This is a genomic window from Luteibacter sp. NPDC031894 (assembly GCF_050273135.1).
In the GTDB taxonomy this organism is placed as follows: domain Bacteria; phylum Pseudomonadota; class Gammaproteobacteria; order Xanthomonadales; family Rhodanobacteraceae; genus Luteibacter.
This window is the reverse complement of sequence record NZ_JBNNMV010000003.1, coordinates 106,198-162,571: the sequence shown is the minus strand read 5'-3', so window position 1 is coordinate 162,571 and position 56,374 is coordinate 106,198. Positions and strand designations below refer to the sequence as shown.

Annotated in this window: 54 protein-coding genes (2 of these 54 running past the window's edge); 21 read left to right on the top strand and 33 right to left on the bottom strand. The window is 66.8% G+C overall.

Annotated features, from left to right (window positions below; genetic code table 11):
* The 5 genes in view from ACQKIE_RS10660 to ACQKIE_RS10640 are tightly spaced (at most 48 nt apart) and all read left to right on the top strand, a layout consistent with a single transcriptional unit that may run on beyond the window.
* Positions 1-823: the 3' portion of a CPBP family intramembrane glutamic endopeptidase gene (locus ACQKIE_RS10660; RefSeq protein ID WP_427458796.1), read on the top strand. 83 nt of this gene lie to the left of the window's left edge; 823 of the gene's 906 nt are visible here — the last part of the coding sequence; the start codon falls outside the window, past its left edge; its stop codon occupies positions 821-823.
* Positions 824-871: 48 nt separating this feature from the next.
* Positions 872-4,447, top strand: a complete 3,576-nt coding sequence (locus ACQKIE_RS10655; RefSeq protein WP_427458794.1) for a response regulator — start codon at positions 872-874, stop codon at positions 4,445-4,447.
* Position 4,448: 1 nt separating this feature from the next.
* Positions 4,449-5,288, top strand: coding sequence for a CheR family methyltransferase (locus tag ACQKIE_RS10650; protein WP_427458792.1), 840 nt, complete (start codon positions 4,449-4,451; stop codon positions 5,286-5,288).
* Positions 5,285-5,854 (top strand): chemotaxis protein CheB, encoded by a 570-nt coding sequence (locus ACQKIE_RS10645; protein WP_427458790.1) that lies wholly within the window; start codon positions 5,285-5,287, stop codon positions 5,852-5,854. The genes ACQKIE_RS10650 and ACQKIE_RS10645 overlap by 4 nt, the downstream gene beginning before the upstream one ends.
* Positions 5,851-6,831: a diguanylate cyclase domain-containing protein gene (locus ACQKIE_RS10640; RefSeq protein WP_427458788.1), complete on the top strand. Its 981-nt coding sequence runs from the start codon at positions 5,851-5,853 to the stop codon at positions 6,829-6,831. The genes ACQKIE_RS10645 and ACQKIE_RS10640 overlap by 4 nt, the downstream gene beginning before the upstream one ends.
* Before the next feature lie 12 nt (positions 6,832-6,843).
* Here the strand turns inward: ACQKIE_RS10640 and ACQKIE_RS10635 are convergent, their stop codons facing one another.
* Positions 6,844-7,719 (bottom strand): LysR family transcriptional regulator, encoded by an 876-nt coding sequence (locus ACQKIE_RS10635; RefSeq protein ID WP_427459349.1) that lies wholly within the window; start codon positions 7,717-7,719, stop codon positions 6,844-6,846.
* A 90-nt stretch (positions 7,720-7,809) separates the two neighbouring features.
* On the opposite strand from ACQKIE_RS10635, the gene ACQKIE_RS10630 reads away from it, so the two are divergent.
* Positions 7,810-8,823: a YeiH family protein gene (locus ACQKIE_RS10630; protein ID WP_427458786.1), complete on the top strand. Its 1,014-nt coding sequence runs from the start codon at positions 7,810-7,812 to the stop codon at positions 8,821-8,823.
* A gap of 18 nt (positions 8,824-8,841) precedes the next feature.
* Here the strand turns inward: ACQKIE_RS10630 and ACQKIE_RS10625 are convergent, their stop codons facing one another.
* From ACQKIE_RS10625 to ACQKIE_RS10590, 8 genes are all read right to left on the bottom strand, one after another.
* A complete protein-coding gene (locus ACQKIE_RS10625; RefSeq protein WP_427458784.1) occupies positions 8,842-9,621 on the bottom strand; it encodes a CPBP family intramembrane glutamic endopeptidase in 780 nt (259 codons plus the stop codon).
* An 86-nt stretch (positions 9,622-9,707) separates the two neighbouring features.
* Positions 9,708-10,022 (bottom strand): non-heme iron oxygenase ferredoxin subunit, encoded by a 315-nt coding sequence (locus ACQKIE_RS10620; RefSeq protein WP_427458782.1) that lies wholly within the window; start codon positions 10,020-10,022, stop codon positions 9,708-9,710.
* A gap of 29 nt (positions 10,023-10,051) precedes the next feature.
* A complete protein-coding gene (locus ACQKIE_RS10615; protein WP_427458780.1) occupies positions 10,052-11,299 on the bottom strand; it encodes an aminotransferase class V-fold PLP-dependent enzyme in 1,248 nt (415 codons plus the stop codon).
* 16 nt (positions 11,300-11,315) lie between these two features.
* The gene (sufD, locus tag ACQKIE_RS10610) at positions 11,316-12,635 is read right to left on the bottom strand and encodes a Fe-S cluster assembly protein SufD (protein ID WP_427458778.1); all 1,320 of its coding nucleotides are present in this window, start codon (positions 12,633-12,635) and stop codon (positions 11,316-11,318) included.
* Entirely contained in the window at positions 12,632-13,417 is a 786-nt protein-coding gene (sufC, locus tag ACQKIE_RS10605; protein WP_427459347.1) for a Fe-S cluster assembly ATPase SufC, read from the bottom strand. Before sufC ends, sufD begins: the two co-directional genes overlap by 4 nt.
* 18 nt (positions 13,418-13,435) lie before the next feature.
* A complete protein-coding gene (locus tag ACQKIE_RS10600) occupies positions 13,436-13,846 on the bottom strand; it encodes an ACT domain-containing protein (protein WP_427458776.1) in 411 nt (136 codons plus the stop codon).
* Entirely contained in the window at positions 13,846-15,306 is a 1,461-nt protein-coding gene (gene sufB, locus ACQKIE_RS10595) for a Fe-S cluster assembly protein SufB (protein WP_427459345.1), read from the bottom strand. Before sufB ends, ACQKIE_RS10600 begins: the two co-directional genes overlap by 1 nt.
* Before the next feature lie 14 nt (positions 15,307-15,320).
* Positions 15,321-15,743, bottom strand: a complete 423-nt coding sequence (locus ACQKIE_RS10590; protein WP_427458774.1) for an SUF system Fe-S cluster assembly regulator — start codon at positions 15,741-15,743, stop codon at positions 15,321-15,323.
* 255 nt (positions 15,744-15,998) lie between these two features.
* On the opposite strand from ACQKIE_RS10590, the gene ACQKIE_RS10585 reads away from it, so the two are divergent.
* The 3 genes from ACQKIE_RS10585 (at position 15,999) to ACQKIE_RS10575 (ending at position 21,034) form a co-directional block, all read left to right on the top strand.
* The gene (locus ACQKIE_RS10585; protein ID WP_427459343.1) at positions 15,999-16,337 is read left to right on the top strand and encodes a P-II family nitrogen regulator; all 339 of its coding nucleotides are present in this window, start codon (positions 15,999-16,001) and stop codon (positions 16,335-16,337) included.
* Positions 16,321-17,583 (top strand): ammonium transporter, encoded by a 1,263-nt coding sequence (locus tag ACQKIE_RS10580; RefSeq protein ID WP_427458772.1) that lies wholly within the window; start codon positions 16,321-16,323, stop codon positions 17,581-17,583. The genes ACQKIE_RS10585 and ACQKIE_RS10580 overlap by 17 nt, the downstream gene beginning before the upstream one ends.
* 130 nt (positions 17,584-17,713) lie before the next feature.
* On the top strand, positions 17,714-21,034 hold the full coding sequence (locus ACQKIE_RS10575; RefSeq protein WP_427458770.1) for a dermonecrotic toxin domain-containing protein: 3,321 nt from the start codon (positions 17,714-17,716) through the stop codon (positions 21,032-21,034).
* A gap of 40 nt (positions 21,035-21,074) precedes the next feature.
* Here the strand turns inward: ACQKIE_RS10575 and ACQKIE_RS10570 are convergent, their stop codons facing one another.
* From ACQKIE_RS10570 to ACQKIE_RS10560, 3 genes are read right to left on the bottom strand one after another with little or no spacing between them, the layout of a single operon-like run.
* On the bottom strand, positions 21,075-21,566 hold the full coding sequence (locus tag ACQKIE_RS10570) for a RidA family protein (protein ID WP_427458768.1): 492 nt from the start codon (positions 21,564-21,566) through the stop codon (positions 21,075-21,077).
* 1 nt (position 21,567) lies between these two features.
* The gene (locus ACQKIE_RS10565; protein ID WP_427458766.1) at positions 21,568-21,978 is read right to left on the bottom strand and encodes a c-type cytochrome; all 411 of its coding nucleotides are present in this window, start codon (positions 21,976-21,978) and stop codon (positions 21,568-21,570) included.
* Positions 21,975-23,576, bottom strand: coding sequence for a flavin monoamine oxidase family protein (locus ACQKIE_RS10560; protein ID WP_427458764.1), 1,602 nt, complete (start codon positions 23,574-23,576; stop codon positions 21,975-21,977). Before ACQKIE_RS10560 ends, ACQKIE_RS10565 begins: the two co-directional genes overlap by 4 nt.
* Positions 23,577-23,719: 143 nt before the next feature.
* On the opposite strand from ACQKIE_RS10560, the gene ACQKIE_RS10555 reads away from it, so the two are divergent.
* Both ACQKIE_RS10555 and murU read left to right on the top strand, forming a co-directional pair.
* Entirely contained in the window at positions 23,720-24,730 is a 1,011-nt protein-coding gene (locus tag ACQKIE_RS10555; RefSeq protein ID WP_427458762.1) for an aminoglycoside phosphotransferase family protein, read from the top strand.
* The gene (murU, locus tag ACQKIE_RS10550; protein ID WP_427458760.1) at positions 24,727-25,410 is read left to right on the top strand and encodes an N-acetylmuramate alpha-1-phosphate uridylyltransferase MurU; all 684 of its coding nucleotides are present in this window, start codon (positions 24,727-24,729) and stop codon (positions 25,408-25,410) included. The genes ACQKIE_RS10555 and murU overlap by 4 nt, the downstream gene beginning before the upstream one ends.
* Before the next feature lie 5 nt (positions 25,411-25,415).
* Here the strand turns inward: murU and ACQKIE_RS10545 are convergent, their stop codons facing one another.
* From ACQKIE_RS10545 to ACQKIE_RS10525, 5 genes are all read right to left on the bottom strand, one after another.
* Positions 25,416-25,643 (bottom strand): hypothetical protein, encoded by a 228-nt coding sequence (locus ACQKIE_RS10545; RefSeq protein WP_427458758.1) that lies wholly within the window; start codon positions 25,641-25,643, stop codon positions 25,416-25,418.
* Between the two features lie 128 nt (positions 25,644-25,771).
* Complete coding sequence (motB, locus tag ACQKIE_RS10540; RefSeq protein ID WP_427458756.1) at positions 25,772-26,791, bottom strand: flagellar motor protein MotB; 1,020 nt, start codon at positions 26,789-26,791, stop codon at positions 25,772-25,774.
* A gap of 6 nt (positions 26,792-26,797) precedes the next feature.
* The gene (gene motA, locus ACQKIE_RS10535) at positions 26,798-27,652 is read right to left on the bottom strand and encodes a flagellar motor stator protein MotA (RefSeq protein WP_427458754.1); all 855 of its coding nucleotides are present in this window, start codon (positions 27,650-27,652) and stop codon (positions 26,798-26,800) included.
* 77 nt (positions 27,653-27,729) lie between these two features.
* The gene (locus ACQKIE_RS10530; RefSeq protein WP_427458752.1) at positions 27,730-29,043 is read right to left on the bottom strand and encodes a two-component system sensor histidine kinase NtrB; all 1,314 of its coding nucleotides are present in this window, start codon (positions 29,041-29,043) and stop codon (positions 27,730-27,732) included.
* 75 nt (positions 29,044-29,118) lie between these two features.
* Positions 29,119-29,394, bottom strand: a complete 276-nt coding sequence (locus tag ACQKIE_RS10525; protein WP_427458750.1) for a hypothetical protein — start codon at positions 29,392-29,394, stop codon at positions 29,119-29,121.
* Positions 29,395-29,598: 204 nt separating this feature from the next.
* Between ACQKIE_RS10525 and ACQKIE_RS10520 the strand changes: the two genes are divergently transcribed.
* Positions 29,599-29,838, top strand: a complete 240-nt coding sequence (locus tag ACQKIE_RS10520; RefSeq protein ID WP_427458748.1) for a hypothetical protein — start codon at positions 29,599-29,601, stop codon at positions 29,836-29,838.
* Positions 29,839-29,956: 118 nt separating this feature from the next.
* Here the strand turns inward: ACQKIE_RS10520 and secF are convergent, their stop codons facing one another.
* The 4 genes from secF to tgt all read right to left on the bottom strand — a co-directional run bounded on the left by secF (position 29,957) and on the right by tgt (position 34,454).
* Positions 29,957-30,922, bottom strand: coding sequence for a protein translocase subunit SecF (gene secF / locus ACQKIE_RS10515; RefSeq protein ID WP_427458747.1), 966 nt, complete (start codon positions 30,920-30,922; stop codon positions 29,957-29,959).
* A gap of 12 nt (positions 30,923-30,934) precedes the next feature.
* The gene (gene secD / locus ACQKIE_RS10510) at positions 30,935-32,809 is read right to left on the bottom strand and encodes a protein translocase subunit SecD (RefSeq protein ID WP_427458745.1); all 1,875 of its coding nucleotides are present in this window, start codon (positions 32,807-32,809) and stop codon (positions 30,935-30,937) included.
* A gap of 63 nt (positions 32,810-32,872) precedes the next feature.
* Positions 32,873-33,220, bottom strand: a complete 348-nt coding sequence (gene yajC / locus ACQKIE_RS10505) for a preprotein translocase subunit YajC (protein ID WP_427458743.1) — start codon at positions 33,218-33,220, stop codon at positions 32,873-32,875.
* Between the two features lie 103 nt (positions 33,221-33,323).
* Positions 33,324-34,454 (bottom strand): tRNA guanosine(34) transglycosylase Tgt, encoded by a 1,131-nt coding sequence (tgt, locus tag ACQKIE_RS10500; protein WP_427458740.1) that lies wholly within the window; start codon positions 34,452-34,454, stop codon positions 33,324-33,326.
* Between the two features lie 141 nt (positions 34,455-34,595).
* Between tgt and ACQKIE_RS10495 the strand changes: the two genes are divergently transcribed.
* Together ACQKIE_RS10495 and ACQKIE_RS10490 are read left to right on the top strand one after the other, a co-directional pair.
* Positions 34,596-35,750, top strand: coding sequence for a flagellar hook-length control protein FliK (locus tag ACQKIE_RS10495; protein WP_427458738.1), 1,155 nt, complete (start codon positions 34,596-34,598; stop codon positions 35,748-35,750).
* Positions 35,747-36,010, top strand: coding sequence for a flagellar biosynthesis protein (locus tag ACQKIE_RS10490; protein ID WP_427458736.1), 264 nt, complete (start codon positions 35,747-35,749; stop codon positions 36,008-36,010). Before ACQKIE_RS10495 ends, ACQKIE_RS10490 begins: the two co-directional genes overlap by 4 nt.
* Before the next feature lie 366 nt (positions 36,011-36,376).
* Here the strand turns inward: ACQKIE_RS10490 and ACQKIE_RS10485 are convergent, their stop codons facing one another.
* From ACQKIE_RS10485 to ACQKIE_RS10465, 5 genes are all read right to left on the bottom strand, one after another.
* On the bottom strand, positions 36,377-36,892 hold the full coding sequence (locus ACQKIE_RS10485; protein WP_427458734.1) for a hypothetical protein: 516 nt from the start codon (positions 36,890-36,892) through the stop codon (positions 36,377-36,379).
* Positions 36,889-37,716 carry a hypothetical protein gene (locus tag ACQKIE_RS10480; RefSeq protein WP_427458732.1) on the bottom strand — a complete coding sequence of 276 codons (828 nt, stop codon included), beginning with the start codon at positions 37,714-37,716 and terminating at the stop codon, positions 36,889-36,891. Before ACQKIE_RS10480 ends, ACQKIE_RS10485 begins: the two co-directional genes overlap by 4 nt.
* A 232-nt stretch (positions 37,717-37,948) precedes the next feature.
* Positions 37,949-39,301, bottom strand: coding sequence for a UDP-N-acetylmuramoyl-L-alanine--D-glutamate ligase (gene murD, locus ACQKIE_RS10475; RefSeq protein ID WP_427458730.1), 1,353 nt, complete (start codon positions 39,299-39,301; stop codon positions 37,949-37,951).
* Positions 39,288-40,637, bottom strand: coding sequence for a UDP-N-acetyl-alpha-D-muramoyl-L-alanyl-L-glutamate epimerase (gene murL, locus ACQKIE_RS10470; RefSeq protein WP_427458728.1), 1,350 nt, complete (start codon positions 40,635-40,637; stop codon positions 39,288-39,290). Before murL ends, murD begins: the two co-directional genes overlap by 14 nt.
* Positions 40,634-43,246, bottom strand: coding sequence for a bifunctional aspartate kinase/diaminopimelate decarboxylase (locus ACQKIE_RS10465; RefSeq protein WP_427458726.1), 2,613 nt, complete (start codon positions 43,244-43,246; stop codon positions 40,634-40,636). The genes murL and ACQKIE_RS10465 overlap by 4 nt, the downstream gene beginning before the upstream one ends.
* Before the next feature lie 119 nt (positions 43,247-43,365).
* Here ACQKIE_RS10465 and ACQKIE_RS10460 point away from each other — a divergent pair, with 119 nt between their 5' ends.
* From ACQKIE_RS10460 to ACQKIE_RS10440, 5 genes are all read left to right on the top strand, one after another.
* Complete coding sequence (locus tag ACQKIE_RS10460; RefSeq protein WP_427458724.1) at positions 43,366-44,679, top strand: APC family permease; 1,314 nt, start codon at positions 43,366-43,368, stop codon at positions 44,677-44,679.
* A gap of 65 nt (positions 44,680-44,744) precedes the next feature.
* Positions 44,745-45,296 (top strand): (2Fe-2S)-binding protein, encoded by a 552-nt coding sequence (locus ACQKIE_RS10455; RefSeq protein ID WP_427458722.1) that lies wholly within the window; start codon positions 44,745-44,747, stop codon positions 45,294-45,296.
* Positions 45,293-47,569 (top strand): molybdopterin cofactor-binding domain-containing protein, encoded by a 2,277-nt coding sequence (locus tag ACQKIE_RS10450; protein ID WP_427458720.1) that lies wholly within the window; start codon positions 45,293-45,295, stop codon positions 47,567-47,569. The genes ACQKIE_RS10455 and ACQKIE_RS10450 overlap by 4 nt, the downstream gene beginning before the upstream one ends.
* Before the next feature lie 25 nt (positions 47,570-47,594).
* Complete coding sequence (locus tag ACQKIE_RS10445) at positions 47,595-48,359, top strand: class I SAM-dependent methyltransferase (RefSeq protein WP_427458718.1); 765 nt, start codon at positions 47,595-47,597, stop codon at positions 48,357-48,359.
* 81 nt (positions 48,360-48,440) lie between these two features.
* Positions 48,441-49,724 carry a polyhydroxyalkanoate depolymerase gene (locus ACQKIE_RS10440; RefSeq protein ID WP_427458716.1) on the top strand — a complete coding sequence of 428 codons (1,284 nt, stop codon included), beginning with the start codon at positions 48,441-48,443 and terminating at the stop codon, positions 49,722-49,724.
* Positions 49,725-49,756: 32 nt separating this feature from the next.
* Here ACQKIE_RS10440 and ACQKIE_RS10435 read toward each other — a convergent pair whose 3' ends face one another.
* Together ACQKIE_RS10435 and ACQKIE_RS10430 are read right to left on the bottom strand one after the other, a co-directional pair.
* Positions 49,757-50,860, bottom strand: a complete 1,104-nt coding sequence (locus tag ACQKIE_RS10435) for an SLC13 family permease (protein ID WP_427458714.1) — start codon at positions 50,858-50,860, stop codon at positions 49,757-49,759.
* A gap of 51 nt (positions 50,861-50,911) precedes the next feature.
* The gene (locus ACQKIE_RS10430; protein ID WP_427458712.1) at positions 50,912-51,688 is read right to left on the bottom strand and encodes a GIN domain-containing protein; all 777 of its coding nucleotides are present in this window, start codon (positions 51,686-51,688) and stop codon (positions 50,912-50,914) included.
* Between the two features lie 169 nt (positions 51,689-51,857).
* Here ACQKIE_RS10430 and ACQKIE_RS10425 point away from each other — a divergent pair, with 169 nt between their 5' ends.
* Positions 51,858-52,376, top strand: coding sequence for a hypothetical protein (locus ACQKIE_RS10425; RefSeq protein WP_427458710.1), 519 nt, complete (start codon positions 51,858-51,860; stop codon positions 52,374-52,376).
* Positions 52,377-52,478: 102 nt separating this feature from the next.
* On the opposite strand, the gene mazG is transcribed toward ACQKIE_RS10425, so the two are convergent.
* Genes mazG through gspN form a run of 5 tightly spaced genes read right to left on the bottom strand, consistent with a single transcriptional unit; the run spans position 52,479 to position 56,194 of the window.
* On the bottom strand, positions 52,479-53,270 hold the full coding sequence (mazG, locus tag ACQKIE_RS10420; protein ID WP_427458708.1) for a nucleoside triphosphate pyrophosphohydrolase: 792 nt from the start codon (positions 53,268-53,270) through the stop codon (positions 52,479-52,481).
* A complete protein-coding gene (cysQ, locus tag ACQKIE_RS10415; protein ID WP_427458706.1) occupies positions 53,267-54,085 on the bottom strand; it encodes a 3'(2'),5'-bisphosphate nucleotidase CysQ in 819 nt (272 codons plus the stop codon). Before cysQ ends, mazG begins: the two co-directional genes overlap by 4 nt.
* Complete coding sequence (gene nudE, locus ACQKIE_RS10410) at positions 54,082-54,639, bottom strand: ADP compounds hydrolase NudE (RefSeq protein ID WP_427458704.1); 558 nt, start codon at positions 54,637-54,639, stop codon at positions 54,082-54,084. The genes cysQ and nudE overlap by 4 nt, the downstream gene beginning before the upstream one ends.
* Positions 54,636-55,424: an inositol monophosphatase family protein gene (locus ACQKIE_RS10405; protein ID WP_427458702.1), complete on the bottom strand. Its 789-nt coding sequence runs from the start codon at positions 55,422-55,424 to the stop codon at positions 54,636-54,638. Before ACQKIE_RS10405 ends, nudE begins: the two co-directional genes overlap by 4 nt.
* Positions 55,421-56,194 (bottom strand): type II secretion system protein N, encoded by a 774-nt coding sequence (gene gspN, locus ACQKIE_RS10400; protein ID WP_427458700.1) that lies wholly within the window; start codon positions 56,192-56,194, stop codon positions 55,421-55,423. Before gspN ends, ACQKIE_RS10405 begins: the two co-directional genes overlap by 4 nt.
* Positions 56,195-56,232: 38 nt before the next feature.
* Here gspN and ACQKIE_RS10395 point away from each other — a divergent pair, with 38 nt between their 5' ends.
* Positions 56,233-56,374 carry the start of an adenosylmethionine--8-amino-7-oxononanoate transaminase gene (locus ACQKIE_RS10395; RefSeq protein WP_427458698.1) on the top strand. The gene runs 1,229 nt beyond the window's last position, so only the first 142 of its 1,371 coding nucleotides appear in the window; its start codon is at positions 56,233-56,235; its stop codon lies beyond the right edge, outside the window.

Below are 56,374 nucleotides of genomic sequence, written 5' to 3'. Positions count from 1 at the left end.
CTTTGCCACGATGACGGCCCTGTTCTTCATCGCCGGTCGGATCTATGCAGGGCTGGGGCTCCCGAAGGGGAACCTCACGTTCGACCAGATCACGCCGCTGATCGAGGCCCTCCGCCTCGCGCCCGTCGTGCTCGCCTACTGGCTACTGGTCCGCACCATCGAAAGGCGACGCCTGGACGAACTCGCCGCGCGCAAGGCCGTGCCCCACGTGCTGCTGGGCATCGCCGGCGGCGCCATCGTCTTCTCGCTGGTCGTCGGCGCCCTGTGGGCCCTGGGCGCCTATGTCGTCGACGGCGTGAACCATGACGTGCACTGGCTCGGACCGATCCTGGCGATGGGTGTCGGGGCCGGCGTCGGCGAGGAGATCGTGAGCCGCGGCGTGATCTTCCGCATCGTGGAGGAAGGCCTCGGCACGTGGGCCGCATTGCTGCTTTCGGCCGCCGTGTTCGGCGGGCTGCACATCTGGAACCCGCACGCCACCACCTGGAGCGCCCTGTCCATCGCGCTGGAAGCGGGACTGCTTTTCGGCCTCCTCTTCCACGTCACCCGGTCCCTCTGGGTCTGCATGGGCGCGCACGCGGCGTGGAACGTGGCGCAGGGGCCGCTCTATGGCATTCCCGTGTCCGGCTTCGAACAGAAAGGCCTGCTGGCAGCGCACATGCAAGGCCCGGACTGGCTGACCGGCGGCGCCTTCGGTGCCGAAGCGTCGGTGGTCGCGCTGGCGCTGTGTTCGATCGCCACTGCCGGCTGCCTCGCCATCGCCGTGCGCCGCGGCAGCCTGGTCGCCCCCTCGTGGCGACGGAAGCGCGTCGCCACCGCGTGACCGGATTCCCATAACGGGCCACCTCCCATGGAAGGAAACGCCCGTTGGGTGTACCAACGAAGCGAACCCACCCTCACCGCATCCACCGGCCAACGCATGCCCCCTATCGTCAAGCGGAACACCTGGCTGGCCGATCAGCCACTGCAGCGCAAGATCGTCCTCGCCATTGGCGCGTTGCTCGCCCTCTTCGTGGCGACGAACCTTGGCAATCTCCTATCGATCGGGCGGGAAGAGGACAGTCGTGCCTGGGCTTCGCATACCTACCAGGTGCTGCTGACCCTCGCGGACGTCAGGGAGGCCGCGCAAAGCCGGCAAGCCGCGGTACGGGGCTACCTGCTGAGCCGCGCGCAAGACGAGCAGGCCGCCTTCCGGGCCGCGGACACCGAGCTGTCGCGCACCCTCGCGGACCTGCGCGGGCTCGTTGGCGACAACCCGCTCCAGGAATCGCGCCTGGACCGCCTGCAAGACTTGCTCGACCGCTGGAAAGCGGAAGCCATGACGATGGGCATGGAGCCCATCGGTGCCACGGGCGACGCCACCACGCCGGAGGCCGCAGCCGAACGGGAGCGCATCCGGCAGGCGTACGCCACGCAGCGCTCGGTCCGCATGGACGATATCGCCAAGGCCATCGACCAGATGTCCTCCACCGAACACGGGCTGCTGGAACAGCGCAGCGCCACGGTCGAACGGCAACTGGCGATCACGCGATGGGTGGATGTCGGCTCGTTGCTGGCCTGCCTGCTCTTCGGCTTGTTCGTGATCCGCATGACCTTCCGCCTCATCACGCGTCCCATAGTGAAGATGACGGAACTGATGACCGCGCTGGCCAATCATGAGCACGACATCGAAGTACGCCAGCTCACCCGCCGCGACGAGATCGGCGAAATCGCACGCGCCCTCCAGGTGTTCAAGGAGATGGCGGTCGAAACGGATGGGCAGAACTGGCTGAAGTCGTCGGTAACCGCCATCTCCGCCCGTCTCCAGGAAGCCACGACCTACCGTGAGTTCGCGAGCACGCTCATGTCGGAGCTTGCGACCTGCCTCCATGCCGGACTGGGCGTGTTCTACGTCCGGCGCGGCGAGACCGGGAAGCTGGAACTGCTTGGAAGCTACGGCTATCGGGAACAGCGCCAGGCGCCACGAAGCTACGAGCCGGGCGAAGGCCTGGTCGGTCAGGTAGCCGTCGAGCGCCGCTCCCTCGTCCTGCACGACGTGCCGGAGGATTACGCACGCATCCATTCCGCCAGCGGAGAGGCACCGCCGCGCAGCGTCGTGCTGGTGCCGGTCCTTTCGCGCGATCGCCTGCTGGGAGTCATCGAGGTCGCGAGTTTCGCGCCACTCACGGGGGTCCAGCAACGCCTGCTCGAAGAACTGGTGCCCATCGTGGCGCTGTCGCTGGAAAACCTGCGTCGCACCGCGGAACTGCAGGAACAGTCGCAGCGGCTCGTGGCATCGGAAGAGGAGCTGCGCGTGCAGGCCGAGGAACTGCATGCCTCGAACGAGGAACTGCGCGAGAAGGGCATCGCCCTCAATCGCCAGAACGAGGCGCTGGAAGCCTTGCAGCGCGAGACCCAGGAAAAAGCGGAAGAACTGGCCCGCGCCAGCCAGTACAAATCCGAGTTCCTCGCGAACATGTCGCACGAGCTGCGCACGCCGCTCAACAGCCTGCTGATCCTGTCGCGCAGTCTCGCGGACAACGACGAGGAGAACCTCAACGCGGAGCAAGTGGAATCCGCCCGCATCATCCACGACGCAGGTTCCAACCTCCTCCGTCTGATCAACGACATCCTCGATCTGTCCAAGGTCGAGGCTGGAAAGATGGAACTGGTGGTGGCGCCGTTCGCGCTCGCCGACCTCGCCCGCACGCTGGGCCGCACCTTCAACCACGTCGCGCGGGAGAAAAAGCTCCGTTTCGAGGTGCGGCTGTCGCCCGACCTGCCCTCCACGATCGACACGGATGCGGGCAAGCTCGAACAGGTGGTCAACAACCTGCTGAGCAACGCTTTCAAGTTCACCGCCAGCGGCGGCGTCGAGGTGGACATCGTCCGCCCGCCAGCGGACGCCTCCTTGCCGGAAGGACTCGACCCGGCGCACGCGATCGCGATCATCGTCAAGGACTCGGGCATCGGCATCGCTGAGGACAAGTTCCAACGCGTCTTCCATGCCTTCGAGCAGGTGGACGCAAGCACCAGCCGCCAGTACGGCGGCACCGGCCTCGGCCTCGCGATCTCACGTCGGATCGCCGGCCTGCTCGGCGGCGACATCGCCCTGCGCAGCGAGGCGGGAGAAGGAAGCACCTTCACCCTCGTGGTGCCTGAGCAGACGCCGGAGAGCGGCGCGCGCCCGGTGCAGGTGTCCCGGCAGCAAGCCGCCGCCGAGGCCACCCTGCCCTTGTCGCCGGGACTGGCCCCGGAAGGCATCGTCGACGACCGCGCCTCGCTCGAGCCCGGCGACACGGCCATCCTGGTCATCGAGGACGATCCGGCCTTTGCCCGCATCCTCGCGGACATGATTCACCGGAAGGGGCATCGCGTCCTCGCGGCCGCCGACGGCGAGTCCGGTCTCGCCCTTGCACGGCGCTATCGGCCCACCGGGATCCTGCTCGACGTGATGCTGCCCGGCATGGATGGGTGGACGGTGATGGAGCGCCTCAAGGCCGACGCTGTCACGCGCGCCATACCCGTGCACTTCATCTCCGCCACCGACGATGCCACCCGAGGGCTGGAACTCGGCGCCGTGGGATTCCTCACCAAGCCCGTCAGCCGCGAAGCGATCACCACGGCCTTCGAGCGCCTGATGCATTTCGCCGAAGGACGCACGCGTCAGTTGCTCGTGGTGGACGACGACGCCAGCGCGCGCGCCGCCGTGCGCACGCTCCTGAAGGACGACGCCGTGGCCATCGACGAGGCGGCGTCCGGCGAGGAAGCGCTGGCGATGACGACCCAGAAGCCCTACGACTGCATCGTCCTCGACCTCGGCCTTCCGGGCATGTCGGGTTTCGACCTGCTGGAACGCCTCTCCCAGGGCGAGCATGCACCGCCCGTCGTGGTGTACTCCGGTCGCGATCTTTCCCGCGACGAAAGCATGCGTATTCGCCAGTACACCGACAGCATCGTGGTGAAGGGTGCACGCTCCCCGGATCGCCTCCTCGACGAGGTGAGCCTGTTCCTGCATTCCATACGCCACGGCAATGCGTCGCCGACGGAGGCACCACACGCGAAGTCGGGCGCCGTGGAAGGCGACCTGCATGGCCGGCGCGTGCTCCTCGTGGACGACGACATGCGCAACCTGTTCGCTCTCTCCAAGGTCCTTCGCGCCAAGGGCATCGAGGTGGCGATGGCGCAGGACGGCCGCAAGGCGCTGGACATCCTGGACCGGGACGAAGGCACGGAGCTGGTGCTTATGGACATCATGATGCCGGTGATGGATGGCTACGAAACCATGCGAGAAATCCGCGCGAGGCCGGCCGTCGCGACCGTGCCCATCATCGCGCTCACCGCGAAGGCCATGCGCGGGGACCGCGAGCGATGCCTCGAAGCCGGGGCCAACGACTACCTGTCCAAGCCCATCGACATCGACCGCCTCCTCTCGATGATCCGCGTCTGGCTGCCACCGCGGAACTGACATGGACGTCGAGGACATCGAGATCCAGCTGTTCATCCGAGCCATGCAGCTGCGCCATGACTACGATTTCAGCGGCTACGCCGCCGCGTCGCTGAAACGGCGGCTACAGCAGATCGTGCGCCTCCACGACACCGGCACGATCGGTGGCATCGTGCAGCGTGTGCTGCATGAGGAAGGCTTCGTCAGGAAGGTCATCGAGGGGCTGTCGGTCCCGGTGTCGGACATGTTCCGCGACCCGCCGGTGTTTCGCGCCTTGCGCGAGAAAGTGCTGCCCGTGCTCGCCTCCTACCCGCAGGTGAACATCTGGCAGGCCGGCTGTGCGCACGGGCAGGAGGTGTATTCCCTGGCGATCCTCCTGGAGGAAGAAGGGTTGTACGACCGCGCGCACATCTATGCCACCGATTTCAACGACGCAGCGCTCGCCGCGGCGGCGGAAGGTATCTATCCCACCCGCGAAGCCCGGGAATGGTCGCGCAGTTACCTCGACGCAGGTGGCCGCCGGTCCTTCAGCGACTACTACAGCGCTCGCTACGAGTTCATCCGGCTCGACCAGCGCCTGCGTCGCAACGTCACCTTCTTCAACCACAACCTCGTGACCGACAACGTCTTCTGCGAGGCGCACCTCATCCTCTGCCGCAACGTGCTCATCTATTTCGACAACGCCCTGCAAGACCGCACGTTGCAGCTGTTCCGCGACAGTCTCGTCCGCGGTGGCTTCCTCTGCCTGGGTTCGCGGGAAAACGTGGACTTTTCGCCGGTGGCGTCGGAACTGTCGGGCGTGGAGCCCGCACTGCGCATCTACCGCCTGGCCGGCACACCCGGCAAGGGCACCGCGTCGTGAGTCGTTACGATGCCATCGTCATGGGATGCAGCGCTGGCGGCCTGAACGCCCTCCAGCGCATGCTGCCCGCGCTGGACGACCAGCTGCGTGCCCCGGTGGTCGTCTGCTGCCATACCGGCTCCTCGAACGTGTCCTTGCTGGTCGAGCTGCTGGGGCGCGTCTCCGCGTTGCCGGTGGTCGAAGCGCGCGAACGCGCTTCCGTCGATCCAGGCACGGTCCACGTCGCGCCGGCGGGCTACCATCTGCTGGTGGAAGACGACTTTCGCTTTTCCCTCAGCGTGGACGCGAAGGTGTCCTTCGCGAGGCCCTCGATCGACGTGCTATTCGAGACGGCAGCCGCCGCATGGGGCGACCGACTCGTGGCCGTGCTGATGACCGGCGCCAATGCCGACGGCGCCGACGGCCTCGCCGCCATCCGGCGTGCCGGCGGCTACGCCATCGTGCAGGACCCGCGCGACGCGGAAGCCGACGCCATGCCTCTGGCGGGGCTGCGCGTCGCCGGCGCGGATGCCTGCCTGCCACTCGACGCCATCCCGGCGCTGCTTAACGACTTGTGCCTGCCATGAATCCGACCCGTCCCAAGATCCTCGTCGTCGACGACACGCCCGCCAACCTGGTGGCCATGCGCCGCCTCCTGGCACGCGCCGACGCCGAGCTTTTCGAAGCCTCCAGCGGCAACGAGGCGCTCGCGCTATGCCTCGACCATCAGTTCGCCCTCGTGCTGCTGGACGTGAACATGCCGGAGATGGACGGCTTCGAGGTGGCGCAACTCATTTCGGAGGCGGACCACCTCCGGGAAACGCCGATCATCTTCGTCACGGCCGCCTATGCGGACGACATCAACCGACTCAAGGGCTACACGTCGGGTGCCGTCGATTACATCGCCAAGCCGATCAACGACGCGATCCTGCAGTCCAAGGTGAAGATCTTCCTCGAACTGTACCGCGCCCGCGCGCTGTTGCAGCAGGCGCTGGACGAGCTTTCGCTGCGCAACAGGCAGCTCACCACCGAGATGGCGGAACGCATCCGCATGGAAGAGCTGGTCCGTCACCAGGCCACCCACGACGCGCTCACGGGGCTGCCCAACCGCGTGCTGTTTCGCGAGCGGCTGGAAGCGGCGATCGCATCCGACGATCCCTCATTCGCACTCGCTTATATCGACATCGACGGCTTCAAGGGCGTGAACGACACCGAGGGTCACGCGGCGGGGGACGAGTTGCTCAAGGCCATCGCCGGACGGATCGACACGCGCACGCGCGACAGCGATACCGTGGCGCGCCTCGGCGGGGACGAATTCGCCGTGCTGCTGCACGGCACGCCGGATGGCCCGACCGCCCTCTCACGCTGCCAGGTGCTGTGCGACGCCGTGGGAGAGCCGTATACGCTGGACGTCGGCGGACAGAGCCTGCGCGTGAACGTCGGCGCAAGCATCGGGGTCACGCTGTACAAGACGGGCGCGGATTACGACGACGTGGTCATCGCCGCGGACGTGGCGATGTACGTGGCGAAGCGCAGCGGGAAGAACCGCTGCGTGCTGGGTTGATCCACGGATGCTTCAAAGGCTAGCCAGGAACGCTTCCAGCAGCGCCCCGCGGTAGCGTTGCCGATGCAGCACGACTGAAAGGGTCCGTCGCAGGTCAAGGAATGGCGTCGGGAGGACCGCCAGGCGCCCCGCGTGCACGGCGTCGCCGATCGCCACCTCCGGCAGGCAGGCGATGCCCAGTCCCGCGATGACGGCTTGCTTGATCGCCTCCGACTGGTCCAGTTCGAGCACGGTCGTGCCCTCCGGCAACTCGGCGAGCGCACGCTCGCTCAACGCGCGCGTGGCCGAGCCGCGTTCCCGCAACACCCAGCGCTGTCCGGCGAAGTCTTCCCGGCGCAGGCGCTTCTTCGCTGCCAGCGCATGGTCCGGGCGCGCGCAAACCACCAGGCGATCGTCCCGCCACGGCCGCACCTCCAACGCCGGATGCGTCACCGGCCCTTCCACGCAGCCGATATCGAAGTCATGGTCGAGCACGCCTTGTGCAATGCGCGCGGTATTGGCGACGCCCAAGCGCAGCGACACCCCCGGATGGGCAGCGGCGAACGGACCCAGCAGGTCTCCCACGAGGTAATTACCCACCGTGTTGCTCGCGCCCACGCCGATCTCGCCGGACAAACCGGCCAGCGTTCCTTCGGCCATGCGCGCGAACTCGGCGTGCCGCTCGATCAGCTCGCGCGCGAGCGGCAGGAGCTCGCGCCCCCGATCGTTCAGGCGAAGGCGGCCGCGCTCGCGCGCGAAGACCGGCGAGCCGATCTGCCGCTCCAGTTCGGCCAGCGCCATGCTCGCGGCAGGCTGGCTCATGAAGAGTCGCTCGCTCGCCGCGCGCACGCTGCCGGCGGTGGCAACGGCAACGAAAACGTCGAGCTGGCGCGGGCTGATGGTTTGCATAAGTTCCACTTATACACCGCATAAGTCATTTTCAATATCCTTATAAGGTGGCCGCAGCGACAATGGCGCACGTCTCCAGGGAATCACCCCGTGTCCACCGTCGCCGCCGTCCCCACGCCTAACTCCCGTCTGCCCGGCATCGCCCTCGCCTTTGCCGTGGCCGCGGTCGCCTTCGTCCTCGGCCGCCTCATGCCGCTGGTCGGGGGCGCCGTGTGGGGCATCGTCCTCGGCATCGTCGTTCGCCAGTTCGTGCCGCCGCCCGCGCGCTTCCTGCCGGGCATCCGCTTCGCTTCGAAGCAAGTACTGCAGTGGTCGATCATCGCGCTCGGCTTCGGGCTCAGCATCACCCAGGTGGCGCATACGGGCCTCGAGTCGCTGTCGGTCACCCTCGCCACGGTGGCCGCGGCGGGACTGGCCGCGTGGATCCTCGGACGCATCCTCCGCGTGCACGACACGCTCAAGCTCCTGATCGGCGTGGGCACGGCGATCTGCGGTGGCTCGGCCATCGCCGCGATCGTGCCGATCGTGAAGCCGGACGAACACGACACGGCCTTTGCGATCTCCACGATCTTCCTGTTCAACCTGGTCGCCGTGCTGCTCTTCCCTGCCCTCGGGCATTGGCTCGGATTGTCCGACCTCGGGTTTGGCCTCTGGGCCGGCACGGCGATCAACGACACGTCGTCCGTGGTCGCGGCCGGCTACAGCTACAGCCATGCCGCCGGCGACTATGCCACCATCGTGAAGCTGACTCGCGCGACGCTGATCATTCCCATCAGCCTCACCATCGCCCTGGTCGTGGCATGGCGCGAGAAGCGCGGCGGTGCCACCGACTTCAGCCTCGCGAAGATCTTCCCCTGGTTCATCCTCTGGTTCCTCGTCGCCTCCGTGATCCGCACGACCGGCGTGATCCCGGCGCCCGTCCTCCCGGCGATCCATTTCCTCGCGGAGTGCCTGATCATCGTCGCCCTCACCGCCATCGGCCTCTCGGCGGACCTGCGCCGCATGGCCTCCACCGGTCCGCGGCCGATCCTCCTGGGCCTGGGCGTCTGGGCCGCCGTGGCGCTGACGAGCCTCCTCGTGCAGCACCTGATCGGACGCTGGTAGGTGGTCCGTCCGGGGGACTCAGGCCGGGTCGGGATGCAGGCCTTCGCGGTCGAACTGGGTTGGCAGGGCGAACAGCAGCCCGAGCATGACGAGGTGCGCGCCGGCGGAAAGCAGCGACGACCACACCGGCGACATGACTTGGTAAGGCAGGATGTCGCCGATCAGCACGTTCGCGAGGTTCCATCCCCAATGCAAACCCACGGCAAGCCATAGCGAACCGGTGCGCACGACCGCCGTCGCATACGCCAGGCCGAAGCAGAACAGCATGATCCACTCCGCTGGACCGGCGCCCAGTCGGTAGATGTGGTTCAGCACGTACAGGACGCTGCTGGCCACGGCGAAGATCCACGGCACCCATTGCACGCGCAAGGCGCGATAGAGGAAGCCGCGCGTGAGGATGTCCTCCGCGATCGAGGGCACGAAGGTCGCGACCAGCGCCCAGGGAATCGATGAAAGGAACGATACCGCCGCAACGGATGGCACGGCCGGCGCACTGGCCGCGTACACGTTGACGGCCATGCCGACGCACACGGCCACGTACTTGACCAGCAAGGCCAGGGCAAGACCGCCGGACAGCAACACCGGGGTCGATCGCTGCCACTCCAGCGCATACGCGTCGTAGCCGCGGAAGCCCAGCCAGCGGCCCACCGGCCAGGCGACGGCGACCATCGCCAGCATGAAGGCGGCCTGCACCGCGAAGTTATCGAGGAGGCGCGCGCCGACGCCTTCCGCGCCCTGGTACAGGATGAACAGGAGCACGAAGGCGACCGCGGCACGTCGACGGTGGTCCTGGAGCATGGATGTCCCGATGGGTCTGGTGGCGCCCGGAAAGCTTAGGGCCGGCCGGGATCGCGCGCCAGAGCCATTCCGTTTCCGCTTACGGTTCAGCGGTCGTCGCGGGTCCAGATGGTGCCGTCGTGTTCCTTCACCGGGAAGGTGGCGACGGGCTCATACGCCGGCGGGCAGGTCACCTCGCCCGAACGCAGGTCGAAACGGGCACCGTGGCGCACGCATTCGACCTCGAAACCGACGACCGGGCCACCGGCCAGTTCGCCGCCATCGTGCGTGCAGACGTCCTCGATGGCGTAGAGGTCGCCGTCGATGTTGTAGACGGCAATGGCCGTGTCCCCATCCCAGACGACCTTGAATTCGCCTGGAAGCACATCGCTGCGCGTGCCCACCCTCACCCAACCGTTCATCGCGTCATTCCTTCACCAGGCCCCGAGGCTCAGAGCAGCAGCTTGCGCACCTTCGCGATGGCTTCGATGAAACCGTCCACTTCGGCCTTCGTATTGTAGAAGGCCAGGGAGGCACGCAGGGTCGCCGGCACGCCGAAGAACTGCATCAGCGGATGGGCGCAGTGGTGGCCCGAGCGGACGGCGACACCCTGGAGGTCGAGCAGCGTCGCCATGTCGTTCGCATGTGCGCCCTCGACCAGGAACGAGATGACCGGCTCGCGCTCTTTCGCACGACCGAAGATGCGTACGCCGGGCACTGCCTCGAGCGCGTCGGTCGCATAGGCGAGCAACTCCTGCTCCCTGGCGTGCAGCCGGTCGAAGCCGATGCCTTCGAGGTAGTCGATGGCGGCCGGAATGCCGGCGAAGCCGGCGATGTTCGGCGTGCCGGCCTCGAAACGATGCGGTGGATCGGCGAACACGGTGCCCTCGAAGCGCACCTCGCGGATCATTTCGCCACCGCCGAAGAAGGGGGGCATGCCCATCAGGTGCTCGCGCTTCGCCCACAGCGCACCGGTGCCGGTCGGGCCCAGCATCTTATGCCCGGTGATGGCGTAGAAATCGCACCCGAGCGCCTGCACGTCGATGGGCCGATGTGGCGCTGCCTGCGAACCGTCCACCAGCAACGGAATACCGCGCTTGCGACATTCGCGAGCGATGTCGCGCACCGGATTCACCGTGCCGAGCACGTTCGAGACGTGGGCGACACAGGCCAGCTTCACGTCGGGCGTTAGCATCTCGACATACTTCTCGAGGATCAGCTCCCCGTTCGCGTCGATCGGCGCGGCCTTGACCGTCGCCCCTGTGCGCTCGGCCACGAGCTGCCACGGCACGATGTTGGCGTGGTGCTCCATGACGGTGGTCAGGATCGTATCGCCGGCTTTGAGCCGCGGAAGCGCGTAGCTGTAAGCGACGAGGTTGATGGCCTGCGTGGTGCCGGACGTGAGGATGACCTCGTCGCGCGATGGGGCACGGATGAACCGCGCGATGGCATCGCGCGCGCCTTCGTAGGCGGCGGTCGCTTCCTCGCCGAGCTGGTGCACGGCGCGCGCGACGTTGGCGTTGTGTTCGCGGTAGTGCCGGTCGACCGCTTCGATCACCGACAGCGGCTTCTGGCCCGTGTTGGCGTTATCGAAATAGATCAGCGGCTCGCCGTGGACCGTGCGCGACAACAGGGGGAAATCGGCGCGGATGCGTTCGACATCCAGCGGCGACACGGCTGGCGCGGGCTTGGCGTTCATGGCTTGGCTCCGGATGTTAGGCGGCGGGCTCGGTCGGCAGGTGGGCGACCAGCAGCGCGCCAAGGTGTTCGCGCAAGGCGTCGTTCGGCAGCGAGTCCATCGCCGCGCGGCAGAACGCCACGGTCAACAGGCTGCGCGCGCTCGCCAGCGGTATCCCGCGCGAGCGCAGGTAGAACAGCGAGCGCTCGTCGAGCTGGCCGATCGTCGCGCCATGGGCCGCCTTGACCTCGTCGGCGTAAATTTCCAGCTCGGGCTTGGTGTCGATCTCGGCCATGCCGGACAGGAGTAGGTTCTTGTTGCTGAGCGCGGCATCGGCTCCGTCGGCACCTTCGGCGACGACGATCGCACCGCGGAACACGCCGCGCGAACGACCGTCGGCCACGCCGCGCCAGAGGGCATCCGACGCAGTATCCCGGGCCTTGTGGCGGACCTCGAGCTGGGTGTCGACGTGCTGGCGCCCTGCCAGCGCGAAGACGCCACGCGAGTCGAAGCGCGCACCGTCGCCGTCGAGGTCGGCGTGCAGCTCGTGGCGCACGAGGGCGCCTCCCAGTTCCAGCGCATGGACGGTCGCCACCGCCCCCGCGTCGACGCGGACATGGCCGCGCCGGACCAGAGTGGTCGCCGCGGAGGCATCCTGCAGCATGACGAGGCCGAGGCGCGCGCCTTCGCGCAGCGCGATATCGGAAACGACCGTACCGAGCTGGACGGCGTCGCCGGCAGAAACGAAATGCTCGACGACGTCGACGGCGGCGTCCTTGCCCACTTCGAGCAGCAGGCGAACATGCCATGCCGTCTCCGCCTGCGCACCGCTGGACACGTGCACGACATGGACCGGCCGATCCACGACGGCGTCCTCCACCACCCGCAGCACGAGGCCTTCGGTGGACAGCGCCGCGTTCAGGTGCGCGAACGCGTCGGCGGCGCCGCGCCGATAACGATTGGCCATCGCGAAGCGCAGCGGCTCCGGGTTGGCGGCCAACGCAGCGGAAAGCGGCGTCAGCTCGACGCCCTCGAGGTCAAGCACCGATAAATCGGCGCGAAACGTTCCATCGACGAATACGAGACGCGCGCCGTCGACCCCAGGCAGCGCGTAACGTGCCGGATCGATGGCGATCGCTGCCGCCACGGTCCGATCCGCCAGCGCGAAGGCGCGCTGCGACAGGGCGCGCAGCGGGGTGTACTTCCATGCTTCGTTACGCCCCTCCGGCAGGCCCGCATCGGCGAAGGCATCGAGGTTCTCGCGACGAGCGGCGTCGAGCCATGCGATGCCGGTGGCCGGCAGCGCGTCGGCGGCATCCAGTGCCGCCCGCACGAACGGGGACGGCACCTGGCTCATGCCGGCGCTCCGGCAAGGTCGGCCTTGCGCAGTTCCGGATGCGTGTCCGCCAGCCACGCGTAACCCTGCTCCTCGAGCTTGAGCGCGAGTTCCTTGTCGCCACTTTCGACGATGCGGCCGCCGGCCAGCACGTGGACGAAGTCCGGCTGGATGTAGTCGAGCAGGCGCTGGTAGTGCGTGACGATGACGAAGGAGCGATCCGGCGAACGCAGCGCGTTGACGCCCTCGGCCACCTGCTTCAGCGCGTCGATATCGAGACCGGAGTCGGTCTCGTCGAGGATCGCGAGCTTCGGCTCGAGCACGGCCATCTGGAAGATCTCGTTGCGCTTCTTCTCGCCGCCCGAGAACCCTTCGTTGACGGCGCGGTGAAGCAGTTCGTCGGAGATCTGCATCACCTTCAGCTTCTCGCGCACCAGCTTCAGGAAACGCATGGAATCCAGTTCGTCCTCGCCGCGGAACTTCCGCTGCGCGTTCAGCGCGGCACGCAGGAAGTAGGTGTTGTTCACGCCGGGGATTTCGACCGGATACTGGAAGGCGAGGAAGACGCCGACGGCGGCGCGTTCTTCCGGCTCCAGCGCCAGCAGGTCGCGTCCGGCGAAGTCGACGCTGCCCTGGGTCACCTCGTAGCCATCGCGGCCGGCGATCACGTTGCCCAGCGTGGATTTGCCGGCACCGTTCGGGCCCATGATGGCGTGCACTTCGCCCGGATTCACCGTGAGCGAAAGGCCTTTGAGGATCTCCTTGCCTTCGACGCGGGCGTGGAGGTTGTCGATCTTGAGCATGTGCATGGGACGGTCCAATCAGGGCGTGAGGTGCGAGAGCGCATCGAGCGCGTCGTCGCGGCGTTCCCAGGGCACGAAGATGTGGTCGTGCAGGAACGCGGATACGGGATTGCAGGGAATGTCGCGCTTGGCGAGGGCGGCGGACACGGCGGCCATCATGCCGACGGCGGTCAGGCTGGACTGGACGCGCAGTGTGATGCGGGCCCAGAGCAGGCGCTCGCTGCCGGCGGCGTCGGCGTCTTCCACGTCGACGATGAGCGTGGTGCCCTCGGCTTCGCGAAACATCATCAACGCGTCGCCCATGCGCTCGCGCGCCTTCTCGTGCGACACGTGCAGGAAGCGTTTGGGGATCGGGTCGATGTCCGGATCCAGCGCGGCAAGCAGCACGCGCAGGTCGGTCAACCCAGGGGCGGAACCGATGATTCCCATCAGCCGACCGCGCCTTCGAGCGAGACCTCGAGCAGCTTCTTCGCCTCGACGGCGAACTCCATCGGCAGCTCGCGGAACACCTGCTTGCAAAAACCGTCGACGATCATCGACACGGCGTCTTCCTCGCCGATGCCGCGCGAGAGGCAGTAGAACAGCTGGTCATCGGAGATCTTCGAGGTGGTGGCCTCGTGCTCGACGATGGCGCTCGGGTTCTTCACTTCCATGTACGGGAAGGTGTGCGCGCCGCACTTCTTGCCGATGAGCAGCGAGTCGCACTGCGTGTAGTTGCGCGCGCCGTCGGCGCCCTTTTCGATCTTCACGAGGCCGCGGTAGCTGTTCGAGCTGCGGCCCGCACTGATGCCCTTGGACACGATCTTCGACTTCGTGCCTTTGCCGATGTGGATCATCTTGGTGCCGGTGTCCGCCTGCTGGCGATGGTGGGTCAGCGCCACCGAATAGAATTCACCGACCGAGCGGTCGCCGCGCAGGACGCAGCTGGGGTATTTCCAGGTGATGGCCGAGCCGGTTTCCACCTGCGTCCAGGAAATCTTCGAATCCGCGCCGCGGCAGTCGCCGCGCTTGGTCACGAAGTTGTAGATGCCGCCGACACCGTTCTCGTCGCCCGGGTACCAGTTCTGCACCGTGGAATACTTGATCTGCGCGCGCTCCAGCGTAACCAGTTCCACGACGGCCGCGTGCAACTGGTTCTCGTCGCGCATCGGCGCCGTGCAACCCTCGAGGTACGAGACATAGGCGTCGTCCTCGGCAACGATCAGGGTGCGCTCGAACTGGCCCGTGTTCATCGCATTGATGCGGAAATAGGTGGACAACTCCATGGGGCAACGCACGCCCTTGGGGATGAACACGAAGCTGCCGTCGGAGAAGACGGCCGAGTTCAGCGCCGCGAAATAGTTGTCGCCTGCCGGGACCACGCTGCCGAGGTATTGGCGAACGAGGTCGCCATGGTCGCGGATGGCTTCCGACATGGAGCAGAAGATCACACCGGCCTCGGCCAGTTCCTTGCGGAACGTGGTGCCCACGGACACCGAATCGAAGACCGCGTCCACGGCCACGCCGGCAAGGCGCGCGCGCTCATGCAGCGGCACGCCCAGCTTCTCGTAGGTCTCCAGCAGCTTCGGATCGACCTCGTCGAGCGACTTCGGTCCGGCCTTCGGTGCCGAGTAGTAGCTGACCGCCTGGTAGTCGATCGGCGCGATGTCCAGCTTCGCCCAGTCCGGCTCGGGCATGGTGAGCCAATGCCGATAGGCGGCGAGGCGCCACTCGGTCATCCACTCCGGCTCGCCCTTGATCGCCGACAACTGGCGGACGGTGTTCTCGTCCAGGCCCGGCGGAAGGGTGGTGGATTCGATGTCGGTGACGAAGCCGGCCTCGTAACGGCGGTTGAGGGCCGCTTCGACTTCGGCGTTGTCGCGCACCGGCGCGGCCACTTCGCGTGTCATGTTCTCGCTCTCGTTCATGCGTTTGCCTGTAGGGGGCGCGCAGCCAGCATCTGGGCCAGGGTCATGGCGCGCAGCACGCCATCGATGGTTCCGGAGACGGACTGCCAGCTGCCGCTGACCCCGCACGTGGACTGCCGGTCGCACTGGCCCTGGGCCATGCTGCATTCGGTCAGGCCGATGGGGCCTTCCATCGCTTCGACGATCTCGGCAAGGCTGATCGCCTCTGCCGGCCGCGCCAGCCGATAACCGCCATTGACCCCGCGGAAGGATTCCACCAGTCCCGCATGGCCCAGCAGCTTGAGCAGCTTGGACACGGTGGGCAACTCCAGGCGCGCCTCCTCCGCGATCTGGGCGGTGCTCAGAACGTCGGCAGGATGGGCGGCGATGCAGGTCATCACCACCGTCGCGTAATCGGTCAGTCGGCTGACACGGAGCATGGGGAAAGGGGAAACCTCGATATAGGACCGAAATGGTACTGTTTTCCTGGCCTGCGTGCAACGCAGCAAAAGCACCATCATGGTGCATTCGATGCCCCATGTAGGAGCCGCTACAGCGGTGAGGGGATTGTGGGGTGACGACGCGGGGGCCGCGTCTCGCCGCTATAGCGGCTCCTACAACGGTTCGGGCTACGGACCGGGGGCATGGCACGCATCCTGCTCACTGGCTCACAGGCCATGCGACGGGAGCGCTCCATGAAGTGGATCCAGGCGATCATCAAGCCGTTCACGCTCGACGACGTCCGCGAAGCGCTTGCCGAGGCGGGTGTCCAGGGGATGACGGTGACCGAGGTGAAGGGCTTCGGGCGCCAACACGGGCACACCGAGCTTTACCGCGGCGCCGAGTATGTCGTCGACTTCCTTCCGAAGCTGAAGGTGGAGGTCGCGGTCACCGACGAGCAGCTCGAGCGCGCCGTGGAGGCCATCGGCCAGGCCGCGCGTACCGGCAAGATCGGCGACGGCAAGATCTTCGTCTGCGAACTCGAGCAGGCCATCCGCATTCGTACACAGGAGATCGATGCCGATGCGCTCTGACGTGCTCCTCAACTCGGGCGACACCGCCTGGATGCTCACCGCCACCACGCTCGTGCTGTTGATGACCCTTCCCGGGCTCGCGCTCTTCTACGGCGGCATGGTGCGTGCGAAGAACCTGCTGTCGGTCCTGATGCAGTGTTTCGCGATCACCGCCGTCATCACGGTCTTGTGGATCGTCTTCGGCTATTCCCTGGCGTTCGACGATACCGGCATGACCGCCGGCGTGACCGGGTGGCGCTCCTTCATCGGCGGCTCGACGCACGTCATGCTCGCGGGGCTCACGCCGTCCAGCCTGCACGGCACGATACCGGAGGCGCTGTTCGTGATGTACCAGCTGACCTTCGCGATCATCACCCCGGCACTCATCGTCGGCGCCACCGCCGAACGCATGAAGTTCTCCGCGTTGCTGGTCTTCGCGGCCCTGTGGTTCACGGTCGTCTACGTGCCGCTGGCCCACATGGTCTGGGGCGGACCGGGTTCGTTCCTCGGCGACCTGGGCGTCATCGACTTCGCCGGCGGCACGGTCGTGCACATCAACGCGGGCATCGCCGGTCTCGTCGGTTGCCTCGTCATCGGCAAGCGCCGCGGCTTCCCGCACACGCCGATGCCTCCGCACAACCTGGGCTATACGCTGATCGGTGCCAGCATGCTCTGGCTGGGCTGGTTCGGATTCAACGGCGGCTCGGCTGTCGCGGCGAACGGCAGCGCGGCCATGGCGATGCTCGTGACGCAGGTCGCCACCGCCGCCGCCGCGCTCGGGTGGACAGCGGTCGAGTGGATCGTGCACCGCCGCCCGAGCGTACTGGGCATCGCCTCCGGCGCCGTGGCCGGGCTGGTCGCCATCACGCCGGCCGCCGGAACCTGCGGCCCCGGCGGCGCTCTCGTCCTCGGGCTGGCCGCCGGCGTGGTGTGCTTCTTCTGCGCCACACGGCTCAAGCGTCGGCTCGGCTACGACGATTCGCTCGACGTCTTCGGCGTCCATGCCGTCGCCGGCATCCTCGGCGCACTCCTCACGGGCCCGCTCGCGTCGCCGGGCCTGGGTGGCTACGGCACCGTGACGAGCGCCCTCGGGCAGCTGTGGATCCAGTTCGAAGGCGTGGCGTTCACCGTCGTCTACAGCGCCGCCTTGAGCTACGTCATCTTCAAGGTCATCGCCCGGACGATGGGCCTGCGCGTGGACGAGGAACAGGAGGAACTGGGCCTCGACCTCGCGTTGCACGAGGAGCGCGGCTACAACCTGTCCTGAGTAGCGTCCCGCCGTCCGACTGTACCGGGGGCGACCCACACGAGTCATGGAGGAAGCGGGACAGTCGGTCGGACGTCCAGTCTTTACCGTTCCCTGATCAAGCCACCACCGCATGATCAAAGGACGATGGATGCACTCGAAGAACCTGAGGACGCGACTCGCGGTCGCTACCACGCTGTTTCTCACCACCCCGCTGTGGCCCGCCGCGGAGGCGGTCGCCAGCACGACCGCCGCGCCAAGGACCGCGTCGGACGACCCGCTTTCCCTCATCGCGGCGCCTGACGATCGGACCGCGCTGCAAGGCATGCTTGCCACGGCACACGCGCTGCCCGCACCGGACGCACGCGCGGTGGCCCGAGCATTTATCAGCGAGCGCCTTGGTGTCGACGGTGACGCCTACGTCGTCGCGCACTTCGCTACCGCGGCGGACCGGGCCCTCGGCGCGCCCGACCACACCGTCTCGCTCACCGACGCCTTGCTGGAGGCCTTTCCCGGCCACGCCCGGCATACGTTTTTCGCGGAACTGGCGGACGGCGTGGGAGGCATCAGTGCCGGCGGCGCGGAAAGTGCCAGCATCCCGGCAGTTGCCGAAGCCGCGGCAAAGAGCAAGGACGCGGGCGCCTTCTTCCGGACCATGGGCAGGTTCCTATGGAGCCGGACCGGGCCCGGCTATCTCTACAACACCTTCTTCGCCGACGGCAGCGTGATCGCGACGGTAGGCGAAGACCAGCGCGCGCTGGACGAGGCGTTCGGCATCTATCGGGCAGGCGGCTTTGGCGATACGCATGCCAGTGCCTTCACGCTGTCAGCGCTCGTGCGGGAATTCGGCGCGCCGGGCACCTTCGCCGAGCTACCACTGGTGGCAAGACTCGACAGGGAACTCGAGACGTACTGGATGGAACGCGGTTCCGATTGGTCGCTGCTCGCGCGCCTGCAATTCGTGCGACAGGCGCGCCGCGCCCGTGACGATTGCTCGAGTGCGAGTTGTGCGCTGACCCAGTCGCAGTACAGGCAGATCATGACCGCCGCGGCGCCGAACGTGCCCCTCGACGGTCTCGTGACCCTGGCACAACTGCGGCAGGACGCGCCGGGGAACACGAGCATTCGTCGCTTCGACATCAATGGTTATCCGTCCAGCGACATCGTCCGCTTCATCCTCGGCGACAAGAGCGAGGTGCTCTACGTCCCTGGACACCAACCTTCCCTCCTTGTGTTCCAGAACGAGGCCAAACTCAGGGAGTGGGTGTTCGAGCAGGCCAGGGATCCGAAGACGCTCGACTCCCTCCTCTCCCATTTCTCTATCTACAACGCGCAGGACAGCGTGCTCTGGACCGGCGTCAGGCATGGTCTGGAGAAGCTTGGAAAGGGCGAGTGGTCGGCGGACGCGGACAGTATCGACTACAAGGACGCCATCGTTGCCGGTGACGTCTTCGAAGACATGCGCGCGCAGACGGAATCGCGCCTGCGCGACGATGCCCGCATGCGGACCAGCACCGCGTGGGAAGCGTGGCGCGCCACCATCAATCGCACCGCGACCCTGCTCGGCCCCTTGGGCTATGTGCCTGCCCTCGCCATTCCAATCCAGACCAGTACCGCGCTCGTCCAGGCCGGCACCGGTATCGAGCAGGCCGTGGATGGCAGGACGGAGGACGAACGAAAGCAGGGCGTGGAACAAGCCGGGATGGTTGCGGTCACGACACCCATCTCCGCTCCGGCCTTCGCGGGCTTCAAAACTGGGAATGCCGGCACCGGTACCGGAGACGCCGTGGAATACGAGACGACAGGCGGCCCGGAAGGAACGGCGGCATCGCAGCCAAAGGGGTTCGTGCCTCTGCGCGAAGTGAACGGCAAAGTAGGTTATCCGATGAGCCCGACCCGTCCGCCGCGACTGCCGATCAGCCGGTTTTACCTGCGACCCGACGGCTCCATCGCCCGCTTCCTCGAGGCCGATGTCGTCCGCTTTACACGACTGCAACTTCCTTCGGGGGCATGGCCGAACGTCCGCGGCATCATCCAGGCGCGTGGCGGCACGTTCGTGCGTTGGCTGAATGCGCCGCACGCGCGAGGCGCCCGCGTGATCGTCGGCGATAACGACGTGAGGCTCGATGTCTCCGCAGGCGGCGAGCGTCTTGCCGGCCCTGTCCTTTCGCGGCAGGCAGACGGCACCTGGGACTTCGCTACGGTCGAACAGAACGACGTGAAGGGAAGCGTCATGGACCGGCTATTGGAAACCGACCGCGGTGCGAACCCGCGAGCGCCCGGTGACCCCATCTTCGCTGACGACATGCGCCTCACCCGCCATGCGCCGACGATCCATCGCGCCGCGGGGATATTGGAGGAGCTGGGGTCGACCGAAGGCGAGCTGCGCGAAATCGATCACATCACGCATTCGCCGGTGGCGATGCTCACTCTCGCGCATGCCTTCCTTGAGACCCTGCCGAAGCGGTTGCGCGACACCACGTCCACCGAATGGAGCGAAATGGAAGTACGCGTGATCGCGCCGCTGCTGGCCGAGCACATCCGTCGGCCGATCGCCTTCTTCCGTGGGGATGTGTTCGACTACACCGCCTTCCCCGACGGCCACATCGAGGATGCCTCGCCCAGGAGCGCCGGGGCACCTGCCGCCATCCCACGCCCCCTGCGGACGCCCCCCGACGCGGCCCTGGACCTGTCGTTGATCGACGGCAGGTATCGCAGCTTCGACCACACAGGCTTCCCGCGAAGCCACGACCTCATCGGCGCCGCGCTGTGGGGGAACAGAACTGAGGGACCGGCCGTAGGCGACGTCAACCCCGAGGAGGTTCGAAGCCTTCGCAATGCCATGGCGGCCAGCCTCGACACAAGATCGACCCTTCCTGAGTTGCAACGGATCCACGCCGCCTGGTTTCCGGGCCGTCCCCGCACGTGGTCCGCCCTGTGGAAGATTTCCCTGCTCCGCCATGCGTTGTTCGATTCGGCCCAGCGGCTCAGTGCCGAACAGCTAGAAGCATTCAACAACGCGACAGGCGGCACTCTGGCCAGCGCATTTGAGCCCAGCGTCAGCGACGATGACAGGACCAATTTCGTCAATGCCGCGCTGTCGCACGTCATCATGCTCGAGAGCGCCCTGTTACCCGAGACGCTGAGCCATCTCGCCGTGACGGACCCGGAGGTCCTGACCAGCCGGAACAGGTGGGAAGGCGATGCGTTGATCTTCCGCCAGCGGCGGTACGTGCGCTTGAGAGATCTCTACGGCCGAACGCAAGTGGTGGAAACGACGCTGCCGGGCGTGGGTTCCCGTCGAGCGATCCGGATTCCGGGAACAGACCTCGCGAGTGGCATCACGAGCTACGAAGTCTTCGCAGCGGGTGGCCGGTGGTACCCGACGACGTCGCCGATGGCGCGCAGGCCAGCGATGTCTGCGATCCTCGGCTTCCCGCTGCCCGATAGCGATGCATCGCGCGGCGACTGAGGCACGGCACAGTTAACTTCGGACAAGCGGAAACCGCGGTTCAGGGACGAACCGCGGTCACCTCGATCTCCACCAGGAAGCCGGGCGCCGCGAGCGCGGCGACCTGCATCGCCGAACGCGAGGGCAACGTCGGTTGCTCCTTCGTGCCGAAGAACTGGGTATACCCCGCCATGAACCCGGCGAAATCCATCTTCCCACCTTTCGCGGGATCGCCGACCAGGAACACCTGCATCTTCACCACGTCGCCCATGGCGAGGCCCATGCCCTTGAGCTGCTTGTCGATCGACGTGAGCACGCCAATGGTCTGCGTCTTCGTATCGCCATAGGCTTCGAGGCTTCCCTTCGCCGCCTTGGCATCGGCGACCGGTGGCACGACGCCGCTGAGGAAGACCAGCGTCTTGCCTGCCGGCACTTCAACCGCCGCGGAGATCGGGAAGTCGCTGCCGGGAATCTTGTGTCGCACGACGTCCGAGGCGAAAACCGGTGCGACGGCGGCGGCGAGCAGTAGCGCGAGGAGCGTGGGCTTCGGCATGTCAGTGGTTCTCCCGTGGGTTGGCAGGTGGCCGGAAGGCCTTTACGTCGTCCGGCTTCAGGACATCGGTATAGGTATTGCCAAAATGCGTCCTGACAAAGTTGACCACGTCCGCGACTTGCGCGTCGGTGAACATCGGACCGAAAGCGGGCATGTTGCCGCGGCCGTTGATCACCATGGCGGCGGGATACGCTGCCGAAGCGAGCTTGCCATCGGCCGCGAGCGCGGGATAATGGCCCGCGCCGACGGCGCCCTTCGCGTCGGGCATGTGGCAACCCTGGCATATGTGTGTGTAGATCTGCTCACCGGTCAGATGCGAAAGGTCCTTGCGCCCGATCGTGCCGAAGCGCTGTTGCGCCTGGGCTGTCCCGACGCATAGCAGGCAGATCGACATGAGAAACATCTTATTCATGTCCTTGCCTCCGCCAGTGCGCGGCGATGCAAGGCATCGATCGCTGAAAGCGACGAGAGGATGGCGCCCTCCTGCCATGCCGGAAGGTACGAGGCATGCTCTCCCGCGAGGACGATGCGCCCGTCCATCGAGCAGATGTCGGGGTAGTGCTTCGCCCTCGCCTCGTCCGTCCACCAGCCGAAACAACCGAGCGTGCCCGGCGCGCGGTGCCATGCCACGGCCACGCCGCTCTCGAACTCGCCGGCGTACTGCGGGTGGATCTTCGCGCCGTCCTCCACTGCCCTGCGAACACGCTCCGCCGGTTCCATCGCGGTGAACTCGTACGCCTGGAGGAACAAGGTGTACGCACCGAGCAGCACGCCCTTCTTCGTACCGAAGCCGTGGCTCGGGTAAGAAATCATGCCCACCGGCAGGTCGGTCGTCGTGATGCCGCCATAGATCGCTTCGTCTTCTTCCCAGAAGCGCCGCTTGAACTGCAGGCCGACCTTGACCGAGCCCCAATAAGGAACGGCCGCGATGGCCGCCGTTTTCGCGGCCGATACCTGAAGGGGAATCTGGCTGAGGATCGAGAGAGGGATGGTGCACACGCACCAGTCGGCGGTCGCCTGCCGCACCTGTCCCGGCCTGTGCGCATCCTCGTAGTCCACGGTAACGCCGCGTTCGTCCTGCGCGATGCGCGTGACCTTCGCGTCGTAGCGGATCACGTTCGGACCGATCTCGCGGACGAAAGCCTTGCCGATGGCATCCATCCCTCCGACCGGCTGCAGCAACGTCGTCTGGAACTCGTACATGCCGCTCATCCCCAGCGACATCCAGAGACGGCTGCCGAGAACATCGGACAGTCCCACGGGCTGCGAAAACGCCGGCACCCCGTCGGGACCCGCCGAGGCGTCGCGCGCGTAGCCGCGGCGCGAACTGCTCGCCGGCCCGGCCACGTAACGGAAGTTGTCGTCGAGGCCACCGAGTCCTCGCAAGGCCTCGAGCAGGATTTCCTTGTCCTCGGTGGTCACGAGATCGTCGAGGCGTCCTTTCCCGGCCGCCTTCGCCAGCAGTTCCGCGACGCCACCATGGAAATCGGCCTGCACTTCACGCATGCGCTGCGGCTTGCCGCCCATGGCGCCCGAGCTGTGAACGTAGGCGTTGTGGTTCACCTGCACGAACGGTTCCAGCGCGACACCAAACTGCCGGCAGTAATCGAGCACCGCGTGATGGTGGTACGGAATACGCCACGGGCCGGGGTTGAAGTACTGCCCGTCGTCGAAGCGGCATCGCTGCGTGTAGCCGCCGAGTTCCGTGTACTCGTCGCCGCCGCGCAGGGTCCAGTTACGTCCGCCCGGACGTGCGTTGTACTCGAGCACCTGGACGGTGTAACCAGCCTTCCGCAGCTCGAACGCCGCCACCAGCCCGGCGAGGCCGGCACCGAGCACCAGGACGCTGCCGCGACCGCTGCCTTGCAGCGACGGGGGTCTCCGGTACGGCGATTCGGCGGCGAACCCGAGGCCGGACATCGCCTGGTACATCAGCGCCCCGCCCCCGGCGAGGCCGATCATCCGCAACAGTTCGCGACGCGTCAGCGACGCCATTCCGCCGTTGCCCATGCTGTCCCCCCGGTTCAACGCCTGCTGCCGTCGCGAGCATAGGCACATGTTGCGGAACACAACAACAGGCGGCGCGCCAACCGCGCCATGACAGGCCCGGGCAAAGGCTCTAAGCTCGCCGAAGACCGATTCGCAGACCCGGCATGACTTCCACCGACCGCTCCTCCGCCCGCCTCGCATGGGCCCGCCAGGCCACCGGCCAGCCCACCCTCGCACTCGAGCCGGCTTCCGCCGACGCCAGCTTCCGGAGCTATTTCCGGGGCTATGTCGACGGCCAGCCGGTCATCGTGATGGACTCCCCGCCCGACCGCGAGGATCCGGCACCGTGGGTGGAGATTGGCAGCCGTCTCGCTGCAGCGGGGCTGCATGTCCCTACGGTGATGGTCGCCGACATGACCCAGGGTTTCCTGCTGATCGAAGACCTCGGCACGCGCACCTACCTGCCCGAGCTCGACGACACCACCGTAGACGCCTTGTACGGCGACGCGCTCGACGCGTTGCTGCGCATGCAGGCACGCGTGGACACGAGCGGCCTCCCTGCCTTCGACCATGCCTGGCAGACCATGGAGATGGAGATCATGCCGACGTGGTTGCTGCAGAAGCACCTCGGCGTGACCGTCGCGTGCGAGGAATGGGACATCGTGGAGATCGCGTTCACCGCGATCATGCACGTCATCGCCGAGCAGCCGCGCGCCTTCATGCACCGCGATTTCCACAGCCGCAACCTGCTCGTCACCGCGGAGCGCTCGCCGGGCATCATCGATTTCCAGGGGGCGATGTCAGGCCCCATCACGTACGACCTCGCCTCCCTGCTGCGCGACGCGTACATCGTGTGGGACAACGAACGCGTGGAAGGCTGGGTCGAGGCGTATCGCCTGCGTCTGCTGGATGCGCGCCTTCTCGACGAGACGGTGGACACCTACCGCTTCCGCCGCTGGTTCGACCTCACCGGTCTGCAGCGACACATCAAGATCCTCGGCCTCTTCTGCCGTCTGTGTTATCGCGATGGCAAGCCGGGCTACCTCGCCGACCTGCCCCGCGTGCTTCGCTACGTGCTCGACACCGCGCGCCGGCACGCCGACGTCGCGCCGCTGGCGGACCTCATCGAGGTGAAGATCGGCGACCGCGACATTCGCGTGGCGAATGCTTCGTGAGGCACGCCCTGATCCTCGCCGCCGGTCTCGGCGAGCGCATGCGGCCGCTGACCACGCACACGCCGAAGCCGCTGCTCGAGGTGAACGGCAAGCCGCTCATCGGCCATCACATCGAGAAACTCGCGGCCGCGGACGTGCGCTACATCGTCATCAACACGTCGCACTTGGCCGAGCAGTTTCCCGAGGCCCTGGGCGACGGTGCGCGATGGGGTGTGCGGCTGCGTTATTCCTATGAAGGCCCGATGCCACTCGAAACGGGCGGCGGAATGCTCGCTGCGTTGCCCTTGCTGGGCCCGGAGCCGTTCATCGTCGTCAGCGCGGATGTCTGGAGCGACATCGATTACGCGGCGCTGCCGCGGGAGCCGGCGGGGCTCGCCCATCTGGTCATGGTTCCCAACCCCGACTTCCATGCGGCGGGCGACTTCGCGCTGGCCGACGGGATGCTCCACGAAGGTGAGGGACCGGCCGGTGCGGAGCGGCTCACCTTTGGCAACGTCGGCGTGTATCGGCGCGATATCGTCGCGCAAGAGGCGCCAGGACGTTTCAAGCTCCTGCCGATGTATCGGCGCGCGATCGCCGAGGGGCGCCTCACCGGCGAACGTTTCGACGGCTTCTGGCGCAACGTCGGCACGCCGACCCAACTCGAGGCACTACGTGCGGAGACGGCGCGGACATCCTGACGTGGTTACTGAACGGTGTCGACGCCCATGGCACGCAGTCGCTCATGGCCGAGCGCGAAGGCTTCGTTGAACGCGCTGGTGATGTCCCGGTAATCGTTGGTGCCCGTGCTTGATTCGATCTCCTCGCCGATGTGGTCGAGGATGCGGTAGCTGGCGCGGTAGACCTGTTCGCCGGCATCGCCGTGATGTTTCACGGCTTTGGCGACCACCCTGTACTTGTTGTGATTTTCCACGACGTATTTCCCTCCCCTGTCCTCTGGATACTGACGGCGCGGGATGACCGTTGCAAGTGACTCCCGTGACGCGACGTGACCAGTGGATGCCTGTCGCCGGCTTGGTGGCGTGAAGAGGGCTGGTGTCGTCAGCCGCGCTTCAACACGCGAGGCGTCTGCACTGCGCTACCTACCTCGGAGGTTTCCGGCGCCGCGGGCACGTCGGGCACGCCGGCGCCGACGTGCTCCTGCTCCGCCGAATGCAGGTTCGCGGCCTCCGGCTGCCCCGGCTCGGTGACGACGTCCCGCGAGAGTGCGGCCCTGGCGGCCTCGCGCGTCATCACCACGATGCTGATACGGCGGTTGATCGCCGCCGCCGGGTCGGCCTTGTCGAGCGGAACCGACGCCGCGAGCCCGACGATCCGGGCCACCTTAGCCGGCTGCATGCCGCCCTCGACGAGGGTGCGGCGTGCGGCATTCGCCCGGTCCGCCGAGAGCTCCCAGTTACCGTACGCGCTATCGGCGCGAATGTATGGCGCACTGTCGGTATGGCCGGAGATACTGATCGAATTGGGCACCTGGTTCACGAAGCCGGCCAGTTCGTGCAGGATCTGCACGGTGTAGGGCTTCATCACACCACTGCCGGTGTCGAACATGGGGCGGTTCTTCTTGTCGACGATCTGGATGCGCAAGCCTTCCGACGTGATGTCGAGCAGCAACTGGTCCTTGTAGGGGGCCATCGCCTGGCTCTGGGCGATCGCTTCCTTGAGGTCCTGCATGAGCTGCTCGAGACGCCGCTTCTCCTGTTCGCGGGCGAGCTTGTCCACCTCGGCCGCGCTCGGCTTCGCGAAGGCCTGCTGGTCGCCCGGCCCCTTGGGCAGGTCGAGCGCGCCGCCGAGCTTGATCATGCTCGTGCTCGCCCCACCGGGGCCCATCTTGCCCGATGGCGACATCGTGGACTGTCCCGGCGTCATGCTCGGGTTCTTGAAGTACTCCGAGATCGCGGCACGCTGCTGCTTGGTGCCGGCGCCCACCAGCCACATGACCAGGAAGAACGCCATCATCGCCGTCACGAAGTCCGCATAAGCGACTTTCCAGACGCCGCCATGGTGGGCATGGGCGGCTTTTCGTCGTTTCCGGACGATGATGACCTGCTTCAGATCGCTCATGACGGCTTACCGGACGGCCTTCAGGTGCGCTTCGAGGTCCTGGAAGGTGGGACGCGCCGAGGACTGCAGCGACTTGCGGGCGAACTCCACGGCCACCATGGGGTTATAGCCGCGCAGGTTGGCGAGCAGGGCCACCTTCACGCACTCGAAGGCCTTGCCGTCGGTACCGACGCGCGCTTCCATCGCCGCCGCGAGCGGCCCGACGAAACCGTATGACAGCAGGATGCCCAGGAAGGTACCGACCAGCGCACCGGCGATGTGCTCGCCGATGACTGCCGCGTCGCCGTCGATCGACTTCATGGTGATGACGATGCCCAGCACCGCGGCGACGATGCCGAAACCCGGCAGCGCGTCGGCCATTTTCTGGACCGCCTGCGCCGGGACGAGCGCCTCGTGGTGGTGCGTTTCCAGCTCCACGTCGAGTAGTTGCTCCAGTTCGTGCGGGTCCATGCTGCCGCCCACGATGAGTCGCAGGCAGTCCGTCGTGAAATCGATCAGGTGGTGCTCGGCCACCAGGCGCGGATACGCCGAGAACAGCGTGCTGTTCTCGGGGTCCTCGATGTGCGCCTCCATGCCGAGCTGCCCTTCCTTACGCATCTTCACGAAGATGTCGTAGAGCAGCGAAAGCAAGTCGACGTAGTCTTGCTTGCGGTATTTCGGACCCTTGAACAGCGCGACCATGTCACGGCCGGCACCCTTCACCACGTCCATGGAGTTGCTGCTGACGAACGCACCCAGCGCCGCACCGAAGATGATGAGCAGTTCGTAGGGCTGCCAAAGCGCGGCGAGCTCGCCGTGCGAAAGTACGTAGCCGCCCAGTACGGATACCAGGACGACGATCGAGCCGATGATGACCAACATGACTTGCTTCCTCCAGTCCTTTTGCTTATCGGCCGGACGGAGCACAAGTTGAGGAACTTCGTCACATTTTCTGAACGCTATTCATCCAGCGCACAGGGTCCCGGATAGCGGGGAAACACCAGTCTGAAGCGGGTTCCGACGGCTGTTTCGCTTTCGATCTCGATCGCCCCACCTGCTTGCGCGACCATGCCGTACACCTGGGCGAGGCCGAGGCCTGACCCGCCTTCCTTCGTGGTGAAGTACGGCTCGAAAAGTCGCTGCCGAACTTCCTCCGTCATGCCGCCACCGTTATCCGTCACGCTGACGAACACCTGGCGCAGGCCACCGGCCTCGTGGGCAAGGCCCGGCAGGGACGCGTCGCCGATTCGCTCACCGACTTCGATCACGATGTTTCCGAAGCCGTCCATCGCGTCACGCGCGTTGAGGCAGACGTTCATCAGGGCCTGTTCGACACCATGCCGGTCCAGCCAGACAGGCAACGGGCCGGGCTGACGCAGGACGTCCACGACGATCCGGGCACCCAGCGCGTGGCGGGCGAAGTCCGCCAGCGCCATGACGAGGTCGCCCAGATCCACGGCCTCCGGCTGTGCGTACTGGTTGCGGGCGAAGGCAAGCAGGCGTCGCGTCAACGCCGTGGCGTGCCGGGCACCCTCCACCGCGTAAGTGATCATCCGGCGATGCCGCGGCGAGAGTTCGTCCGAATCGTCCTGCAGTCCCGACAGGCTGACGATCACGGTCTGCAGCATGTTGTTGAAGTCGTGGGCGATGCCGCTGACCAGCTGGCCGATGGCCTGCTGCTTCTGGGCCTGCCGTGCTCCGGCCTCGGCCAGATCACGCGCCCGGTTGGCCATGTCGAGGCGTTCCCGGACACCAGCGAGGCGCATTTCCGCATCTCGCCTGGCACCGTGTTCGGACTCCAGGCGCTCCATGAGCGTGCCGTACCGGGTCGTCGCCGTCGCCGAGTTGGCCACGGTCTCGTTCAGGCGGTTCTGCAGCAGCTCGATGATGGCCTCGAGCGAGGCCTGCAGTTCGACCTGTTCCGTCACGTCCCTGCTGATGACGACGAAGTGGTCGAGGATGTCGTCTGCGACCACGGGCGCTACCGTCACCTCCCACCAGCGCGACGGACCGTCGCCGGATCGGCGCGCACCGACGAAATCCACGCGCTCGCCGGCGGCGGCGCGATCGAGCACCCGCGCAACCATGTCGCGCGCTTCCAGCGGCCACAGGTCCAGCCAGCGCATGCCGACCAGCCGCTCGACCCCGGCAGGGGAGAGCGCCGCGCATCCCAACCCGGAAACGAAACGAATGACCCCGTCGGGGTCCAGTTCCTTCATGCAGTCCGACGAAGCCTCGACGAACTGCCGGTACCGCCCCTCCCCGTCGCTCATGGCCGTCGCGGTCCCTTTGTCACGCCTGATGGGACGCTATGACGCGCCGCGCCAAGGCGTGCTGTCAAGCCATACCTATGGTCGAGGCTCGGATTCCTCGTCGTCGAAGCCCGTTTCGCCCTCGGCGAACACGGGTGCCCCGTCCTCTTCCACGCCCAGAACCAACGCCAGGGCTTTGTCGGCCGCCGCGGCGGCGCTGGCCTCGTCGCGGAAACTGCGGTTTTCGTAGACCGCGAAGTAACTGGGATAGCTACCGTCGGCCGGGTGGGCCGACAGCAGTGCCGTGTAGCGGGAGCCCTCGCGGGTGGCGCCGCTGCGCAGGGTGAAGCCGGGGAATTCGCGTTCTGCCATGGATCCGATCTCGAAGGAGGTGGAAAGTCTAACGTAGCCGGGAGCTTGCCGATCCTCTTGCAGGGAAGTCCTTATGATCGTTGGGAAAACCTCGCCAACTGGCACTTGCTTGGCCCCGGGTTTGTAGGGTATTTCCTACACGCAAGCGACCCCACGACAGCTTACGAAGGTCGCGAGTCAGGGGAACACAGGGGCTATAGCACCATGAAACTTATCACCGCCGCGTCGCCGTCACGGCGCCTCGCGTGGATCGTCGCTACCGTATTGGCTGTCGCCGGCATCGTCGGCCTGGCGCTGGCACCTCGCGTCGCGGCCGCCATACCGAGGACGGCGATCCAGATGATCTACGCGTGGCTCTGCGCGTCCCTGGTCGGCTCCGCCTACGTGGTGGTGACGCTGGCCAACGATGCGGAAGGCGCCACCGAGGACGGCGACGACTTCTGAGCGATCCCGGGGGATGGTCGTCTCGCGACGCATAACATTCGAAACGGACCGGATTAGCGCAAAAAAAAGCCCGTCGGTGACGACGGGCCTTCGATGACCTCCGAGACGCGAGCCCTGTTTACGGCCGGCGCGCGAGTTCCGGATCTTCCTTCGACTTCGGCATCAGGTCCTGCTTCGACACGCCCAACCACAAGAGAATGGGGCTGGCGACGAAGATGGACGACAGCGTGCCGACCAGGATGCCGATCAGCATCGTGATCGAGAAGCCGTGCACGACGGGACCGCCGATGAAATACAGCGCGGCCATGGTGATGCCGGTGAACAGCGAGGTGATGATCGTTCGCGACAGCGTGCTGTTGATCGAGCGGTTCAGCACTTCTTCCGGCGTGGCGTTGCGGCTCGTGCGGAACAGCTCGCGGACGCGGTCGAACACCACCACCTTGTCATTGATCGAGTAACCGACCACCGCCAGCACCGAGGCCAGCACGGTCAGGTCGAACTCGCGCTGGGTGATGGCGAAGATACCCAGGGTGACCAGCACGTCGTGGATTTCCGTCGCCAGGGCCGCGATCGCGAAGCGCTTCTCGAAGCGGATCCACAGGTAACCCATGATGCCGACGATGACGAAGATCACCGCGACGATACCGTCGCTGCGCAATTCCTCGCCCACCTGCGGACCGACGAAGGACTTGCTCTTCATCGCGACATCGGGGCGGGTCGCCTTCAATGCCGCCATGATGTCGTTCGCGACCTTGGTGGCCGCCTCGTCGTTCGACAGGTTACCGGCGGCGCCGACGTCGCCCTTCGGCTGCAGGCGCACGGTGAACTCACGGGTGCCGCCAACGGCCTGCACCAGCGGGTTCTCCAGGTGCGCCTTCTCGAGCGCCGCGCGGACGTCGCTCGGCTCGACCGGCGTCTTGTACTCCACCTGGACGGCCACGCCGCCGAGGAAGTCCTGCCCGTAGTTGAAACCGCGCGTCATGATCAGCGCGATGGAGCCGATCATGAGCAGCACGGCGAGGCCGATGCTGAACTTGCGCAGGCCGAGGAAGTTGAAGTTCGAATTGTGGTTGAAGATTTCCATGGCGTCCTCCCGTCAGACCGACAGGGTCTTGAGCTTGCGGCCGCCGTGGATCAGCGCCGTGATGGCATGCGTCACCGTCACCGAGGTGAACATCGAGGTGAGGATACCGATGAACAGCGTGACGCCGAAGCCCTTGATCGGGCCAGAACCCATCGTCATGAGACCGAGCGCGGCGAGAAGGTGGGTGACGTTCGCATCGAGAATGGTCGCCCACGCCTTGTCGTAGCCGGTGCGGATCGCCGCCAGGGGTGACGAACCGTTGCGCAGTTCCTCTCGGATGCGCTCGCAGATCAGCACGTTCGCGTCGATCGCCATGCCGAGGGTGAGCACGATACCCGCGATGCCCGGCATGGTGAGCGTGACGCCGATCATCGACATGACGGCGACGAGCAGCACCAGGTTGAAGAACAGCGCGACGTCGGCGACGAGGCCGAAGAGCTTGTAGTAGATCGCCGCGGCCACGAGCACGAGGCCGAGGCCGAGCATCACCGCCTTGAAGCCCTTGTCGATGTTGTCGGCGCCGAGGCTGGGACCGATCACGCTTTCGCTGACGATGTCCACCGGGGCGGCGAGCGAGCCGCCGCGCAGCAGGAGCGCCAGTTCCGAGGCTTCCGCGTCGCTGGGCAGGCCGTTGGTGGAGAACTGCTTGCCGAACGGCGAGCTGATGTTGGCGTAGTTGATCACTTCCTCGCTGATCTTCGGCGTCTTCACTTCCTTGCCGTCGACCATCTTGGTCTCGACCGTCCGCGTGATGTAGAGCACCGCCATCGGCTTGCCGACGTTGTCGTTGGTGAACTCCTGCATCTTGCGCGCGCCGGCGCTGTTCAGCGTGACGCTGACGTTCGGCGTGCCGTTCTGCTGGTCGCGGCCGGACACCGCGCTGGTGAGTTCATCGCCCTTGGCGATGACCTTCTTGCTCAACAGGTAAGGACGGTGGTCGCGACCGTAGTAGAGCTTCGCATCCGGCGGCACGCTACCCGAGCGGGCGGCATCCACCGCCTGCTGCGGCGTGTACAGGCCCGCGCGATATTCGAGGGTGGCGGTGGCGCCGATGATCTTCTTCGCTTCCGCGGTGTCTTGCACGCCGGCGAGCTCGACGATGATCTGGTTCGGGCCCTGCTGCTGGATCAGCGGCTCGGACACGCCCAGGGCATTCACGCGCTGGCGCAGCGTCGTCACGTTCTGGCTGATCGTACTCTGCGCGAGTTCACGCAGCTTGTCCGGCTTCACCGTGGCATTGAGGATGAAGCGATTGCCCGTGGTGGGGCCGTCGTTGATCACCAGATCCGGGTAATCGGTGCCGATCAGTGTCGCCGCCTGCTGGCGATCGGCCTCGGAGCGAAGCACGACGCTGACACCCTTGCCGCGGGCATTGCGATTCACCGCGTCGTAGGAGACGTTCTTGTCGCGCAGCAGCGCACGGATGTCGTCGGCGTAGCGCGTCTCCTGCGCATCGATGACGGCGTTCTGATCGACTTCCATCAGGAAGTGCACGCCGCCCTGCAGATCGAGGCCGAGCGGCATGGAATTGGCGTTGATCGCGCGCAGCCACGACGGCACCGTGGACGCCAGGTTCAGCGCGACCGTGTAGTTGTCGCCCAGGTCGGTGCGCAGTACATCCGAGGCCTTCGCCTGAGCGTCGACGTTGGCGAAGCGGGCGAGCAGGCGCGTGCCTTTCTCATCCAGCGTGACCGACGAGGCCGGCACCTTCGCCGTGGCGAGGAGGCCTTCGACCCTGCTCTTGAGGGCGGGATCGACGGCGGCGCCGCGGTTGCCCGAGATCTGCACGGCGGGCTGCGGCGGGAAGACGTTCGGCAACGCATACAGGATGCCGAACAGCAACACGATCACGACCAGCGCGTACTTCCAGCGTGGAAAATCACTCATGCCTTACATTCCGTGGGAGCGGCCGTGCGCCGGCCGCGGCTGACGCATTGTGGGGTGGAAGTCTTACGACTTCTTGAGGCTGCCCTTGGGCAGCACCTGGGTGATCGAGCCCTTCTGGACCTGGACGACCACACCCGGCGCGATCTCGACACGGACGAAGGACTCGCCCACGTCCTCGATGCGGCCGGCCATGCCGCCGCTCATGACCACCTCGTCGCCCTTCGCCAGGGCGGACAGCAGGGCGCGATGCTCCTTCTGCCGCTTCATCTGCGGGCGGATCATCATGAAATAGAAGATGCCGAACAGCACCGCCATCATGATCAGCGGCGAGAACCCGAAGGCGCCCTGCGGAGCGGCGCCGGCGGCGGGAGCAGTGGCCTGTGCGATGGCGGCGAATGTCATGAGGCTCATTGGATTTCTCGCAAGTCATGGAACGGGCTGGAAAAAGCGACCGTTCACGGAAAAAGATCGTGGATTATGCCACGCACCCCGGCGCATATGTCATGTGGGCAGGTCAGCCGTCGACCTGGGCCTTGCTCCGCGCCGCATAGAACGAAGCCACGAAGTCCTCGAGCCCACCCGCCTCGATGGCGGCGCGCAGGCCGGCCATCAAGCGCTGGTAATGGCGAAGGTTGTGCATCGTGGCCAGCTGGCTGCCCAGGATCTCGTTGCAGCGGTCGAGGTGGCGCAGGTAGGCACGGGAGAAGCCGTTGGCGCAGGCGTAGCAGTCGCAGCCCTCCTCGATCACCCGGGTGTCCGTGGCGAACTTCGCGTTGCGGATGCGCAGGGTGCCCTCGGCGGTGAACAGGAAGCCGTTGCGGGCGTTGCGGGTGGGCATCACGCAGTCGAACATGTCGATGCCGCGGCGCACGGCCTCCACGATGTCCTCCGGACGGCCCACGCCCATGAGGTACCGGGGACGGTCCTTCGGGAGCATCGGGAGGGTGAAGTCGAGCGTGTGGTTGCGCTCCGCCTCGGGCTCGCCCACGGCGAGCCCGCCGACCGCGTAACCGTCGAAGCCGATCTCCACCAACCGCTCGGCCGACCGTCGGCGCAGGTGCTCGAAGGTGCTGCCCTGGACGATGCCGAACAGGGCGTTCGGATTGCGCAGGTCGTCGAACGCCTGGCGAGAGCGCTCGGCCCAGCGCAGGCTGAGCTCCATGGAATCGGAGGCGACCTTCTCCGTGGCGGGGTAAGGCGTGCACTCGTCGAAGATCATCGCGATGTCCGAATCCAGCACTTTCTGGATCCGCATCGACTCCTCGGGCGACAGGAAGACCTTCGAACCGTCCACCGGGGACGCGAACGTGACGCCTTCTTCGGTGATCTTGCGCTTGTGCGCCAGGGAGAACACCTGGAACCCGCCGGAATCGGTGAGGATCGGCTTGTCCCAGCCGATGAAGCGGTGCAGGCCGCCGAATTCGCCGACGATCTCGAGGCCCGGGCGCAGGAACAGGTGGAAGGTATTGCCGAGGATGATCTCGGCGCCCGTGTCGAGGACGTCGCGCGGGGTCATCGCCTTTACCGAGCCGTAGGTACCGACGGGCATGAAGGCGGGGGTTTCCACCGTGCCGCGGCCGAAACGGAGACGGCCGCGCCGCGCCGCGCCATCGGTGGCGAGGAGTTCGAAGGGAAGCTGGGTCATCCGCCTATTCTACCTCGTCGCAGACGACGGCCGACTCCTGCCCGGCCCAGGGCGCGCCCTAAAGTTTCGCAAGTTTCCGCCGATTCCTAGCTCACAGGAGCGTACCCAACCGGGTCCGCCAGGCCGTGGGAGGACATCCCCTTGATCATCCAGCCGACCAGTCTCGCTGCCCAGTTGTGGGCTGGCGCGGCCGCGGGCACCACTGCCGCGGCGGATAGCTGGCGGGTCGGCACCCTGCTCACGGCGCGGGTGATGGGCCAGAACGACCTCGGCAAGCTGTTGCTGGAGATCGGTGGGCTCACGGTGGAGGCCGACGCCGCAGGCACCCAGCTCCCTCCGCAATTCCAGGTACGCGTGCTCACCCAGGGCGCGCAGCCACAGCTGGAAGTGCTCCCCGGCAACGTGGACGAGCGCGTCGCCATGCAGGGCCTGCGCGAACGCCTCCCCCTGCAAAACGGCTACGCGCCGTTGCTCGGCGTGCTGGCCGCACTGGGTCGCCGGCCTATCGCACGGCTGCTTCCGGCACCGTTGCGCGCCGCCCTGGCGACCCTCGAAGCCGCGATCAACAAGCCCGCCGACGTCAGTTCGCCCATGGGCATGAAGGAAGCCATCGCGCGCAGCGGCACGTTCCTCGAAGCGCACCTGGCCGAGCCGAAGCAGGCGACGCCGGCGGCGGACGATTTCAAGGCCGCCCTGCTCGCCCTGCGCCGCACGCTCGCCGATCTTCCCGCGTCGCGCCCCGGTGCGACGACGCCCCGCCCCACCGCCGATACGCCACCGCCGCTGGCGCAGCGCCCGTTGGTTGCGCAGGCTCGCGCACCGGAACTGCCCGTGACGGAGGAAGAGGTCGACGGCCTCGTCGGCCAGCTTCGCGTCGATACCCGCGCCGCCCTGTCCCGTGTCGAGATCGCCCAGCTGGAATCGCAGCCGCAGGCGGGCCTGTGGATGATCGAGATCCCGCTGGCCGGCGTCCGCGGTTACGACGTGCTCCAGTTGCGTATCGAGGAAGGCAAGCCAAGCCCTGGCGAACAGGAAGGTCCGTGGACCGTGGGCTTCGCCATCGATCCCCCGACATTGGGACCCGTGCAGGGCGAGATCCAGCTGCGCGTGCCGCGCGTCTCCGTGCGCCTTTGGGCGCAGCATGCCGCTACCGTCATGCGTCTCGAGAACGAATTCGTTTCCCTGCGCCGCCTGCTCGAGATGAACGGCCTGGTGCTGGACCATTTCGCCTGCATGCACGGCTTGCCGGTTCCGACCAGCGCCTATAGCGCGGTGCTGCTGGAGGCGCGCGCATGACGGCATCTCTACCCTCGCCGAGGCGAAGCGTCACGCTCCGCCTCGCGTCACCCACCAGCAACGGCAATAGCCAACGCGTCGATGCGGAAGGCGTCAAATCGATGCTCGAACGCGCCCAGGCGCTCGGCCTCGCGCCGCAACTCGATCCACAGATCGCCACCCTGCTCGCCGCGGTCCGCCTGCGCGACGATGTCCCCCCCGAACTCTACGCAGCCCTCGCAGCGGTCGTCGGCACACTGCTGGCCGCGGTGGAAGACTGAGCCCCTCATGCCGTCACGCCCGCTGATTGAACCATCGACGGGCTCCTGACAACATCCATGTACCCGCCCGTCGGTTTCGGTCGCCGGATCGCACGCCACCCTCCCATCGAGGGTGGCGTTGCATTTTCTCAAAGACGGAATTGTGCGCACTGTGACCAAGGCGCCATTACGCCCACAAGTCCTCGCGCAGGATAGAGCCGCGCGTGGTCTGCACCTCTCCGGACCCGTCGGGCCGTACGACGTACTGCGTTATCTCTCCGACAATGTAGCTCTGCACGAGCCTTCCACCCAATTGGTAACGGGAATTCTCCTTCATCCACCAAGGCAGTTGTGCGTCGTTGACGTCACGCAATAGCGATCGAAACTTCACTGACTCGTCGACGGACTCATGCAGTCCCGCATAGTCGATGGCAGCGCCCCCATCCGCCAGGAAGCCCGTGCGCGCCAAGAGATCGCCGTTTTCGTTGCGCGTTCCATGGTCGGTTTCATAGGAGCGAACGACTTGACGGTTGAATGCGTTAGCCAACCCGGCAAGCCGCCGTCGCGATTGAGCTCCGTTTCTATCCAGTCACGGTCGGCCTGATCGAGATCCGTGTCAACGACCCGAAGCCGCCCTCCCTGGCTGACCAAATCGAATGATTGCTCCATCACGTGAGGCCGTTCGCGTTCAAGCCGCTGTAGTGCTAACTGAAATGGGCTTGCGAGCCGGACAAAAGCATCCTCAACATCGCGCACGCCCCTTATCCATCCATCGATCGTCGCGCTTGGATCAACCCTGCATTCAGGCAACGTAATATTCGCATCGGGCAGCGCATCTGCTTCGGATGGAGCGTAGTCACGCAACCATCTTTTTTCGATCGGGAATGTCGATACCCGCATCATGGCCGGAGTCCTCGATAAGTCTCCTTGCAGACATGCTGGAAGAAGCTCGGCCTCGCTACCGAGCGCTTATCATCGAGTGTGGCCACGACATATGCCGTAGGAACGTATGTGATATCCCAATACTCGGGACGATTGGAGTGTCGATGCATGCGGACAGGACCCACGATCCCCGGCCCTCTGCAGTCTCCGATGCGGAGTTTTGCGGTGAAGTGCCCTGCGGCGTCCGTGTAACCATCCGCCTCCGCGAGGATGACTTTGTGCTTTGTCTCCGGGTCGTAATCTACCGCAAACAGGGTCACTTGCTCTCCCGCTGGTGCCAGCATGTCCCCGTCACTGTCGTAGACGGCAGCCGTCACATTGATTTCCCGCGCTGCGTTGGACCCGCCAGGCACCAGGCGAACATCCTCGGTGCTGGGAAAAGGCGCCATATGGGTGATATTTTCGTCGGACCATTTCCTCTCGATAACCGTATGCGCCGCGGGGTCGGACGTGTGAACTGTATAGTTCGTCTTCGTTACCATCTTGCCTTCGCGAGACCGCACGCGCAGTACAAGCGAAGATTTTTCAGAGGTCGGATATTCCGTAACGCCTGAGGAAGGCAAGGATCGCCAACCGGAAGGAGTGAGCACTTCACATATGACATCATGCGGGGCGGTGAAGCGAATCCTGGCATGCGTCTGCTTCGAACCTACCGCTACGATGTAGTGATCAACATCGAATGCGGAATCCAATGACCCTACGATGTGTTGGTTCCCACGCAGTATGGTGGCTGATTTGATCGTATCATTGGGCTCGTATCGATCCGGACTGATAGCCGTACGCATGCTCGACTCCCTTTCCCATGAATGTCGTTTCAGGTTAGGGAGCCAATGGAGGCGACTATGCCAGCTATCGCAGACAGGCAGGTTGGGTGCCGCGCGGCTCGATCGCGAGATGGACCCTACTGGACGTAGGCATGCTAACCATTGGCACGGCACGTAGCCAACGATGCGAGGCGAAGAAGTGCAGAGGCCCGTGGTCCCTGCGCAGGCACCACGGGAGGTTACGAATTACCGGTCAAGCTATGCCAATGCCTTGGATGCTCGCGCTGCTCGCCTCGAAACCCGCGATTTCGGCGAACCGTTTGCCGCGCTCGGTGTAGTCGTGGAACTGGTCGAAGCTGGGGGCGCCGGGGGATAGCAGGACGCAGCCCTGCCCCGCGAGCGCCGCACGGGCGGCCGCGACGGCGGCCGACAGGTCGGTGGCGCGGTACACGCCTGCTATGCCCGCATCCTCCAACGCGTCAGCGATACGCGGTCCGTTCGCGCCCTGGCAGACGATCGCCTCGGGGGCATGCACGCGCATCGCCTCGACAAAGGGTGTCCAGTCGAGGCCGCGGTCGTGGCCGCCGACGATCAGCGCGGTCCGTTGCGCCCCGACACTTTCGAGTGCCGCCAGGCTCGCCAGCGGCGTGGTGCTGATCGAATCGTTGATCCACGCTAGGCCATCGCGCTCGCCGAGAGGTTGCAGGCGGTGCGGTAGCGGCAGGAAGGTCGCGAGGGCCGGCGCCGCGGCATGCGCGTCCAGGCCCATGATGTCCAGCGCGGCCAGGGCGGCACAGGCGTTGACGGCATTGTGCAAGCCCGGCGCGGCAACCGTCGCGGCCTCGATGACGCGTTCGTCGCCACAGCGGATCCAGCCGTCGGCCACGTGCCACCCTTTCGCGTCACCAAACGTGTGCAGACCGGGGTGGTCGTAAGCGCGCTCGAGCAGCAGCGGCTGCATCGCGTTCACGAGGACCATCTCCGAGGCGGACAGCAGCTTGAGCTTGTCGTCCACGTAGCGCTCGCGCGAGCCGTGCCAGTCGAGGTGTTCCTCATACAGGCTGGTCACCACGCCAAGGTTCACACCCATGGCCTCGCCGGTCTGGAAACTGGAGAGCTCGATCACCCATAGATCGGCCCGGCCGTCGTCGAGTTCGAGCATCGGCATGCCGATGTTGCCCGCGAGGGCGGTACGCACGCCTAGCGAACGCGCCAGGTGCGCGATCAGCGCGGACGTGGTGCTTTTCCCCTTCGTCCCGGTGACGGCGATGGTGCGGGCATCGACATGTTCGCCGAACCACAGGGCACTGCCGGAGGTGAAGCGCGTGCCGCGAACCTGCGCGTTGAGCACTTCCGCTTTGTACGCGGAAATGCCGGGGGATTTGATGACGATGTCGTACGCGGCCAGGGCATCCGCGTCGGGAGCCATGCTTCGCACGTCGACCGCGGGAAACGCGGCGCCGGCCGGATCCATTTCGTCCGCGCTGCAGAAAAGTGTCGCCCGCTGACCGGGTAGGTGACGGGCGAGCGCGGACAAGGCAGCGCGGCCTTCGCGACCGAAGCCCCAGACCGCGACACGCTTGCCTTGCAGGTCAGCCCAGCGCATCCAGCGCTCCCAGCAGTCGCCGCGGCACGAGGTGCGACGCTCCCGGTTTGAGCCACGGGGCCAGCGCCAGGTCGTCGTGGGTGAGTTGCGGAAGGATTTCCGTGCGGAAGCGCGCGACGAGCGCGTCCTCCCGCCATTCGGGACGTTCCGCCAGGGCAACCATCGCGGCACGCGCCTCGGCGCCCTCGCCCACGCACTCGAACGGCTTGTGATCCTTGTACTCGAGCAAGGCGTCGAAGGCCGCGGCGAGCGCATCGTCGTCGAGCAGGTTGCGGCCGAAGATCGACAGCAGGCGCGGCTTCGCCATGAACGGCGCGAGTGCGAGGAACACGAAGTGGCACTTCGGACACTGCCCGCACCAGCGATCGGCCGGCTTCGGCCCGAGGATGCGGAAATTGCGATTGCAGCTGGAGAACACGTTGAAGTACTCGCCACCCATGCGCGCGAACGCACTCGTCACCGCCAGTTCCGACCACGGCCGCAGCAACGAGCAATAGTCGAGGTCCGCCGCCACGTGGGTATGCAGGTAGTCGTGCAAGGTCTTTTCGAAGCCGAAGCCCTTGCTCCACTGGTGGTTCACTTCCTGGCCGTCGTATTCAAGCGTGGCCACGGATGCCGAGCGCTCGTTGGCGAAGACGATGGAATCGTAGCCGTAGAGGATCGCCGCCACGGCGAGGATGACCGAATTGATGGCCGTGACGGGGATATGACCGTTCCACGCGCCCATCCGGTTCAGTTCGAACAGGCCCGGGGCGAGCTCGCGCGAAATATTCAGGGTCGGGAGCGCCGTGCGCGCCGCGCACTCCGCGATGAGCGGCGAATTGCCCACCCACGTGGCCGTGGCTTCGGCACCGATCGACTTCACCGCCTCGACCGCCACGACCGAATCCTTGCCGCCGCCGATCGGCAACAGCGAACGCGGCGGCAAGCCGATGGCCGCTGCCGGTGCTGTCGCGCGGCGCTCGAACGGAAACGCGATCCGTCCGCGCAGGTCGAGCCGGTTGCGATACGCGAACTCGGCTAGCCCGTGCAGGTAGAGCGCGTCCAGCAGGTACGCCGTCGCCTCGTCGAGCGCCTCGCCCTCGACGACGATCGTCCCGGGTATGCCCGCCTTGTAATAGCTGACGCCGGCGACGAGATGCAGCAGGCGCAAGGCCGCCGCGAAGGCGGCCTCGCGTTCCGCCGGCACGGCCGGCGCACCCGGGAAGGTCACCCGCTCGACCAGTTCCGGACCGTCGTCGAACGCGTAGACGAGCTCGGCCACGCCGTCGGCGAAGCCGTGACGAACGAAACGGAAGCGTGTGCTCTCGCGCGGATCGGTGAGGATGTCCGTCACGGCAGGAGCACCTCGTCGGCTTCGTCGCGGAGGTTGTAATGCGATGACATCACCGCGCCATACGCGCCGCCCTGCGCCACCAGGACAACGTCGTCTTCCTTCGATTCCGGCAGGCGGCGATCGGAACCCAGGATATCCCCCGATTCGCAGATCGGCCCGACCACCTGGTACATCGTGGTCGCCGGTTCGTCGAAGCGGGAGAGGTTGGCGATCTCATGCCAGGCGTCGTAGAGGGCGGGGCGAATCAGGCTGTTCATGCCGGTGTCGAGGCCGAGGTAGCGCGTGTTGGCACCCTTCTCCTTCTCCTGCGTGACCTTGGCCAGCAGCACGCCGCAATCCGCGACGAGGTAACGACCGGGCTCCATCCACAACTGGAACTGCGGATAAGCCTGGCGCACCGACGTGAGCACGCGATCGAGCGCGATCATGTCCAACGGTGTCTCGCCAGGGTGCGAAGGCACGCCGAGGCCGCCGCCGATGTTCAGCACCGTGATGGTACCGATGCGTTCGGCCAGCGCCGCGAGTTGCGAGTACACCTCGCCCCAGTGCACGGCATCGAGGATGCCCGAGCCGAGGTGCGCGTGCAGGCCGATCACCCGCGCGCCAGCGGCGTCGGCGAGACGCAGGAAGCGGTCGATGTGTTCGATCGGCACGCCAAACTTGCTGCCGGTGCCGCCCGTCTTCACCTTTTCATGGTGGCCGAGGCCGCGACCGAGATCGACGCGCAGCACGATGTCGCGTCCGGCGAACATCTCGCCCCAGTGCTCGATCGGGTGCAGCGCGTCGATCGTGATCGTGGCGCGCGTCCGCAACGCGGCGGCGAAGTCGCGGCGCGAGGCGAAGTTCGGCGTGAACAGCAGCGGCACGTCGTCGGGCACCGCGGCGGAAACCGCCGCGAGCTCGCCAGGCGAGACGCATTCGAAGGCGAAGCCCTCTTCCGCCAACACCTTCAGGATGCCCGGATGGGTATTCGCTTTCACGGCGTAGTGAGCGCGGTCCACCGCCTTCAGCGATTTCACCTGCCGCGCCTGCGCGCGCACGGTGGGCAGGTGATAGACGTAACGCGGCGTCCGCTCTTCCGCGAGACGAAGCAGCACCGGACGTTCGCCATGCCACCACGCGGCGCCCGGCGCGGCGGGATCGCCCTTGCCGTAGAGCGACTGCCAGGAAGGACCGAACACCATGCTGTCGTCGGTGCGCAAGGCACCGGCGCCGATGAGCAGTTCATGCAGCCGAGGCAACATATCGTCCACCACGTCTTCGTCGACCACGAAGGTCAGGTTGAGGTTGTTCGAGGACTGCGAGATCAGGTGCACGCGCAGCTGGCCGAATTCCGCCAGGACGCCGGAGAGCTTGTGCAGCATCGAACGCATGCCGCGACCGACGAGGGTGATCGCCGCGCAGGGCGCGATGACCTTCACCCGGCACACGCGCGCCAGGTCCGCGGCGAGCGCGGCGATGGCATCGGAATCGAGCAGGTTTTCCGTGGGATCCAGGGACACGGTGACGTTGGTCTCGGCCGAGCCGATCAGGTCCACCGACAGGCCATGGCGCTTGAACGCGTCGAACACGTCGGCGAGGAAGCCGACCTGTTGCCACATGCCGACGGACTCCATCGACACGAGCGTGATGCCCTTGCGCGCGCTGATCGCCTTGATGCTCGGCGCGTGCTCGCGCACTTCCGGACCGATGGACGTCCCGTCCAGGTCGGGCCGGTTGGTGTCCTTGATCAGCAGCGGCACGCGCGGCTCGCGCAACGGCGAAAGGCAGCGCGGATGCAGGACCTTCGCGCCGGTGGAGGCGATTTCCTGTGCTTCCTCGTAATCGAGGCGCTGCAGCAGGCGCGCGCCGGCCACCTGGCGGGGATTGGCACTGAACATGCCGGCGACGTCCGTCCAGATCTCCACCCGCGCGGCCGCGAGCAAGGCACCGAAGTACGCCGCGGACGTATCGGAGCCGCCTCGGCCGAGCAGCACGGTGCGGCCCGCGTCGTCCCGGGCGATGAAGCCCTGGGTGATGAACACGTCGCCGCGCGCGGCGAGGGCTTCGGTCAGGGCGGCGTCGTGACGCGGCTCGACCATCGCCGACAACAGGCGGGTGCGCTCGTTCTGGTTGGGCAGCACGACGGAACGCAGGCAGTCGCGCGCGTCGACCCAGGTGGTCGGCAGCCCGTTCGCCGAAAGGAAAGCGGCACCCAGCGCGCTGGACATCAACTCGCCGTGCGCCTGCACGCAGGCCTGCCAGGCGAGTTCGCCGAGGTCGGCGGCGCCATCCTCCGCCAGCCTCGCCATGTCGGACAGGCGCGCGCCCAGCGTCTCCGGCATCGCCAGCGACATCTCTGCGAGCAGGGCATGGTGGCGATCGGCCAATGCGGCGGCCGCGTCCGAGCGACGTTTGGATTCCGCGTGCGTGCAAAGCTGTTTCAACCCGTCGGTGATGCCGGACAGGGCCGAGACCACGATCAGCACGCGTGCGCCTTCGGCGCGGCGGCTGGCGGCCAGCTCGAGGATGTTGCGCCAGCGTGCGGCGGTGGCTACGGATGTGCCGCCGAACTTCATGACGATCCAGGGCGCGTTGACGGGCAACGGCGCGTTTGCGATTTCGCTCACGGGACTCTTTGGGCTGGTGGGGAAGCAACGACTGCCGGGGACCCCGGCACAATCAGGAAAGTGTTGCGCCGCAATGGGAAAAAGGCAAACTGCATCCTTTGCCGCCACTGCGACCGCTCATGGAAAACCCAGGCTACGCGCGACGCCTCACCCTCATGGACGCCGCGCTCATCGTCGTCGGCGGCATCATCGGTGGGGGCATCTTCCTCAATCCGGGCATCGCCGCGCAGCGCACCGACTCCGGGGTGGTGCTCCTGTCGCTCTGGGTGGGGGGCGGCCTGCTCACCCTCATCGGCTGCCTCTGCTACGCGGAACTGGGCGCGCGGCGGCCCGAGGCGGGCGGCAGCTACGTCTACCTGCGCGAGGCGTTCGGGCGCCTGGCCGGCTTCCTGTTCGGCTGGACGATGTTGCTGGTGATCTACAGCGGCAGCAGCGCCGCCGTCGCCACGATCTTCGGCAGCTATGCCACCTCCGTCTTCGGCCTTTCGCCGACGCTGGTGAAGCCGCTCGCCGTGGGAGCCCTGGTGTTCGTCACCGGGCTCAACCTGTTCGGCATCCGCTTCGGCGCCCAGGTGCAGAACGTCTTCGCGATCCTCAAGCTCACCGCCATCGCGGTGCTCGTGGTCACCGGCCTCGCCTTCGCGGGAGCGGGCACGACGCAGGCACTGGCGCCAAGTCCGAGCCAGGCCGTCGGCGGCCTGGCCGGCGCCTTGCTCCCCGTGCTGTTCGCGTTCTCCGGCTTCAGCTACCTCAACAACCTCGCCGGCGAGGTGCGCGATCCGCAGCGCACGCTGCCACGTGCCCTGGTCCTCGGGATGCTCGTGGTGATTGCCGCCTACGTGCTCACCAACTACGCCTACCTCGCCGTGCTCGGCCACGACGGGCTCGCGGCCAGCAAGGCGCCGGCGGCGGACGTCATGAGCCGCGTGTTCGGCGACACGGGCGCGAAGATCATCGCCATCGGCATCGCGATCTCGACCCTCGGCTTCTGCAACATCACCCTGGTCGCCGGGGCGCGCGTGCTCCAGGTGATGGGCGAGGACGGCCTGTTCTTCGCCAGCGTGGCGAAACTGCACCCTCGCTACCGCACGCCGAACATCGCCCTGATGGCGTTGTCGCTGTGGGCGATCGTGCTCGTCCTGGCCGCGAACTACGGACAACTGCTCGATTTCGCCACGTTCGGCGACTGGGCCGCGTATGCCGTCACCATCGCCACCCTCTTCTGGTATCGCCGCCACGCGACGACGCGCCCGGCCTTTGTCACGCCGGCCTACCCGCTGCTGCCACTGGCCTTCCTCGCCACGGTCATCGCCGTGGTCGCGGCCTATGCGTGGGACAAGCCGCTGAGCGCCGGCGTGGTCTGCCTCGTCGTGTTCGCCGGCCTCCCCGTCTACGCCGTGTGGCGACGCCTGTTCAGGCCAGGGACACCCTGAGGCTCGCTGATCCCCGGCCTGGATGCCACAATGCCGGGGATACCCAGAGACACTGTGGAAAGCAGATGGCACAGCAAGGCCCGACGTCGCCCGTTCCCGTTCCGCCCCGGCAAGGGGCCAACCAGCCCACGCCCGCGCCGGTACGCGAAGGGATCGACGTCATCGTCAACGGCAAGCGCTATCGTCACACCGGCGACGAAGCCATGCCCCTGCTGTGGTACCTGCGCGACGTACTGCGCCTCACCGGCGCCAAGTACGGCTGCGACCAGGGCGATTGCGGTTTCTGCACGGTGATCGTCGACGGCAAGGCCGTGCCGGCCTGCCAGACGAAGATGGAAAAGATGCGCGGCAAACGCGTCACCACCGTCGAGGGCCTCGCCGCCGACGACGGCACGCTGCATCCCGTGCAACAGGCCTGGATCGACGAGGACGCGATCATGTGCGGCTACTGCCAGCCCGGCCAGATCATGGCCGCGGTGGATCTCCTTTCCCGGCAGAAGAATCCTTCCGACGCGGACATCGATAAGATCGGCAACCTCTGCCGCTGTGGCAGCTACGGCCGCATCCGCAAGGCGATCAAGCGCGCCGCCGGCACCATGAAGGACGGCAAGGCATGAGCGGCGAGGTCCGCCTTTCCCGACGCCGTTTCCTGAAGTACGCCGCTGGCGCCGCGGGCGGCCTGGTCATCGGCGTCGGCACGGTCGGCGCGGTCGATCGCCCGCCGCCGCTCGGCCTGCTCGGCGATGCCTGGACTCAAGTCGGTCCGTACCTTCGCATCGCCGCCGACGGGCGCATCTTCATCGGCGTGCGCGATCCGGACAATGGCGAAGGCACGTCCACCTCCCTGGCCCGGATCATCGCCGAGGAACTCGACGCCGACTGGACCCGCGTGGTCGTGGAACCGCTCGGCCTGGGCGTCAGCATGGGCAATGGCGAGCCGAAGTTCACCTATGGCCGCCAGCGCAGCGGCGATGCCACCAGCATTCCCGCCGCATGGGCCGACCTGCGCCAAGCCGGCGCACTGGGGCGCTGGCTGCTGCTGCAGGCCGCCGCACGACGCCTCGGCGTCCCCGCGGAAAGGCTGCGCGGCGAGAACGGCATGGTCATCGCCAGCGACGGCCGGCGTATTTCCTATGCCGACCTGGCATCGACCGCCGCCGGCATCGACGCCCCTGCCACCGCACCACCCCTCAAGGCGCCCGATCGCTACGGTCTCGTCGGCCAGCCCGCCGGCGATGTCGACGCGCGTGGTGTCGTCACCGGCACGCTGCGTTATGCCTTCGACGAGAACATCGGGGACAACGTGATCGCGGTCCTCGCGCGCTGCCATTATCCGGGCGGCGCGCTGGACACGGCCGACCGGGACGCGGCCGGGAAAGTGACGGGCGTCTACGCCGTCATCGACATCGCGCCGGAAGCGAACCAGCCCCCCGGCATGACGGCGCAGGCACCGGCTATCGCCGTGCTGGCACGCGACACCTGGTCGGCGCTGCGCGGGCGCGCTGCGCTGCAGGCCACCTGGAAGCCGGACGCGAACCCCGAGCCCGCCGCCTCCGCACTCGAACAGCAGGCGGTCCAGGCGTTCGACGACGAAACCGTCGTGCCTGCCACCGTGCGCAACGACGGCGACATCGCCGCGACGCGCAAGAAGGCGGCGCGGGCGCTCGAGGCGACGTATTTCCAGCCCTGGGTGGCCCATGCGACGGCGGAAACGCCAAACTGCGTCGTCCGCCTGGATCCCGGCACCAGCGTCACCGTGGTCGCGGCCACGCAGTCGCCGCGCCAGGTCTACACGGTCGTGCAACGCATGACGGGCTTCCGGCCGGACCAGATCGACATCCAGGTGCCGCGTGGCGGCGGCGGTTTCGGCCGTCGCCTGGAATCCGATTACGTCGCGGAGGCGATGGCGATCGCGCTGGCGAAGAAGCCGGACGAGATCCGCAACCGGCCGGTGAAGGTGCTCTGGACGCGTGACGACGACCTCGCCCGCGACTACTACCGGCCGCTGGCCGTGCACCGGCTGAACGCGTCGCTCGATCGCAAGAAGCAGATCGTCGGCTGGCACCAGCGCATGGCGAGCCCTTCTTCGCTGGCCGGCCGCGGAACGCCGGATGATCGACTGTGGCAGTCCGAGCTCGTGGCCGACGCCCTGCCGGCCGGCCTCGTGCCGAACTTCCGCAGCGACTGGTATCCGCTGTCGTCGCGGCTCGCCCGTGGCGAATGGCGTGGCTCGCCCCACGTCACGCCAACGTTCGCCAGCGAGAGCTTCATCGACGAACTCGCGCATGCGGTCAAGGCGAATCCCCTCGATTTCCGCCTCGCCCTGCTGGGCGATCCGCGCCAGCTGCCCTACGGCGGTCGCGGCGGCCCGATCGATACGGCGCGCCTGGCCAACGTGCTGAAGCTCGCGGCGGAGAAGCTGGACTGGAGCCGCTGGTTGCGCAGCGAGAACGGCCTCGGGATCGCCTGCGCCTACGTATTCGGCGCGTATGTCGCGCACGCGATCGAGGTGGCTCCCACGACCGATGGCATCGACATCCATCGGGTGGTCTGCGTCGCCGACGTCGGCCGCGCCATCAACCCGCTGGGTCTCGAGGCGCAGTTGCAGGGCGCCACGATGGACGCGCTTTCCACCGCCCTCAACCTCGCCATCACGGTGAAGGACGGTAAGGTGCAGCAGACCGGCTTCCGCGACTATCCGCTCGCCGCGACCCGGCCCCTCCCTTATGAGGTTGAAACGCTGATCGTGCCGTCCACGGCGGCGCCCGCGGGCGCCAGCGTGGTTGCCGTGCCGTCGGCCGCACCGGCGCTCGCGAACGCGGTCTTCCGTGCCACCGCGGTGCGCGTGCGGCGCCTTCCCCTGCTGCGTGAGCTGGCGCGGTTGCGCTAGTCCGTTTCCCACCCCGAGGTATCGCATGACCATCGCATCGTTCACCTCGGACCCGCCGGCACCGCGGACCGACGCCGACCTCATCGGCAGCAACAAGCGCTTTTACGACGCCCTGTGGTCGGAAGCGAAGCTGTTCGCGCCGGATCGTTTCAATACCTGGCCCCTTGTATCGGAGCTGGTCGCCGAGACCACGCGCCGGCTCGAAGTGGCGCCGGGACTGCGCCCGCGCCTGCCCCTGGCGGACACCCAGTTCGTCGACCTCAGTCGCCCCGCCCTCGCCGAACTGGGCCGGCACGGAGCGCGGGTGGCGAACGCGATGATCGGCGCCCTGCCGTTCCGCGACGCCAGGTTCGACTTCGTCTGCGCCTTCGACATCCTCGAACACGTCGTGGACGACGAAGGCGCCCTGGGCGAACTGGCACGCGTGGCGGAGCCCGGCGCGCGGCTGCTGATCTCGGTGCCCCTGCATCCCGACGCCTGGACGCCCTTCGACGATTTCGTGGGCCATTACCGGCGCTATGAGCCGGAGGCCATACGGGCCCTGCTCGCCCGCCATGGGTTCACCATCGAGCGCAGTGCCGTCTACGGCATGCAGCCCAAGTCGTCCAGGCTGCTGGACCTGGGCCAGTACTTCCTGACCCACCACAGGGCTCGGGCGATGTGGTGGTACAACCGCGTCTTCATGCCACTGGGCGTGCGTTTCCAGAAGGCGCTGGCCTTCACGCCCGGCTTCGCGCCCGGCCCGGGCGTGGACGAAGTTCTGCTGGTCTGCCGCAAGACCGGGATTTAAATCGAGCAAAAACAGTGGCTTTACACATGGCGCGCTGCAACTGGTTATGATGCGCCACCTCCTCGTCCCGGATGCAGCGGCATGCTCTACCTCATGCACGAATGGCAACGCTCGATGCTCAGCCCGCTGTCCTACTGGGCCGAAGCGGGGGCGAAGATGTTCGGGGACATCGCCAGCCCGTTCGCCCGGGTGCCGGGGGCTGACAGAGCTGCGGCTGGATGCGAGCTGATGTTTCGCCTCGGCAAGGCCTACGAGAAGCCCGAGTTCGACATCCATACCGTGCACGCCCATGGGCACGACGTGGCGATCGTCGAGCAGGTCGCCATGGCCAAGCCGTTCTGCACGCTGAAGCGCTTCAAGCGCTTCTCCGACGACCAGGCCACCGTCGACCGCATGAAGCACGACCCCGCCGTGCTCGTGGTCGCGCCGCTATCCGGCCACCACTCCACCCTGCTGCGCGACACCGTGCGCACGCTGCTGCGCGACCACAAGGTGTACATCACCGACTGGGTCGACGCGCGCATGGTTCCGCTGGACGAAGGGTCGTTCTCGTTGGCGGACTACGTCACCTATATCGAGGATTTCATCCGCCACGTTGGCGTGCATCGCGCGCACGTCGTGTCGGTCTGCCAGCCGACCGTGCCGGTGCTCGCGGCGGTGTCGCTCATGGCGGCACGCGGGGAGTCCACGCCGGCCACGCTGACGCTGATGGGTGGTCCGATCGACACGCGCAAGAGCCCGACCAGCGTCGACAACCTCGCGACGACGCGACCGCTGTCCTGGTTCCGCAACCAGCTCATCCACAAGGTGCCCTACCAGTATCCGGGCGCGGGGCGCGACGTGTATCCGGGCTTCCTCCAGCACGCGGGCTTCATCGCGATGAATCCGAGCCGCCACGTCATGTCGCACTGGGACTTCTACGAGAACCTGCGCAAGGGCGACCTCGACGACGCCGACGCGCATCGCAAGTTCTACGACGAGTACAACGCCGTGCTGGACATGCCGGCCGAGTACTACCTCGACACGATCGAAACCGTCTTCCAGGAGCACCGCCTGCCGAAGGGCACCTGGGAAGTCCATGGCGAACTGGTGCGCCCCGCGAAGATCAAGGACACCGCCCTGCTCACCATCGAGGGCGAACTCGACGACATCTCCGGCCTGGGCCAGACCGAGGCCGCCCACGGGCTGTGCAAGGGCATCGCGAAGAAGCGCCGCAAGCACGTCACGGTGGAGGGCGCGGGCCATTACGGCATCTTCAGCGGCCGCCGCTGGCGCGACGTCGTGTATCCCGAGGTCCGCGATTTCATCAAGGCGTTCGACAAGGGCAACAGCAACACGGGTGCGCAGGGCACGCGCAAGGCGTGACTTGTCTTATGTAGGAGCCGCTATAGCGGCTCCTACAACAGCAACCAGCCCACGAGGCCGACCACCGCGAAAAACGGCACGGACCACAGGTGGAACGTGCCCCAGGCGCCGCGCTCGCCGAGCAGTCGCAATGCGATGAGGTTGGCCAGCGATCCCAGGACGAAGCCGAACCCGCCCACGCTCACGCCGAAGGCGATGCTCCGCCAATCGTGTGAATACTCCGCCAGCAGGATGGCCGCCGGCACGTTGCTCACGGCCTGCGAGGCGAGCGCAGCGGTAGCGTAAAGATGCGACGCCTGGTGCAGGCCCAGCCCCGCGACGAAGTCTTTAACCGCGCCCAGCCCCGCCAGCAGGCGCAGGTCGATGAACATCAGTACGAAGGTGAGCAGCAGCCCCCAGTCGATCGCCGCGACGATGCGCCGGCGCAAGGCGAGGAACACGACCAGCACGCCCAGCAAGGCATAACCAACGTGGCGCAGGTCGGTGAGAACGAGGAAGGGCGCATACAGTACGGCGGCGACGATGAGCATCGTGCGGTCGACGTTTTCGTCGACACGCTCGTGGACTTCCAGCGACGTCCCGGGGAACGCGAGCGCGGTGAGCACGAGCAACAGGCCCAGCACAGCCGCGGAAAGCGGCAGCATCGCCCAGACGAAATCGCCGAAGCCGTTATTCCATTGCTGCCAGAGGAAAAGGTTCTGCGGGTTGCCGATCGGCGTGAGCATCGAGCCCGCGTTCACCGCCAGCGCCTCGAATACGACGATCCGCGTCGCCGGCATGCGCGCGATGCGGCACATGCGCAGGGTCAACGGCACGACGACGAACAGCGCCACGTCGTTCGTCAGGAGCATGGAGAGCAGCGCCGTGGACGCGACGAGCCCGAGCGCGGCGACGCGTCGCGTGGACGTACGGTCGATCAGCCAGCGACCGGCAACGTCCAGTGCACCGCTGGTTTCCACCGCCTTCGTCAGCACGAGCAAACCGGTCAACGCGGCGATGGTCGGCCAGTCGACCAGGTCGAGCCATCCCGCTACGCGCGACGGCGCGGCGATCGCGAACAGGATCGCCATGCCGAGCAGCACGAGGAACAAGATATCGCGGCGCAACTGGCGCAGCGATTCGGGCAACCAGGTCATGAAAAAATCCCGCCGATGGTGGCGGGATCATAGCGGCTCCTACAGGTTTTTTTAGTCGTCGTCGCGCGGGACGTCGACCTTGCCGGAGACGCCGCGATGGTTGACGTCGCCGCTGCCAACCGTGCGCACGGTGAGGTCGCCGCGGACGTTTTCCACGTTGAGGTCGCCCGACCCGATCGTCCCCACCTGCACGTTGCCCTGGGCGTCGCGAACCGAGGCGTCGCCCGAGCCGATCGTTCCGATATGGACGCGGCCGGCACGCTTCGCGCCGAAGTCGCCGGAACCGACGGAATCGATATCCACGTCGCCGGTATCCTCGAGCTTGAAGTCGCCCGAGCCGACCGTGCCACGCACCGCGCCCTTGACGTCATGGGCCTCGAGGTCGCCGGAGCCAACCGCGGCGTCGAGCGACGCGACGTTGCGCACCTTGGCGTCGCCGGACCCGACATCGAGTTTCACCGGGAGGGTGGCGGGAATGGTGGCTTCCACCTTGAGGTCACTGTAATGGTTGCCGAAGCCGCCGAACCAGCCGTGTTCGCGCTTGTCCTTCAGCTCCACGACGAGCGTGCCGCCATCGCGTTCCTGGGTGACGACGAGATTGTCGACGGTCTCCTGTTCCGACGCGCAGGCCTTGCCCCGCACCGTGCCCTTGTCGGCGGAGGCACCGCCGGACACGAGCAGGTCGTAGGAATTCGTGATGAAGCGGATGTCGTGGACGCCGCGGAGGTCGAGATCGAGGTTACGGTCCGCGTGGAACTTGCACTGGGCGTCGTCGGCCATGGCGACCGCGGGTAGCAGGAACAGCGAGGCAAGGATCAGTTTGCGCATGGAGTCTTCCCTTCGTATGGATGCGATGGACCGTTCATGGATGCGGCCCGGAGGCAAAAGGTTGCAGGGCCGCGTCTTCACGCGAAGCTGACCGGATGGCAACGGGCCCGTCAACCGTCGCCGGGCCGGCACGTTTTTCCCCGTGCAACACCCAACCGGAGACAACCCTATGCAACGCAAGACCCTCCTCGCCAGTGCCGCTTCCCTCCTCCTCGCCGGCTCGGCCGCCTTCGCGTTCGCGCAGGATGCCTCGCCCAAGACCCCCACCGCCCCGGCGGCCCAGTCCAACCAGGCCCATGACCATCAGGGCATGAAGTGGAACCGCGGCGATCGCGACCACGGCCACGGTCAGCACGGCGGCTGGGGCCAGCATGGCCGCGGCGGCATGCGCAACGCCGGCGTCATCGGCGACCTGCGCGCCCTCGAGCGCGTGTACGTGATGAATGGACGGGCGAAGGAACTGCCGGCGCTGTACAACGAGGTCCTCGCCAAGTCGCAGAACCCGATGGTCCGCGACTACGCGTACCGCCACCTGGCCCGCGCGCAGATGCAGCCGCAGAACGTGGATGCCGCCATCGCCACGTTGCGCAAGAGCCTCGACGAGAGCCTGGCGCAGGACCAGAAGCGGCACCAGGAGATGGAAGCGTTCAAGCAGCGCATGCAGCAGCGCGCGGCTGTGAACAAGTAAGGCCTTACCGCAAGCACCCATCGCGGACAGGGTCCGCTCCCACCAAGCCGGCGCAGTATGCGTCTGTGCGGTAATTCGGTGGGAGCCGACCCTGTCGGCGATTCAGATCCCCTCGCGCTTCACGCGCGTCCACAGGGCTTCTTGCTCTTCGAGCGAATACGACGACAAGTCGCGTCCTTCCGACGCGGCAACGGCTTCCATCGCGCGGAAGCGTCGTTCGAATTTCGCGTTCGCCCCGCGCAGCGCGCGCGAGACATCCACCTTCGCGTGGCGCGCCAGGTTCGCCGCGACAAACAACACGTCACCGATCTCGTCGGCGAGGCGGTCCTCGTCGGCACCGTGCTCGAACTCGTGCCTCACTTCCTCGAGCTCCTCCGCGAGCTTGTCGAGCACCGGACGATGATCCGGCCAATCGAAGCCGACGTTGGCGGCCCGCTTCTGCAACTTCACGGCACGCTGCCACTCCGGCAGCCCGCGCGAGATGCCGGCCAGGGCACTGGTGTCCGCCGAGCCTTTGGCGGCCCGCTCATCGGCCTTCAGGCGATCCCAATCGCGGGAGCGCTCGGCATCGCTGGCATGCGTCACGTCCGCGAAGACATGCGGATGGCGGCGCAGCATCTTGTCGCAGATCGACGCCACGACATCGCCAAACGCGAACGCTCCCGCCTCCTCCGCCATGCGCGCGTGGAACACCACCTGCAGCAAGAGGTCGCCCAGCTCGTCGCGCAGGTCGTGCATGTCTCCGCGATCGATGGCGTCGGCGACTTCATAGGCTTCCTCGATCGTGTACGGCGCGATCGTGGCGAAGCTTTGCCTTACGTCCCAGGGACAACCGGAGTCGGGGTCGCGCAGCCGCGCCATGATGGCGAGGAGTTCCTCGACGTGTCGCGTCACGCGCCGTCCTCCGGGTCGATCAGCCGCGCGGGCCAGTCGATCGTCGTGTCGCCGCAGGCGATGAATTCGGGATTGATGAGCGAATCGCGGGTGTTGTAGCGGAAGGGGCGCCCGGCGAGGTCGAGCACCGCGCCGCCGGCTTCCTCCAGCACGCATTGCGCCGCCGCCGTGTCCCACTCCGACGTCGCCCCGAGCCGCAGGTAGATATCCGCCTCGCCGCGGGCGATCACGCAGAATTTCAGCGACGAACCCAGGGCGAAGGTCTCGTGTTCACCGAGGCGGTCGAGCAGGGCCATCGTGCGTCCTGTGCCGTAGGAGCGGCTGCCCGTCACCATCAGCAGGCCGTCAGCGCGCCGCGTGCCGATCCGCTCGCGCGCCGCGTCGGGTGCCCTCTGGCGCCATGCGCCTTCGCCGGCCGCTGCCGCGTAGAGGTCGCCGGTGACCGGTGCGAGCACGACGCCGAGTACGCTGCGGTGGTCTTCGATGAGGGCGATGTTCACGGTGAACTCGCCGTTACGCTTCACGAATTCACGGGTGCCGTCGAGTGGATCGACGAGCCAGTGGCGGCGCCACGTCCGCCGCTCCGCCCACGGCGCCGCGAGCGCCTCTTCGGAGATCACCGGAATGCCTGGCGCCAGTGCGCGCAGGCCTTCCTCGATCACGCGCTGGGCCGCGAGGTCCGCCGCCGTCACGGGCGAGTCGTCGTCCTTGCACACGACTTCGAAGTCCTGTGCGTACACCGCGAGGATCGCTTCGGCCGCGCGCCGCGCGATGGCGCAGACGGGGTCGAGCCAGTGGCCGGGCGGGGCCTTCATGCCGGGCGGAAGCGGCCGGCGAGGTACTCGCGGGCCATGAAGAGCGCCGCGATGGAGCGACCTTCGGTGACGTCGTCGCGCGCCAGCAGCTCGTGCAGCTTGTCCATCCGCCAGGGCACCACTTCCAGCTCTTCCGGCTCGTCGCCCTGGAGGCGTTCCGGGTAGAGGTCCTCCGCGAGGACCACGTGCGCGAGGTGGGTCATGTACGAAGGGGAAAGCGACAGCGTGCCGAGGATCTTCAATTTCCGCGCACCGTAGCCGACCTCTTCCTTGAGTTCGCGGTTCGCGCCCTGTTCCGTGGTCTCGTCACGATCGAGTCGACCCTTGGGTACGCCAAGTTCGTAACGGTCCACGCCCACGCCGTACTCGCGCACGAGGAGCACCGTTTCCGGGTCGCGCATCGCGACGATCAGCACGGCGCCGAAACCGCTGCCCTTCAGCCGCTGGTAGGTGCGGCGCTCACCGTTGGAGAACTCCAGGTCCACCTCTTCCGCGCGCCGGAGGGGGCTGTCGGGCGCATCACGTGTCGCCAGGATCGTGGGACGTTTGTTCATCGGTCGATTGTAGCGCCGCCGAGGCGGGCGAGCGCCTCGGCGTGGATGGCCGGTGTACCGGCTAGCACGCCACGCGTGTCGAGGCCCGGTGCATGCCCCTCGAGGTCGGTGAACACGCCCCCCGCCTCTCGTACGATGACGGCGAGCGCGGCCACGTCGAGGATGTTCACGTCGGACTCGATCACGAGGTCGAGCCCGCCCCGCGCGAGCAGGTGGTAATGGCAGAAGTCGCCGTAGCCGCGGATGCGATTGCTGTCGCGGATCATCCCGCCCAGCGTGTGCCAGCGCGCGTCCGTGGTGAGGCTCTTCACGTTGCCCAGGGAGATCGACGCGTCGCGCATCGCCGTGGTCGACGCCACGCGCACCGGTTCGCCATCGAGGAAGGCGCCGCGTCCACGCACGGCCCACATGCGCTCGTCGTAGACCGGCGCGGAGGACACGCCGAGCACGAGTTCCCCGCGATGCATGAGGGCAATCTGCGTGGAGAAAAACGGTGTGCGACGGACGAAGCTCTTGGTGCCGTCGAGCGGGTCCACGAGCCACAGGTATTCGCGGGTGGTGTCGTCGGCGCCGTATTCCTCACCGTAGATACCGGCCTCGGGCAAGGCCTGGGCGAGGATGCCGCGGATCGCGAGCTCCGCCTCGCGATCCGCGACGGTGACCGGGGTATCGTCGCCTTTCACGATCACGTCCACGCCGGCGCGCCAGTAGTGCAGGATGATCTCCGCGGCCGCGCCGGCCGCGTCGCGCGCGGCACCCAGGGCCTTGTCGAGGATATCGGTCATGGCGTGATCGAGGGCGCGAGCCCCGCCTTGCGCTGAAGGTTGACGGACCCGTCGCGCCCCACCGGGCCGAAACGAGCGATGAGGTGCGAGAGCGCGCTATCGGAGAGGCGCGGCGCAAGCCTGCCCTCCATGCGCCAGCCGAGCGGCGAGGCGGCGAGCACGGCGTGCACCGCGAGGGACCCTTGCCCGTCGTCGCCCAGCGTGGCGCGCAGCACGCCCCCGATGCTGGCCGCCTTCAGGCCCAGGCCCCCCAGCGCGATGTAGCCCTCGGGCGTGCGCAGCGCGGCCTTGCGCCAGGCGATGTCCGCGTCGAGGACGAGCGGCCAGTTACCCTGCAGTTCGGCCCGCGGGATGCGCCCTTCCACGACGCCGCTGGGCACGAGGTCCGGCGGAAGGCCCAGACCCACCAGCGCCACGGCGTCGAGGCGGAAGTCCACGCCCGTCCAGGTGGTGCGATCGTCGGCGCCGCGCTCCAGGTGGCCATCGAAGCGCCCCGCGCGGCCATCGAGATGGAGGTCGAGGTTTGCCCGGCCCAGGATCGCGTCACGACCGAGCCGCCATGTGGCGGTGCCCAGCTCACGGCCATCGGCCAGCGCGACACGACCGGCGCGGCCGTTCCACAAGGTGCCCGAGAGGTCTTCCAGCACGAGGCCATGCGCGCGCCGGGCAAGGACGGGCACCGCCACCGATGCCGGCAGGAACCAGTAGAACAGGCCCGCGGCGGCGACCAGCACGGCCAGGGCAAGGGCGATCCAACGAAACCACTTCAAACCATCACCTCATTCCCAGGGGCGGATATCATGGGCGGATGACCGATGCCCTTTTTGCCACCACGGCAGTCGACACGCTGGTCGCCCGCGACCTCGCCATCCTCTGGCATCCGTGCACGCAGATGCACGACCACGAAACCTTGCCCATGGTACCCGTCGTACGCGGTGAAGGGGCGTGGC

Coding starts and splice junctions, on each gene's coding strand:
- ACQKIE_RS10560 (WP_427458764.1), bottom strand. CDS start 23,576: ATGGGCAACGGCGGAATGGCGTCGCTGACGCGTCGCGAACTGTTGCGG.
- ACQKIE_RS10570 (WP_427458768.1), bottom strand. CDS start 21,566: ATGCCGAAGCCCACGCTCCTCGCGCTACTGCTCGCCGCCGCCGTCGCA.
- ACQKIE_RS10485 (WP_427458734.1), bottom strand. CDS start 36,892: ATGATGCGGGTATCGACATTCCCGATCGAAAAAAGATGGTTGCGTGAC.
- secD (WP_427458745.1), bottom strand. CDS start 32,809: ATGAGTGATTTTCCACGCTGGAAGTACGCGCTGGTCGTGATCGTGTTG.
- ACQKIE_RS10625 (WP_427458784.1), bottom strand. CDS start 9,621: ATGCTCCAGGACCACCGTCGACGTGCCGCGGTCGCCTTCGTGCTCCTG.
- ACQKIE_RS10405 (WP_427458702.1), bottom strand. CDS start 55,424: ATGACCGATATCCTCGACAAGGCCCTGGGTGCCGCGCGCGACGCGGCC.
- ACQKIE_RS10650 (WP_427458792.1), top strand. CDS start 4,449: ATGGACGTCGAGGACATCGAGATCCAGCTGTTCATCCGAGCCATGCAG.
- ACQKIE_RS10450 (WP_427458720.1), top strand. CDS start 45,293: ATGAGCGGCGAGGTCCGCCTTTCCCGACGCCGTTTCCTGAAGTACGCC.
- secF (WP_427458747.1), bottom strand. CDS start 30,922: ATGGAAATCTTCAACCACAATTCGAACTTCAACTTCCTCGGCCTGCGC.
- ACQKIE_RS10615 (WP_427458780.1), bottom strand. CDS start 11,299: ATGAACGCCAAGCCCGCGCCAGCCGTGTCGCCGCTGGATGTCGAACGC.
- ACQKIE_RS10525 (WP_427458750.1), bottom strand. CDS start 29,394: ATGGCAGAACGCGAATTCCCCGGCTTCACCCTGCGCAGCGGCGCCACC.
- ACQKIE_RS10430 (WP_427458712.1), bottom strand. CDS start 51,688: ATGCGCAAACTGATCCTTGCCTCGCTGTTCCTGCTACCCGCGGTCGCC.
- ACQKIE_RS10520 (WP_427458748.1), top strand. CDS start 29,599: ATGAAACTTATCACCGCCGCGTCGCCGTCACGGCGCCTCGCGTGGATC.
- ACQKIE_RS10620 (WP_427458782.1), bottom strand. CDS start 10,022: ATGAACGGTTGGGTGAGGGTGGGCACGCGCAGCGATGTGCTTCCAGGC.
- ACQKIE_RS10460 (WP_427458724.1), top strand. CDS start 43,366: ATGGAAAACCCAGGCTACGCGCGACGCCTCACCCTCATGGACGCCGCG.
- ACQKIE_RS10455 (WP_427458722.1), top strand. CDS start 44,745: ATGGCACAGCAAGGCCCGACGTCGCCCGTTCCCGTTCCGCCCCGGCAA.
- ACQKIE_RS10575 (WP_427458770.1), top strand. CDS start 17,714: ATGCACTCGAAGAACCTGAGGACGCGACTCGCGGTCGCTACCACGCTG.
- yajC (WP_427458743.1), bottom strand. CDS start 33,220: ATGAGCCTCATGACATTCGCCGCCATCGCACAGGCCACTGCTCCCGCC.
- ACQKIE_RS10600 (WP_427458776.1), bottom strand. CDS start 13,846: ATGGGAATCATCGGTTCCGCCCCTGGGTTGACCGACCTGCGCGTGCTG.
- ACQKIE_RS10640 (WP_427458788.1), top strand. CDS start 5,851: ATGAATCCGACCCGTCCCAAGATCCTCGTCGTCGACGACACGCCCGCC.
- ACQKIE_RS10435 (WP_427458714.1), bottom strand. CDS start 50,860: ATGACCTGGTTGCCCGAATCGCTGCGCCAGTTGCGCCGCGATATCTTG.
- murD (WP_427458730.1), bottom strand. CDS start 39,301: ATGCGCTGGGCTGACCTGCAAGGCAAGCGTGTCGCGGTCTGGGGCTTC.
- ACQKIE_RS10585 (WP_427459343.1), top strand. CDS start 15,999: ATGAAGTGGATCCAGGCGATCATCAAGCCGTTCACGCTCGACGACGTC.
- sufD (WP_427458778.1), bottom strand. CDS start 12,635: ATGAGCCAGGTGCCGTCCCCGTTCGTGCGGGCGGCACTGGATGCCGCC.
- ACQKIE_RS10565 (WP_427458766.1), bottom strand. CDS start 21,978: ATGAATAAGATGTTTCTCATGTCGATCTGCCTGCTATGCGTCGGGACA.
- ACQKIE_RS10440 (WP_427458716.1), top strand. CDS start 48,441: ATGCTCTACCTCATGCACGAATGGCAACGCTCGATGCTCAGCCCGCTG.
- cysQ (WP_427458706.1), bottom strand. CDS start 54,085: ATGAAGGCCCCGCCCGGCCACTGGCTCGACCCCGTCTGCGCCATCGCG.
- motB (WP_427458756.1), bottom strand. CDS start 26,791: ATGAGCGATCTGAAGCAGGTCATCATCGTCCGGAAACGACGAAAAGCC.
- sufC (WP_427459347.1), bottom strand. CDS start 13,417: ATGCTCAAGATCGACAACCTCCACGCCCGCGTCGAAGGCAAGGAGATC.
- motA (WP_427458754.1), bottom strand. CDS start 27,652: ATGTTGGTCATCATCGGCTCGATCGTCGTCCTGGTATCCGTACTGGGC.
- ACQKIE_RS10480 (WP_427458732.1), bottom strand. CDS start 37,716: ATGCGTACGGCTATCAGTCCGGATCGATACGAGCCCAATGATACGATC.
- sufB (WP_427459345.1), bottom strand. CDS start 15,306: ATGACACGCGAAGTGGCCGCGCCGGTGCGCGACAACGCCGAAGTCGAA.
- ACQKIE_RS10590 (WP_427458774.1), bottom strand. CDS start 15,743: ATGCTCCGTGTCAGCCGACTGACCGATTACGCGACGGTGGTGATGACC.
- ACQKIE_RS10445 (WP_427458718.1), top strand. CDS start 47,595: ATGACCATCGCATCGTTCACCTCGGACCCGCCGGCACCGCGGACCGAC.
- tgt (WP_427458740.1), bottom strand. CDS start 34,454: ATGACCCAGCTTCCCTTCGAACTCCTCGCCACCGATGGCGCGGCGCGG.
- ACQKIE_RS10580 (WP_427458772.1), top strand. CDS start 16,321: ATGCCGATGCGCTCTGACGTGCTCCTCAACTCGGGCGACACCGCCTGG.
- ACQKIE_RS10635 (WP_427459349.1), bottom strand. CDS start 7,719: ATGCAAACCATCAGCCCGCGCCAGCTCGACGTTTTCGTTGCCGTTGCC.
- ACQKIE_RS10555 (WP_427458762.1), top strand. CDS start 23,720: ATGACTTCCACCGACCGCTCCTCCGCCCGCCTCGCATGGGCCCGCCAG.
- ACQKIE_RS10490 (WP_427458736.1), top strand. CDS start 35,747: ATGACGGCATCTCTACCCTCGCCGAGGCGAAGCGTCACGCTCCGCCTC.
- ACQKIE_RS10530 (WP_427458752.1), bottom strand. CDS start 29,043: ATGAGCGACGGGGAGGGGCGGTACCGGCAGTTCGTCGAGGCTTCGTCG.
- nudE (WP_427458704.1), bottom strand. CDS start 54,639: ATGAACAAACGTCCCACGATCCTGGCGACACGTGATGCGCCCGACAGC.
- ACQKIE_RS10425 (WP_427458710.1), top strand. CDS start 51,858: ATGCAACGCAAGACCCTCCTCGCCAGTGCCGCTTCCCTCCTCCTCGCC.